The sequence below is a fragment of the Sanguibacter sp. HDW7 genome (assembly GCF_011300875.1).
In the GTDB taxonomy this organism is placed as follows: Bacteria; Actinomycetota; Actinomycetes; order Actinomycetales; family Cellulomonadaceae; genus Flavimobilis.
The window spans coordinates 2853744-2911414 of record NZ_CP049862.1 but is presented as its reverse complement, the minus strand read 5'-3'; the positions used below and the strand labels follow the sequence as shown (position 1 = coordinate 2911414).

At 74.1% G+C, this 57671-nt stretch carries 43 protein-coding genes, 1 tRNA gene, 1 pseudogene and 1 riboswitch (2 of these 46 cut by a window edge); of the genes and pseudogenes, 31 read left to right on the top strand and 14 right to left on the bottom strand.

Annotation, left to right across the window (positions count from 1 at the left end; translation table 11 throughout):
• On the top strand, nt 1-3691 hold the 3' portion of the coding sequence (locus tag G7063_RS15330) for a proline dehydrogenase family protein (protein ID WP_240916094.1). It extends 26 nt beyond the left edge of the window; 3691 of the gene's 3717 nt are visible here — the last part of the coding sequence; its start codon lies off the left edge, out of view; it ends in the stop codon at nt 3689-3691.
• A gap of 161 nt (nt 3692-3852) precedes the next feature.
• Here the strand turns inward: G7063_RS15330 and G7063_RS13140 are convergent, their stop codons facing one another.
• Nucleotides 3853-4659, bottom strand: a complete 807-nt coding sequence (locus G7063_RS13140) for an HAD family phosphatase (RefSeq protein ID WP_240916093.1) — start codon at nt 4657-4659, stop codon at nt 3853-3855.
• 91 nt (nt 4660-4750) lie between these two features.
• On the opposite strand from G7063_RS13140, the gene ssd reads away from it, so the two are divergent.
• From ssd to G7063_RS13100, 8 genes are all read left to right on the top strand, one after another.
• Complete coding sequence (gene ssd, locus G7063_RS13135) at nt 4751-5626, top strand: septum site-determining protein Ssd (protein ID WP_240916092.1); 876 nt, start codon at nt 4751-4753, stop codon at nt 5624-5626.
• Entirely contained in the window at nt 5623-6783 is a 1161-nt protein-coding gene (locus tag G7063_RS13130) for a TadA family conjugal transfer-associated ATPase (RefSeq protein WP_166414792.1), read from the top strand. Before ssd ends, G7063_RS13130 begins: the two co-directional genes overlap by 4 nt.
• Nucleotides 6780-7556: a hypothetical protein gene (locus G7063_RS13125; RefSeq protein ID WP_166414791.1), complete on the top strand. Its 777-nt coding sequence runs from the start codon at nt 6780-6782 to the stop codon at nt 7554-7556. The genes G7063_RS13130 and G7063_RS13125 overlap by 4 nt, the downstream gene beginning before the upstream one ends.
• A 248-nt stretch (nt 7557-7804) precedes the next feature.
• Nucleotides 7805-8311 carry a secretion system protein gene (locus G7063_RS13120; protein WP_166414790.1) on the top strand — a complete coding sequence of 169 codons (507 nt, stop codon included), beginning with the start codon at nt 7805-7807 and terminating at the stop codon, nt 8309-8311.
• A gap of 129 nt (nt 8312-8440) precedes the next feature.
• A complete protein-coding gene (locus G7063_RS13115) occupies nt 8441-9373 on the top strand; it encodes a hypothetical protein (RefSeq protein ID WP_166414789.1) in 933 nt (310 codons plus the stop codon).
• 229 nt (nt 9374-9602) lie between these two features.
• The gene (locus tag G7063_RS13110; RefSeq protein WP_166414788.1) at nt 9603-9878 is read left to right on the top strand and encodes a DUF4244 domain-containing protein; all 276 of its coding nucleotides are present in this window, start codon (nt 9603-9605) and stop codon (nt 9876-9878) included.
• The gene (locus G7063_RS13105; protein WP_166414787.1) at nt 9878-10240 is read left to right on the top strand and encodes a TadE family type IV pilus minor pilin; all 363 of its coding nucleotides are present in this window, start codon (nt 9878-9880) and stop codon (nt 10238-10240) included. Before G7063_RS13110 ends, G7063_RS13105 begins: the two co-directional genes overlap by 1 nt.
• Entirely contained in the window at nt 10237-10776 is a 540-nt protein-coding gene (locus tag G7063_RS13100; RefSeq protein WP_370520715.1) for an Rv3654c family TadE-like protein, read from the top strand. The genes G7063_RS13105 and G7063_RS13100 overlap by 4 nt, the downstream gene beginning before the upstream one ends.
• Nucleotides 10777-10781: 5 nt before the next feature.
• Here the strand turns inward: G7063_RS13100 and G7063_RS13095 are convergent, their stop codons facing one another.
• Nucleotides 10782-13250: a DEAD/DEAH box helicase gene (locus tag G7063_RS13095; RefSeq protein ID WP_166415371.1), complete on the bottom strand. Its 2469-nt coding sequence runs from the start codon at nt 13248-13250 to the stop codon at nt 10782-10784.
• Between the two features lie 143 nt (nt 13251-13393).
• A riboswitch (SAM riboswitch) is annotated at nt 13394-13504 on the top strand.
• Between the two features lie 319 nt (nt 13505-13823).
• Between G7063_RS13095 and G7063_RS13090 the strand changes: the two genes are divergently transcribed.
• The 6 genes from G7063_RS13090 to G7063_RS13065 all read left to right on the top strand — a co-directional run bounded on the left by G7063_RS13090 (nt 13824) and on the right by G7063_RS13065 (nt 21157).
• Nucleotides 13824-14822, top strand: coding sequence for an LLM class flavin-dependent oxidoreductase (locus G7063_RS13090; RefSeq protein WP_166414786.1), 999 nt, complete (start codon nt 13824-13826; stop codon nt 14820-14822).
• Nucleotides 14823-15038: 216 nt separating this feature from the next.
• On the top strand, nt 15039-16613 hold the full coding sequence (locus G7063_RS13085) for a methyl-accepting chemotaxis protein (RefSeq protein WP_166414785.1): 1575 nt from the start codon (nt 15039-15041) through the stop codon (nt 16611-16613).
• 195 nt (nt 16614-16808) lie between these two features.
• Nucleotides 16809-18086 (top strand): MFS transporter, encoded by a 1278-nt coding sequence (locus G7063_RS13080; RefSeq protein WP_166414784.1) that lies wholly within the window; start codon nt 16809-16811, stop codon nt 18084-18086.
• Between the two features lie 310 nt (nt 18087-18396).
• Nucleotides 18397-18918, top strand: coding sequence for a PadR family transcriptional regulator (locus tag G7063_RS15525; RefSeq protein ID WP_166414783.1), 522 nt, complete (start codon nt 18397-18399; stop codon nt 18916-18918).
• A complete protein-coding gene (locus tag G7063_RS13070) occupies nt 18915-19631 on the top strand; it encodes a hypothetical protein (protein ID WP_166414782.1) in 717 nt (238 codons plus the stop codon). The genes G7063_RS15525 and G7063_RS13070 overlap by 4 nt, the downstream gene beginning before the upstream one ends.
• A 248-nt stretch (nt 19632-19879) precedes the next feature.
• Nucleotides 19880-21157: an aminotransferase class I/II-fold pyridoxal phosphate-dependent enzyme gene (locus tag G7063_RS13065; RefSeq protein ID WP_166414781.1), complete on the top strand. Its 1278-nt coding sequence runs from the start codon at nt 19880-19882 to the stop codon at nt 21155-21157.
• 172 nt (nt 21158-21329) lie between these two features.
• On the opposite strand, the gene G7063_RS13060 is transcribed toward G7063_RS13065, so the two are convergent.
• The 4 genes from G7063_RS13060 to G7063_RS13045 form a co-directional block, all read right to left on the bottom strand.
• A complete protein-coding gene (locus G7063_RS13060) occupies nt 21330-23954 on the bottom strand; it encodes a hypothetical protein (protein WP_166414780.1) in 2625 nt (874 codons plus the stop codon).
• Nucleotides 23951-24499: a SigE family RNA polymerase sigma factor gene (locus G7063_RS13055; protein ID WP_166414779.1), complete on the bottom strand. Its 549-nt coding sequence runs from the start codon at nt 24497-24499 to the stop codon at nt 23951-23953. Before G7063_RS13055 ends, G7063_RS13060 begins: the two co-directional genes overlap by 4 nt.
• A 172-nt stretch (nt 24500-24671) precedes the next feature.
• Complete coding sequence (locus G7063_RS13050) at nt 24672-26786, bottom strand: hypothetical protein (protein WP_166414778.1); 2115 nt, start codon at nt 26784-26786, stop codon at nt 24672-24674.
• Entirely contained in the window at nt 26783-27337 is a 555-nt protein-coding gene (locus G7063_RS13045) for an RNA polymerase sigma factor (protein WP_166414777.1), read from the bottom strand. Before G7063_RS13045 ends, G7063_RS13050 begins: the two co-directional genes overlap by 4 nt.
• A gap of 237 nt (nt 27338-27574) precedes the next feature.
• Here G7063_RS13045 and G7063_RS13040 point away from each other — a divergent pair, with 237 nt between their 5' ends.
• The 6 genes from G7063_RS13040 to topA all read left to right on the top strand — a co-directional run bounded on the left by G7063_RS13040 (nt 27575) and on the right by topA (nt 37810).
• Nucleotides 27575-29875 (top strand): sodium-translocating pyrophosphatase, encoded by a 2301-nt coding sequence (locus tag G7063_RS13040; protein ID WP_166414776.1) that lies wholly within the window; start codon nt 27575-27577, stop codon nt 29873-29875.
• A 221-nt stretch (nt 29876-30096) separates the two neighbouring features.
• Complete coding sequence (locus tag G7063_RS15145) at nt 30097-31149, top strand: hypothetical protein (protein WP_206188157.1); 1053 nt, start codon at nt 30097-30099, stop codon at nt 31147-31149.
• A gap of 52 nt (nt 31150-31201) precedes the next feature.
• Entirely contained in the window at nt 31202-32770 is a 1569-nt protein-coding gene (locus G7063_RS13030) for a methyltransferase (RefSeq protein ID WP_166414775.1), read from the top strand.
• A 29-nt stretch (nt 32771-32799) separates the two neighbouring features.
• Entirely contained in the window at nt 32800-33531 is a 732-nt protein-coding gene (locus tag G7063_RS13025) for an endonuclease/exonuclease/phosphatase family protein (RefSeq protein ID WP_166414774.1), read from the top strand.
• 72 nt (nt 33532-33603) lie between these two features.
• Nucleotides 33604-34794 (top strand): phosphatase PAP2 family protein, encoded by a 1191-nt coding sequence (locus G7063_RS13020; RefSeq protein ID WP_240916090.1) that lies wholly within the window; start codon nt 33604-33606, stop codon nt 34792-34794.
• 157 nt (nt 34795-34951) lie between these two features.
• Nucleotides 34952-37810 (top strand): type I DNA topoisomerase, encoded by a 2859-nt coding sequence (topA, locus tag G7063_RS13015; protein WP_166414773.1) that lies wholly within the window; start codon nt 34952-34954, stop codon nt 37808-37810.
• Nucleotides 37811-38268: 458 nt separating this feature from the next.
• On the opposite strand, the gene G7063_RS13010 is transcribed toward topA, so the two are convergent.
• From G7063_RS13010 to G7063_RS13000, 4 genes and pseudogenes are all read right to left on the bottom strand, one after another.
• On the bottom strand, nt 38269-39012 hold the full coding sequence (locus G7063_RS13010; protein ID WP_240916089.1) for a DUF559 domain-containing protein: 744 nt from the start codon (nt 39010-39012) through the stop codon (nt 38269-38271).
• A 33-nt stretch (nt 39013-39045) separates the two neighbouring features.
• Nucleotides 39046-39192 (bottom strand): annotated as a pseudogene (locus G7063_RS15520) (type IV toxin-antitoxin system AbiEi family antitoxin domain-containing protein); the annotation flags it as partial.
• Between the two features lie 525 nt (nt 39193-39717).
• Nucleotides 39718-42336 (bottom strand): ABC transporter permease, encoded by a 2619-nt coding sequence (locus G7063_RS13005; RefSeq protein ID WP_166414771.1) that lies wholly within the window; start codon nt 42334-42336, stop codon nt 39718-39720.
• Nucleotides 42333-43145, bottom strand: a complete 813-nt coding sequence (locus G7063_RS13000) for an ABC transporter ATP-binding protein (RefSeq protein ID WP_166414770.1) — start codon at nt 43143-43145, stop codon at nt 42333-42335. Before G7063_RS13000 ends, G7063_RS13005 begins: the two co-directional genes overlap by 4 nt.
• Nucleotides 43146-43317: 172 nt before the next feature.
• Between G7063_RS13000 and G7063_RS12995 the strand changes: the two genes are divergently transcribed.
• The 5 genes from G7063_RS12995 (at nt 43318) to G7063_RS12975 (ending at nt 48834) form a co-directional block, all read left to right on the top strand.
• Nucleotides 43318-44352, top strand: a complete 1035-nt coding sequence (locus G7063_RS12995) for a Gfo/Idh/MocA family protein (RefSeq protein ID WP_166414769.1) — start codon at nt 43318-43320, stop codon at nt 44350-44352.
• Between the two features lie 52 nt (nt 44353-44404).
• Nucleotides 44405-45109 carry a dTMP kinase gene (gene tmk / locus G7063_RS12990; RefSeq protein WP_166414768.1) on the top strand — a complete coding sequence of 235 codons (705 nt, stop codon included), beginning with the start codon at nt 44405-44407 and terminating at the stop codon, nt 45107-45109.
• Nucleotides 45106-46251: a DNA polymerase III subunit delta' gene (locus G7063_RS12985; protein WP_166414767.1), complete on the top strand. Its 1146-nt coding sequence runs from the start codon at nt 45106-45108 to the stop codon at nt 46249-46251. The genes tmk and G7063_RS12985 overlap by 4 nt, the downstream gene beginning before the upstream one ends.
• A 166-nt stretch (nt 46252-46417) precedes the next feature.
• Nucleotides 46418-47020 carry a helix-turn-helix transcriptional regulator gene (locus G7063_RS12980; protein ID WP_206188156.1) on the top strand — a complete coding sequence of 201 codons (603 nt, stop codon included), beginning with the start codon at nt 46418-46420 and terminating at the stop codon, nt 47018-47020.
• Between the two features lie 296 nt (nt 47021-47316).
• Complete coding sequence (locus G7063_RS12975; protein WP_166414765.1) at nt 47317-48834, top strand: MFS transporter; 1518 nt, start codon at nt 47317-47319, stop codon at nt 48832-48834.
• A gap of 127 nt (nt 48835-48961) precedes the next feature.
• Here G7063_RS12975 and G7063_RS12970 read toward each other — a convergent pair whose 3' ends face one another.
• Both G7063_RS12970 and G7063_RS12965 read right to left on the bottom strand, forming a co-directional pair.
• Entirely contained in the window at nt 48962-49609 is a 648-nt protein-coding gene (locus G7063_RS12970; RefSeq protein ID WP_166414764.1) for a response regulator transcription factor, read from the bottom strand.
• Between the two features lie 33 nt (nt 49610-49642).
• Nucleotides 49643-50896, bottom strand: a complete 1254-nt coding sequence (locus G7063_RS12965) for a sensor histidine kinase (RefSeq protein ID WP_166414763.1) — start codon at nt 50894-50896, stop codon at nt 49643-49645.
• Nucleotides 50897-51117: 221 nt separating this feature from the next.
• Between G7063_RS12965 and G7063_RS12960 the strand changes: the two genes are divergently transcribed.
• From G7063_RS12960 to G7063_RS12950, 3 genes are all read left to right on the top strand, one after another.
• Nucleotides 51118-52707 (top strand): alpha/beta hydrolase, encoded by a 1590-nt coding sequence (locus tag G7063_RS12960; protein ID WP_166414762.1) that lies wholly within the window; start codon nt 51118-51120, stop codon nt 52705-52707.
• Between the two features lie 95 nt (nt 52708-52802).
• Nucleotides 52803-52875: transfer RNA gene (locus tag G7063_RS12955), tRNA-Thr, on the top strand.
• An 83-nt stretch (nt 52876-52958) separates the two neighbouring features.
• Nucleotides 52959-54191, top strand: coding sequence for a CynX/NimT family MFS transporter (locus G7063_RS12950; RefSeq protein WP_166415369.1), 1233 nt, complete (start codon nt 52959-52961; stop codon nt 54189-54191).
• A gap of 317 nt (nt 54192-54508) precedes the next feature.
• Here the strand turns inward: G7063_RS12950 and G7063_RS12945 are convergent, their stop codons facing one another.
• A complete protein-coding gene (locus G7063_RS12945; protein ID WP_166414761.1) occupies nt 54509-55426 on the bottom strand; it encodes a universal stress protein in 918 nt (305 codons plus the stop codon).
• A 210-nt stretch (nt 55427-55636) separates the two neighbouring features.
• Between G7063_RS12945 and G7063_RS12940 the strand changes: the two genes are divergently transcribed.
• A complete protein-coding gene (locus tag G7063_RS12940; RefSeq protein WP_166414760.1) occupies nt 55637-56122 on the top strand; it encodes an RNA polymerase sigma factor in 486 nt (161 codons plus the stop codon).
• A gap of 5 nt (nt 56123-56127) precedes the next feature.
• The gene (locus tag G7063_RS12935; RefSeq protein WP_166414759.1) at nt 56128-57375 is read left to right on the top strand and encodes a hypothetical protein; all 1248 of its coding nucleotides are present in this window, start codon (nt 56128-56130) and stop codon (nt 57373-57375) included.
• 41 nt (nt 57376-57416) lie between these two features.
• Here G7063_RS12935 and G7063_RS12930 read toward each other — a convergent pair whose 3' ends face one another.
• Nucleotides 57417-57671, bottom strand: the final stretch of a protein-coding gene (locus G7063_RS12930) for a DUF3806 domain-containing protein (RefSeq protein ID WP_166414758.1). 264 nt of this gene lie beyond the right edge of the window; only the last 255 of its 519 coding nucleotides appear in the window; the start codon falls outside the window, past its right edge; it ends in the stop codon at nt 57417-57419.

Here is a 57671-nt window from a genome sequence, read left to right as displayed (position 1 = left end):
CGAGGCGGTCGGGCTCGCGCGCCGCTGGCTCGCCGCGACCGCCCACGACGAGACCTCTGCAGAACGTCGCTCGACCCGCCGCCTCGCGTCGCTCGTCGCCGACCCCGACGGCCTCGAGCTCGCACTGCGGTTCGTCGACCGCGTCGTGCGCCCGCGCGACCCGCACGTCGCGGCGCACGAGCTCGCGGCCCTCGGCAGCGCCGGCCTGCGCCCGACGTTCCTCGGCGCCGCCGACCGCCTGCTGCTCACCCGCGGAGCGCGACTCGCGCCCCTCGCGCCGCAGGTCGCCGTGCCCGCCGCGCGCGGCCGCATGCGGCAGATGATCGGGCACCTCATCGCCGACGCGACCGACCTCGGCCCGCAGCTCGCGCGCCTGCGGGGTGGCGGCTTCGACGTCAACGTCAACCTCCTCGGCGAGGCTGTCCTCGGGGAGGCCGAGGCCGCCGCGCGCGTCGCTCGGCTGCGCGAGCTCGTCGCCCGGCCCGACGTCGACCACGTCTCCGTCAAGGTGTCCGCGCTCGTCCCGCAGATCGTCACGTGGGACCTCGACGGCTCCCGCGCGCGCGTCCTGCGGCGGCTGCGGCCCCTGGCGCGCGCGGCGAGCGCGCACGGCACGCACCTCGTCCTCGACATGGAGGAGTACCGGGACCTTGCGCTCACGCTCGCGGTCGTCGCCGAGCTCGCCGACGACCCAGGGCTGCGGGACCTGCGCCTCGGCGTCGCCCTCCAGGCGTACCTGCCCGACTCGCGCGCGGCGCTCGAGGAGGTGCTCCTCCACTCCCGGCGGCGCGAGGCCGCGGGCGGGCGGCCTCTGCGGGTGCGGCTCGTCAAGGGCGCGAACCTCGCGATGGAACGCGTCGAGGCCGAGCTTCACGGCTGGGAGCAGACCGTCTACGCGACGAAGGCTGAGGTCGACGCGTCGTACCTCGACCTCGTCGACCTCGCGCTCACGCCCGGGCTCGGCCTGCGCGTCGGCGTCGCGAGCCACAACCTCTTCCACGTCGCGGCCGCGCACCTGCTCGCACGCGAGCGCGGCGAGGCGGCGCGCATGGAGGTCGAGATGCTCCACGGCATGGCGCCGGCGCAGGCGCGCGCCGTCCGCGCAGAGACCGGTCGGGTGCTGCTCTACGTGCCGGCCGTCGACCCGGCCGACCTCGACGTCGCCGTCGGGTACCTCGTGCGTCGGCTCGAGGAGAACGCGGCGCCGCAGAACTTCCTCCACGCGATGTCGGCAGGCGGCACGGCGCTCGACGCCCAGGAGGAAGCGTTCCGCGCGGCGGTCGTGGCGGCCCCCACGGTGGACCGCACGCCCCGCCGCCTCCGCGCCACCTCACCTGACCCGCAGGGCCTGCCTTCCCCTCCCGACCTGCCGGAACCCGCCGACCCGCCTGACCCGCCTGACCCGCCGGTCCCAGTCGACCCGCCCGACCCGCCGGCCTCGCCGGCCTCGCCGGCCTCAGCCGACCCGCCCGCCTCACCGGCGTCCGCGAGCCCCGACGAGCCGTCTGCACGCGGCTTTCAGTCGCTCACGCGTGTTGAAACCCGCGTGCACGACTCAGAACCGCGTGCGGGCGCTCGCTCCAGCGCAGGCGCTGGCACAGCCGCCGGTGCGGGGGAGCGCGGATCGCGGGAGTTCTGGAACGTGCCCGACCTGGATCCCGCGCTCGCCTCGGTGCGGGAGAGGGGCGCGGCGATGCGGGGCGGTGCCACGCCGCATGCTGCGCCTGCGTCGCTCGTGCCCGTGCGGACGGTGACGGAGGCCGACACCGTCGTCGCCCGCGCCGTCGAGCTGCGCCTCACCTGGGCGGCCGTCCCGCCACGTGCCCGCGGCGCAGCGCTGAGGAGAGCCGCCGAGCTCCTCGCCGAGAGGCGCGACGCGATCGCCGCGACGGTCGTCGCCGAGGCCCGCAAGACCGTCGCCGAGATCGACCCGGAGATCTCCGAGGTCATCGACCTCGCCCGCTGGTACGCAGGCTCCGCCGAGCGGCTCGACCCCGACCACAAGGACGCCGACCCGGACGCCGTCCACAGGCCGTCGGGCGTCACGCTCGTCACCCCACCGTGGAACTTCCCCGTCGCGATCCCGCTCGGCTCCGTGCTCGCGTCGCTCGCCGCCGGTTCGCCCGCGCTCCTCAAGCCCTCGCACCTCACGCCCCTGTCCGCCGCCATGGCGGCGGGAGCGGTGCGTGACGCGCTCGCGGAGACGGGGCACGCGCCCGACGTCCTCCAGGTGCTCGACGTCGACGGCCGCGGCGAGGCCGGCGTCGGCAGCCATCTCGTGCAGCACCCCGACGTCACGCGCGTCCTGCTCACCGGCTCGCTCGCCACCGCGCAGCTCTTCGCGCGCATGCGCCCTGACCTCGACGTCCTCGCGGAGACGTCGGGCAAGAACGCCGTGATCGTCACGCCGTCCGCCGACGTCGACCTCGCGGTCGCCGACACCGTGCGCTCCGCCTTCGGCCACGCCGGCCAGAAGTGCTCGGCCGCGTCGCTCCTCGTCCTCGTCGGCTCCGCGGGCGCCGACGACCGCCTGCGCCGTCAGCTCGCCGACGCCGTGACGTCCCTCGTTGTCGGCCCCGCGACCGACGCCGGCACCGTCATGAACCCCCTCACGCCCGTCGCCGACGGCGACCTGCTGCGCGCCCTCACGATGCTCGAGCCCGGCGAGAGCTGGCTCGTCGAGCCCCGGCGCCTCGACGACGTCGGCCTCATGTGGTCGCCGGGCATCCGCGCCGACGTCCGTCCGGGCTCGTGGTTCCACCGCACCGAGGCGTTCGGCCCCGTGCTCGGCGTCGTGCGCGTCGCGACGCTCGACGACGCGATCGCCGTCGTCAACGACGTCGACCTCGGGCTCACGAGCGGCCTGCACTCGCTCGACGACGACGAGATCGACCGCTGGACCGAGCGCGTCGAGGCCGGGAACCTCTACGTCAACCGGCACACGACCGGCGCGATCGTGCGCCGTCAGCCGTTCGGCGGATGGAAGGCGTCCGTCGTCGGCCCCGGCGCCAAGGCCGGTGGACCGCACTACGTCGCGCAGCTCGGCACGTGGGCCGACGCGCCCGGCGTGCCCGACCGCGAGACCGCACCCGGCGCGTGGCTCGCCCGGGCGGGGGAGTCCGACGCCCGCTGGTGGCGCGAGCGGTTCTCACGCGAGCACGACCCGAGCGGCCTCACCGTCGAGTCGAACGTGCTGCGCTATCGGCCCGTGCCGCACGCGACCGTGCGCGTCGGGCCCGGCGCGCACGAGGTCGAGGTGACGCGCGTCCTCGCCGCCGCCGAGCGGTGCGGCGTGAGCGTCGAGGTGTCGGTCGACCCGACCGTCGTGCGCGGGGGCGTGGGCGGTGCGGGTGCCGGGCATGGCACGGAGCCGGACGACGCAGGCCCGGCGGGTGTCGCTCTGCGCGACCCGAAGGGTGGCACGTACGTCGACCTCGCCCTGCCGGGCGACGCCCGCGTCGAGGACGCGACGACGTTCGCCTCACGCGTCGCCGCGGGCGACGTCGACGGGCGCATCCGCGTCGTCGGGAGGAGCCCCGGGCTCCGCGAGGCCGCCGCCGGACGGACCGGCTTCGTCACGGTGCTCGACGCCCCCGTCGTCGCGTCGGGCGCGCGCGAGCTGCTCGCGTTCCTCCGCGAGCAGGCCGTGAGCCGCACGCGCCACCGCTACGGGCACGTCGAGACGCGCTGACCTGCGCCCGGACGCGGGGACGGCTGGGGGCCGAGGTCCCACGGTCCCGGCCCACGGTCGACGGCGCGTGCACCGAGCGGGAGCGCGGCGCAGCGCCTCGCTCCCGACGATGTCTGCGCGAGCGGCCGCCCGCGCGGACGTCCTCGGACACGGCCTGCGGATCAGCGCGACCGACGCCGCTGCACCGCCCAGACGATCGCGCCCGCGGCGGCCGCGAGCGCGACGCCCACAGCGATCCCGCGCCGCGGCGTGAGGAACGCCTCGATCGCGACGGGCCGCGTGAACGTCAGCACGTCCCAGCCCTCCTCGGCGGCGAGCCGTCGTAGTGCGCGGTCGGGGTTCACGACGAAGCTGTGCCCGACGGCCCCGAGCATCGGTGCGTCCGTGATCGAGTCGGAGTACGCGTAGGACTCGGCGAGGTCGTAGCCGTGCTTCTCGGCGAGCTCGCGCACCGCGACCGCCTTGTTCTCCCCGTAGGCGTAGAAGTCGATGCCGCCCGTGTAGCGGCCGTCGGCGATCTCCATGCGCGTCGCGACGACGCGGTCCGCGCCGAGCGCCGCCGCGATGGGCTCGACGACCTCCGTGCCGGACGCCGAGACGATGACGACGTCACGCCCGGCCGCATGGTGCGCGGCCATGAGCTCGACGGCCTCGGCGTACACGTAGGGGTCGATGAGGTCGTGGAGGGTCTCGCTGACGATCTCGCTCACCTGCGCGACGTCCCAGCCCTCGACGAGCGCGGAGAGCGTGCGGCGCATGCGCTCGGTCTGCTCGGCGTCCGCGCCGCCCGCCATGTAGAGGACGTGCGCGTACGCGGAGCGCAGCATGGCGCGGCGCGAGAGGAGGCCGCCAGCAGCGAACGGGCGCGAGAACGCGGACACGCTCGACGTCGCGATGACGGTCTTGTCGAGGTCGAAGAACGCGGCGGTCGGCCGGGGCCGTGACGCCGCAGGTCGCTGCGCGGTCACGGGACCGAGCCTAGCGGGAGTGATTGACCACAGCCCGGGCAGCCGCGCGGGCCGTCCACGGATCTGCGTCGACGGGTGGCGACGTGCGTGCGTGGCGGGCAGCGTCGGCGGCGACCAGGAGCGCGACGACCCGGAGGTGACCATGGCGCTGTGGACAGTGCCGCCCGCGACCGAGGCCACCGCCCGGCCGTGGCCCGCGCCCGACGACGACGCGTGGGATGCCGGACCGCGTCTCGCCGCAGCATCTCCGCCCGGCCTCCGGTCCGTCCTCGGCGTGAGCGGCGCCCGCGGCGGGACCGGCGCGAGCACGCTCGCCGCCGCGTGCGCCCGCGCGCTCGCCCGGCGCGAGGGCGGCTGCGTCCTCGTCGACCTCGACGAGGACGGCGGCGGCCTCGACGTCCTCTGCGGCATCGAGGACCAGCCCGGTCTGCGCTGGGCGGACCTGCGCGACGCGACGGGCGACGTCCCCGCCGCCGAGCTCCACGCCCTCCTGCCGCTGTGGGGCGACGTCCACGTCCTCAGCCATGACCGCGCCCGTCCCGGCGAGGTCGCGCCCGCCGCGCTGCACGACGTCCTCGCGGCGCTCGGCGCCGACGTCCCGCTCGTCCTCGACCTGCCCCGCCACGTGCGCTCCCGTCCGCCCGTGCCCGTCGACCTCCACGTGCTCGTCGTGCCGCGCGACCTCCAGGGCGTCGCCGCTGCGCAGCGCAGCCTCCACGACCTGCATCCCGCGGCGGCCGTGCGCCTCGTGACGTCCGGGCCCGCGCCCGGCGGCCTCACCGAGGGCGTCGTCGCGGACGCCGTCGGCGTCGACGTCCTCGCCCGCCTCCACACGGACCGCACGCTGCCGCGTGCCGTGGAGCGCGGCGTGGGGCCGTGCGGGCCGCGCCTGCACCGCACGGCGCTCGCGGTGCTCGGCGCTCTGCAGCACGCGATGCGTGGCGGGCGGACGGTGCGTGCCCGGTGAGGACGTACGACGACGCACTGCTCGCCGACGTCCGCGCCCGCCTCGCGACGGTTCCCGCGGGCGTGGCCGACCTCGGCGACGTCGTGCGCGACGCCGTGCGCCACCGCGGCGTCGTCCTCGGCTCGCACGCGCTCGAGCGGCTCGTCCACGACGTGCGCGACGCGACCCTCGGCGCCGGCCCCCTCCAGGTGCTGCTCGACGAGCCTGGCGTCACCGACGTCCTCGTCAACGGCCCCCGCGACGTGTGGGTCGACCGAGGCTCCGGGCTCGAGCACGTCCCGCTCGATCTCGGCACGGACGACGACGTCCGCGCGCTCGCCGTCCACCTCGCCGCAGCGGGCGGGCAGCGCCTCGACGACGCGAGCCCCGTCGTCGACGCCCGGCTGCCCGACGGTGCTCGCCTGCACGCGGTCGTCGCCCCCGTGTGTCCGCGCGGGGCCCTCATCTCGCTGCGCGTCCTGCGCCCGGGTGGCCTGCCGTACACGGAGCTCGTCGCGGCAGGCATGCTCCCGCCCGGTACGGGCGACCTGCTGCCCGCGCTCGTCGCGGCGCGCGCCAACGTGCTCGTCTCGGGCTCCACCGGCACCGGCAAGACGACGCTGCTCGCAGCACTCCTCGCGCTCGCCCCGCCCGACGAGCGCCTCCTCGTCGTCGAGGAGGCCCGCGAGCTCGTGCCGACGCACCCGCACGTCCTCCACCTGCTCGCCCGGCGCGCCAACGTCGAGGGACGCGGCGAGGTGACGCTCGCCGACCTCGTCCGAGCGACGCTGCGCATGCGGCCCGACAGGATCGTCCTCGGCGAGTGCCGGGGCGCCGAGGTGCGCGAGCTCCTCACCGCCCTCAACACCGGGCACGACGGCGGCTGGGCGACCCTCCACGCGAACTCGGCCGCCGACGTCCCCGCGCGGCTCATGGCCCTCGGCGCGCTCGCTGGCCTCGACCCTGCGGCCGTCGCCGCCCAGGCCGCGGCCGCGCTCGACGTCGTCGTCCACCTGCGGCGCACGGACGGGCGGCGTCACGTCGCTGAGGTCGGGACCGTCGGGCTCGACGACGGCCGGCTCGTCGTCGAGCCGGCGCTCACGTGGGACGGGAGCGGCGCGCCGGTGCGCGGGCCGGCGTGGGACGCGCTGGTCGCCCAGCTCCGGGACCGCGCGTGATCGCCGTCATCGTCGGCGGGCTCGTCGCCCTCCTCGTGCTCCTCGCGGGTGGTGGGACGGCTCCGGGCCGTGGCGACCGACGCCCACACCCTGTCGCCGAGCGGTCCGAAGGGGCGGCAGGCAGCGCCGTCGAGGTGCTGCTCATGGCCGTCGCGGCGTCGCTGCGCGCGGGCTCGCCGCCCGCGCACGCGTGGGCCAGGGCAGGGGTGCTCGCGACGCCCGACGGGGTGCCGCACGCTGCCTCGCTCGCGCTGCAGCTCGAGGGCGGGCAGGGGCGAGGTTCTGAGCCTGGGCACGGCGCTGGGCCCGGTTCCGACGGGGCTGGGCCGGGGCGCGATGCCGGGCCCGGGCCCGGGCCCAGCGTCGGTGCCGACGGGGCGGGACCGCCACGTGTACGGCGCGCGCGGGGCGGACGGAGCGCGGCCGAACAACGCAGCGCACGCGTCGCGGCCCTCGTCGCGGCGTGCCGCGTCGCCGTGCGGCTCGGGTCCCCGCTCGCGGACACGCTCGAGCACGTCGGGCGCGAGGCCGTCGCCGCCGAGACCCGCGCAGCCCGCCGCGACGCCGCACTCGCGGGACCGCGGGCGACCGCTCGACTCCTCGCCTGGCTGCCGCTGCTCGGCGTCCTCGTCGCGAGCCTGCTCGGCGCCGACCCGGTGAGCACGGTGCTCGGCGGCAGACCCGGTGCGGCGTCGGTGATCGTCGGACTCGGCGTGCTCGCGGCAGGACGCCGCTGGATCGCGCTGCTCGTCCGGCAGGCGGAGCGAGCGTGACGGCCCCGCACGCGCTCGTCGTGCTCGGGGTCGTGCTCCTGCTCGCGGCCGCGGGGACTTGGGGTGGCCGGTCACGGCGGCTGCGGCCGTGGGGCGCGCGGCTGCGCGCCGCCGATCGCACGGGGCTGGGCCGTGCGGCAGGGCGCGGCACCGGTCGCGCTGGCACCGGTCGCGGGGGCACCGGAATGCCCGGAACAGCGGGTCGGGACAGTCCGGCCGGCGCAGACCCGTCGGAGGATCGTGACCCGGTGGCGGACGCCGGCGTCGTCCTCGAGCTGCTCGCGGTCGCGACCTCCGCGACGTCGCTGCCCGACGCGCTGCGCGTCGTCGGCGACGCCGTGGGCGGGCCGACCGGACTCGGGCTCACGACGGCAGGCGCGGCGCTCGTCCTCGGTGCTGGGTGGGACGAGGCGTGGGCGACCGTCAGCGCGTCGGCCGACGAAGGGGTGGCCCCGGTCGGCTCGCGGCTGGGGCCGGGCGCGCTCCGCGGGGGTCGTGGCCTCCCTGCGACGCCGTCGGTTCTCGGCCTCGTCGCGGGCTGTCTCCGCCCCGCGTGGGAGCAGGGCGCCGCGCCCGCGAGCGCGCTGCGGGCGGCCCGCGACCGGCACGACCGCGAGGCCGAGGCCCGGGCGGTCGAGGCTGCCGAGCGGCTCGCAGTCCGCGTCGTCGTGCCCCTCGGGCTCTGCCTGCTGCCCGCGTTCGTCCTGCTCGGGCTCGTCCCCACGGTCATCGCGCTCGGCTCCGGGCTGCTCTGACCGGGCTGCTCCGGCCGGGCTGCTCCGGCACCGCGACCCACGACCGACCCCGCGCCGAAACACGACGGAAGCACGCCGTGCCTAGCCTCGGAGCCACGCACCGCGTCACCCGCGTGGAAGGAGTCCGTCGTGAACGTCCAGGTGAACGTCACCGCTCTCGTCGTCCCGCGCAGCCTCGACCTGCGCAGGTTCTCGCGCGCCTGGTTCCCGGAGTCGGGCTGGCTCCGTGAGCCGCTCGCTCCGCGTCCCGCGCAGGCGCTCGTCGGCGCGCGGTTCCGGGGTGCTCCGGCCTCCGACGAGCACGGCGCGCTCGGCCTCCTCGATCTCGGCGGCGACGCGCACGTCGTCGGGCCCTTTCCGGCGACGCGCGACGACGAGGCCGCGTGGTGGGTCACCGAGGTGACGGAGGTCGCAGCTGACGGGGGAGCCGGTGCCGTCGGGCGAGCCTGGGCGACCGCCGTCGCCGCGCATGTCGGGGGCGCGACCGCCGTGCCCGGCCCCGCGACGTCCGGGGCTCTCGTCGCGGCTGTCGAGCACGCGTGCGCGCTGCCGGGAGCAGGCCCCGACGCGGGCGTGCGCGAGGTTGCGGACCGGGCGTGGGACGAGGTCGGCGCGGCGGGTCTTCAGCGCGCCGAGAGCGTCCACGGTGGGTGGCGGACCCTCTACTCGCCCATGCTCGTCGACGTGCAGCAAGCGTTCGACCTGCTCGTGCGGCACGGCCTGCGCACGAGCCTCGAGGACGCCCCCGAGCGGCGTCGTGGGCATGTGGGGGCGCTCGGGTACACGCTCGTCGGGCGCACGGCCTTCGACGGGGCCGTCGTCCTGCGCATGTACCGGGCTGAGCTCGAGCCGCCCGCGCTGCGTGAGCTGCCCTGGCGCGACCACGGCCCGTTCGCGTACGAGCTCACGTGGCGTCCCGAGCACGAGGGCGGCGATCCCGGAGAGGCGATCGACGCGATCGCGCGCCGTCGAGTGCTGCCCGGACTCGCACGGATCGCGCACGCCCTGCGCGACGCATGCACGGGCACGATCCTCACGGGCGACGGGTTCCTCGCGGCCTGATCCTCGCTCCTGCCGCGGGCCACGCGCGGGACGAGGCGTCGGGCTCGGTCTGGACGGGTGAGGGCCGGTCGACGGGCGGTGGAGGCTGCCCACAGGCGGGCCCCGCGAGACCTCGTCCACGGATCGCGACGCTCCCCTCGCGCGGCCTGCGAGCGCGGCCCACCGTGGTGGTCCGCGGGTCGCCCGACCCGCGGACCAGCGGCCCCGGCCGCCGATCCCAGGAGGACGCATGAGCACCCTGACCCTCGTTCCCGACCTGCCCGCCGAGCCCGACCCCGTCGGCCCCGAGGCCGCCGCCTCGCAGACGACGACGGACTCGCGCGGCTGGTTCGCCCGCTCCGCCGCACGGCTCGGCGATCACCGCGACCGCGGTGCCGCGACGGCCGAGTACGCCGTGACGATCATCGCGGCCGTCGGCCTCGCGGGCCTGCTCGTGACGATCCTCGCGAGCAGCGACGTGCGCACGATGCTCCTCAAGATCGTCAAGGCAGCGCTGACGATCTGATGCGCAGCCAGGTACGGCCGCGGCCCGGGCGTGACGACCGCGGGTCCGTCACGGCCGAGGCCGCGGTCGTGCTGCCCGTCATCGTGCTCGCTCTCGTCGTCGTGCTCACGGTCGCGGCGGTGGGCGCGGCCCACCTCACGGTGCTCGACGGCGCCCGTGCCGGCGCACGGGCCGCGGCGCTCGGGCTCCCCGAGGGCGAGGCTCGTGCTGCGGCACGACGCGTCGCGGGGGAGTCCGCCGACGTCGACCTCGTCGTCGCCGACGGCTGGGTGACCGCGACCGTGCGCCGGGGACTCGGTGACGGCTCGGGGCCGCTCGGCGCGCTCGGTGTCTCCGCGACCGCCGTCGCGGCGATCGAGTGAGCGGGGCGGTCGTGGCCGTCGGCTGCCCCGGGGCCGGGCCGGGTACCCGTCGGCCGGACGCACGCGGGCCAGGTGCACGCGGGCCAGGTGCCCGTGGACGGAGTGCAGCCTCGGTCCGCAGGAAGCTGCGAGCAGGTACGGCCGGAGCCGCGCACGACGACGCCGGCAGCGCGTCCGTCCTCGTCCTGGCCGTGCTCGCGGTCGCCGTCGTCCTCGCTGGGACGCTCGCCCTCGCGGCGTCCGCCCGCGCGCTCGGCGCGGCGACGTCGTCGGCTGCGGATCTTGCCGCGCTCGCGGGCGCGCAGGCCGCCGCGGCCACGTGGCGCGGCGACGCGCCCTGCGCAGTCGCGACGGAGGCAGCCCGCCGTAACGGTGCCGAGCTCGTGACGTGCGACGTCGATGCGCTCGGCGTCGTCGAGGTCGGTGTGCGCCGCGCGCCGACGGGTGCGCTCGCGCGCCTCACGGGTCCACGCAGCGCAACTGCGCGAGCGGGCCCCGCCTGGGTGCGCGACGCCGAGCTAGCAGGCGCGCGGTGAGCGCGTCAGCGCAGGACGTGACCGCCCGGCGCGCACGCGAGCACCGCGTCGAGCAGCCGCACCGCGGCGTCCTTCTCGAGCGGGTTGTTCTGCGAGCCGCACTTGGGCGACTGCACGCACGCCGGGCAGCCCGCCTGGCACGGGCAGTCCGCGATCGACTCGCGCGTCGCGCGCAGCCACGTCGCGGCCAGCTCGAAGCCACGCTCGGCGAAGCCCGCGCCGCCCGGGTAGGCGTCGTAGACGAAGACCGTCGCCTCGCCCGTGTCGACGTGCATCGCGGTCGAGACGCCGCCGAGGTCCCAGCGGTCGCACGTCGCGAGCAGGGGCAGCAGGCCGATCGACGCGTGCTCGGCCGCGTGCAGCGCGCCCGGCGCAAGCTCGGCGGTGACGCCCGCGGCTTCGAGGACGTCGGCGGGCGCCGTCCACCACACGGCCGTCGTCGGCAGCGTGCGAGGCGGCAGGTCGAGGTCGTGGTTCGAGACGATTTCGAGTCCCGGCAGTCGCCGCTTCGTGTACGAGACGACCTGCGTCGTCACGTCGACGTCGCCGAGGCCCCACCGCACGGAGCGCCCGCCGGCCGTCCACGTGCGCTCGCGCGCCCCGTCGTGCACGGCGATCGTCGTGATGTCGTGCGACCACGTGCCGTAGTCGACGTCCTTGCGCCCGACGAGCGCGACCTTGTCGGCGAGGTCGAGCTCGCGCACGACGTACGACGTGCCCTGGTGCACGTACACCGCGCCCGTGTGCACCGAGCCGTCCGCGCCCGCGGCGTCGACGGTCCCGAGCATGCGGCCCGTGCCGTCCTCGACGACGCGCACGGGCTCGCCGCCCGAACCGCGCAGGTCCGTGAGGCCCGCGGCCGACGTCGGATGCGTCCAGAACCAGCCTGTCGGGCGACGCCGCAGCGCACCGCGCTGCTCGAGCACGCCGAGCACCTCGCGGGCGTGCGGGCCGAACGCGTCGAGGTCGTCCTCGCGCAGCGGCAGCTCGGCCGCGGCTGCGCACAGGTGCGGTGCGAGGACGTGCGGGTTGCCCGGGTCGAAGACAGTCGCCTCGAGGGGAGCCTCGAAGATCGCCTCGGGATGGTGGACGAGGTACGTGTCGAGCGGGTCCTCGCGTGCGACGAACGCGACGAGCCCGTCGGCCCCCGCCCGTCCCGCGCGCCCGGCCTGCTGCCAGATCGACATGCGCGTGCCTGGCCAGCCGACGACGAGCACGGCGTCGAGCCCCGAGATGTCGACGCCGAGCTCGAGAGCGTTCGTCGTCGCGAGCGCGCGCAGCCGACCCGAGCGGATCGCGTCCTCGAGCTCGCGGCGCTCCTCGGGCAGGTAGCCGCCGCGGTACGCCGCGACCGCGTCGCCGAGCCGCGGGGACACCGCGGTGAGGGCGCGCTGCGCGCTGAGCGCGACCGACTCCGCGCCGCGCCGGGACCGGCAGAACGCGAGCGTGCGCGCGCCCGCCGAGGTGAGGTCCGCGAGGAGGTCGGCGGCCTCGGCGGTCGCCGAGCGGCGTGGCCGCGGCTCGGACTCCTCGGGTGCGTCGACCCACCAGTCGTCGGGCGCGCCGCCGGGCGTGAACGTCACGAAGCCGTCGTCGACCCCCGCGTCCGTGCCGGGCAGCTCCGCGGGCTCCCAGAGGACGAACGTACGACGTCCCGTGGGAGCCGTGTCGGCGGTCACCGCGACGACGTCACCGGCGTCGACGCCCACGAGGCGGGCCGTCGTCCGTGCGGGCTCGGCGCTCGTCGCCGACGCGACGACGAACGTCGGACCCTCGGGGCGACCCGAGTAGTGCGCGCACAGCCGCCGCAGGCGGCGCAGCACGAGCGCGACGTGCGCGCCGAGCACCCCCCGGAACGCGTGGCCCTCGTCGATGACGACGTACCGCAGCGAGCGCAGCAGCCGCGCCCACCGCGCGTGCTGAGGCAGGAGCGCGAAGTGCAGGAAGTCGGGGTTCGTGAGGACGACGTCCGCATGGTCGCGGACCCAGCGGCGCTCCTCGTACGGGGTGTCGCCGTCGCACGTCGCGACCTTGAGGTCCGGCGTGCCCGCGGCCGCGAGCAGCTGCTCGAGGCCGACGAGCTGGTCGGCCGCGAGGGCCTTCGTCGGGCAGAGGTAGAGGACGGAGCCGCGGGCGCGCACGGACTCGATGCGCCCCGGGTCGAATGTGCCGCGCGCGTGGTCGACGCGCACCGACGTGAGCGCGGGGAGCCAGAACGCGAGCGACTTTCCCGAGCCTGTCGACGTGCCGATGACCGTGTGCTGCCCCGCCCAGGCGGCGTCCGCGGCCTCGACCTGGTGGCGCCAGGGCCGCTCGACACCGAGCGCGCGGTAGCCGGCGACGAGGTCGCGGTCGGCCCACGCGGGCCAGTCGGCGTGCGTGCCGGCGCGCGCAGGCACGTGCTCGACGTGCGTCGCACGGTCGGCACGACGACCGCCCGCGAGGAGCACGTCGAGAAGATCGGTGGGCACCAGCACATCCTCCCACCGCCCGGATGTCCCGAAGCGTGGGATGAATCGGTCCGAACCGTTGACATGGTCGTGACCAAGGTCCTAGTTTCGAACCACTTGCGGTGTGCGCCTCGCGGCGCTAGTCCCGTCAAGAACGATCAATCACAGGTCATGAGCGTCAGCGCCAAGCCCCGGCTGGCTGACCAGCAACCCCCGCGCGGGGGTGCTCCGGGTGAGGACCAGGCTCCGTCTGCCGTAGACGGGGCAACGAGCGTGGCCGCCTTGCGCGGCGCGGACAGGAGAGCACGATGCACCAGGCAGGATGGCAGCGAACCCTCGCGGCGACCCGTCAGGCCCGAATGTGCATGTGTATGTCGACCTGTGCCGACCGGTGCTGTCAGCGCTGACCAGCGCGACCACCGTCTGAGCACCCCGGCGCGCGACCCGCTCCCGCGCCCCACGTCCACCGCAGCGCCCCGCGCCGCACGGACCACTCCCCGCCGACGCGCGGGACCACGACACTCCCCGCACGACCCCCTGCCGCCGAGCGCCACGACGCGCCGCCGGGTGGATCGTCACTGCCTGAAGGGCACCATCATGAGCACCCAGAACCACTCCAACGCCGCGAACCGCTCCTCGAACACCGAGCGCACCCGCGTGCACCTCGGCCTCGACCTCACCGCTGCCGGTGCCCGTCGATTTGCGGGCCACCTGCCCGTCCCGGCCCCCGTCGGAGCACTCAACGCCGAGCGTCTCAACGAGCTCGTCCGCACGGCCGAGCGCGGCGCACTCGACCTCGTCGCCATCAGCGACGACTTCCGCCTCCAGCCCGAGACGATCGGCCTGCTCCGCGGCCGCCTCGACGCAGCTGTCATCACCTCGCGCCTCGGCCGCGTCACCGACCGCCTCGGCCTCGTCGCGACGATCTCGCCCGAGTCCAACGAGCCCGGCCACGTCGCGACCGCCCTCCAGACGATCTCCCGCAACTCCGGCGGCCGCGCCGGATGGCAGGTCGACGGCTCGACGCCCGACCGCCTCGTCTCCGCGGTGACCCGTCAGGTCTCGTCGATCGCGCCGACCGTCGTCTCCGTCCGCAACCGCGCGCACCTCGAGCGTGCCGGCCGTCTCGCGGACGTCGTCCGCATCGGCGCCCACACCCTCGAGGACGCACGTGAGCAGCGCCGCATCGTGCGCACCGCGGCCCTCGAGTCCGGGCGCGACGCCGACGACGTGCTCGTGCTCGTCGACCTCTTCGCCGTCACGGGCCCCGACCGCGCGAGCGCCGAGGCCCGCCTCGACCTCCTCGACGCGTTCGAGGGAGCCGAGGTCGTCGCCGCCCACTCCGACTCGATCATCCAGGTCGGCACGCCGCTCGACCTCGCAGACCTCATCGAGGAGTGGCACGCCGCGGGTGCCGTCGACGGCTTCATCGTCACGCCGTCGTCGCTCGTCGCCGACGTCGCGGGCCTCGTCGACGGCGTCGTGCCCGCCCTGCGCGCCAAGGGCATCTTCCGGGACGGCTACCCCGGCGCGACCCTCCGCGAGACGCTCGGCCTCACGAGCTCGGTGCACTCGCTCACGGGCACGGGTCGCTGACCCGCGTCGCACCGCTCCACCTCACCGGCCGGCCCGGGACCCCGCACCCGCGGGATCCCGGGCCTTGCCGTTCCCGCCGGTCCGCTCGGACACGTCGCTCTGGGTGCTGGCACCCAGTGGTTCCGGGCGCCCACTGCGCGCACCGTCAAGAATGCTCACGTTCACGAGCCGCTCGTCGATCAGGCACCCATCACGCCCGTCCCGAGAGGTATCGACATGGCACTGTCCCGGCTCACGATCGTCCGCAAGCTCGTCCTGCTGCTCGTCCTCACGACGATCGGGCTCGCCGTCACGGCCGGCGCCGCCGTCATCCGTACCGAGTCCCGGATCGTCACCGAGCGTCGCGCCGCGATCCAGGCCGTCGTCGAGGTCGCGGTCGCCGCCGTCACGCACTACGGGACGCTCGCGGAGTCCGGAGCGATGACGCTCGACGACGCGCAGAAGGCCGCGGCCGAGGCCGTCGCCGGCATGACGTACCAGGGCGACGAGTACCTGTGGATCAACGACATGGGTCCGACGATGATCATGCACCCGACGAACCCCACGCTCGACGGGACCGATCTCTCGCAGAACACCGATCCTGACGGCACACGCATCTTCGTCGAGTTCGTCGACATCGTCCGCGCCGACGGTGCCGGTTTCGTCGACTACCAGTGGCCCAAGCCCGGCGCCGAGGACCCGCAGCCCAAGATCTCCTACGTCGCCGGCTTCGCGCCGTGGGGCTGGGTCATCGGCTCGGGCGTGTATGTCGACGACGTCCGCGCCGACGCGATCGCCGACGCGCGCTCGCTGCTCGTCGTCGCGGTGCTCGTCGTCCTGCTCGTCTCGGCCGGTTCCCTCGTCGTCGCACGCAGCGTCGTCGGACCCATCACGCGCGCGACCGAGGTGCTCGCCGAGGGCGATGCCGACGTCCGGCTGCCCGAGGGTGGGCAGCGCACCGAGCTCGACCGGCTCGCGCACGCGCTCAACGGCGCGCTCGACCGCACCGCCGACGTCGCGCGAGGAGTCCGTGAGGTGTCCGACGGGCTCATGGGCGCGGCCGACGGCCTCGTCGCCGCAGGTGACAGCCTGGCGGGTGCCGCCGAGGTGTCGGCGAGCCAGGTCGCCAACGCCCGCGTCGCAGCCCGCACCGTGAGCGACGGCATCGACGCGGTCGCGGCCGGGGCGTCGCAGATGGGCGCCTCCATCTCTGAGATCGCACGCCACGCCGGCGAGGTCGCACGCATCGCTGACCGCGCGGTCGAGGCTGCCGACAGGTCCAACCGGACCGTCGGCGCGCTCGGGGAGTCCTCCGCCGAGATCGGCTCGGTCGTCAAGCTCATCACGTCGATCGCCGAGCAGACGAATCTCCTCGCGCTCAATGCGACGATCGAGGCGGCCCGGGCCGGGGACGCTGGCAAGGGCTTTGCCGTCGTCGCGGGCGAGGTCAAGGACCTCGCCCAGGAGACGGCGCGCGCGACGGGCGACATCGCCTCGCGCATCGACGCGATCCAGGAGGCCGTCGCGCAGGCCGCCGCGGAGATCGGGCAGATCACCGTCGTCGTCGGCGAGATCAGCCACCACCAGACGACGATCGCAGGCGCGGTCGAGGAGCAGACCGCGACGACGGCATCGATGGCCGCGGCCGTCGCCGACGTCGCGGAGGGCTCACGTTCCGTCGCGGCGACGCTCGACGACGTCGAGGTGGCCGCCGGCCGCACGACCGAGGAGGTCGTGACGATCCGCGTCGCGGCGCAGGACCTTGCCGAGACGTCGCACCGGCTTGCGGGCACGGTCGCCGCGGGGGTGTAGCAGGCTGGGCGGGGTGGTGACGTACGTCTCCGCCCCGGTGACGGGCGCGCGGCCCGTGCTACCGTCGACGGCGGTGCCAACAGCACCCCGGACGGACCCCGCCGACGCCACCAGGCCGCGGACGAGTCCTCCGCCACGTGCATCACCTGCTCCAGCAGCAAGGCGGCACCGCCCCTGCACGAGAAGGACCCGCACATGAGCACCACCACGTCCACGTCCACGCCCGCGACGCCGATCAGCCCCGCGACGCAGAGCGCTGCGGCGACCCCGGTGCTCGCTCCCTCGCTCGTCCGCGCGACGGGCTGGGGGTACTACCCGGTCGCCGCGATCGCTCGCCTGCCGTTCGCGATGGTCGTCGTCGGCGTCCTCACCTACGTCGCGACGGTCACGGGTTCGGTCGCGCTCGGCGGCCTCGCCTCCGGTGCGGTCGGCGTGGGCGTCGTCCTGGCGGGGCCGTTCGTCGGCGGGCTCGTCGACCGCCACGGCCAGCGTCGCGTCGTGCCGGTCGTCGGCCTGCTCAACGCGGTCGCGGTCGCGCTCGTGCCGCTCGTCGTGGGCGCGGACGCGACGCGGCCGCTCGTCGTCGTCGTCGCCTTCCTCGCGGGGGCGACCGTGCCGCAGGTCGCGCCGCTGTCGCGAACGCGCCTCGTGACGATCGTCGGCGCGCGCGTCGTCCCCGAGAAGCGTGTCTCGACGTTCTCCCACGTCATGTCGTACGAGTCGGCGATCGACGAGACGGCGTTCGTCATCGGCCCCGTCCTCGTCGGCGTGCTCGCCGCGTTGGTCGCGCCGTGGCTGCCGCTCGCGGTCGCAGCGGCGCTGAGCCTCACGGCGGTCGTCGCGTTCGCGCTGCACCCGACGGCGTCCGTGCTGGCGGCCGGACACGCGGGCGAGGAGCGCGCGCCGCTGCGCGAGATGGTGCGCGCTCGGGTGCTCGTCGTCGTCGGCGGCGCCTTCGCCGTCGGCCTGTTCTTCGGCACGACGCTCACGTCGCTCACCGCGTTCATGGGGGAGCAGGGGCGCGGTGACGAGGCTGGTCTCGCGTACGGCGCGATGGGCCTGACGTCGGCCGTGCTCGCGCTCGGCGTGGCGCTGCTGCCGCGGTCGTTCGCGCCGCGCTGGCGCTGGGTCGCGTTCGGTGCGCTCATCGTCGCGTCGTCCGTGCTGTATGCAGGGCTCGCGGCCGACGCGTCGCCGATCGGCGTGCTGCTCCTCATGGGTCTGGGCGTCGGCCCGGTGCTCGTGACGATCCTCTCGATGGCGTCGGCCCGCAGCCCGCAGGGGCGCGCGGCGACGACGATGACGCTGACGACCGCGGCCCTCGCGCTCGCGCAGGCCGTCGCGGCGACGGTTACGGGGCAGCTCGCAGAGTCGCAGGGTGCGGCGTCGTCGATGGTCCTGCCCCTGGCGTCGGCCGTGCTCCTCGTCGTGCTGGGCCTCGCGAACGTGGCCGTCGAGCGCCGCACCGCCTGACCCGTCGCCCCCGCGCGCTGCGCCAAGGCGCGCCGCACCGCCTGACCCGTCGCCCCCGCGCGGCGCCGAGGCGTGCCGCGCAGCTCGCCGTCCGCGCGCACGCGGTTCTCAGGCCCCCGCCCTGATCGAGCCCCTGGCCGACCAGCGCCGCCCGCGCGTACGCGGTTTTCAGTCGCGCACGCGAGTTTAAACCCGCGTGCACGACTGAAAACTGCGTGTGGGTGCCGTGACGAGAGTGAGTGCCGTGACGCGAGTGGGCTGCATGGCTGAATAGGTTGTGTGACTGACTAGGTCGCGTTACTGTCTAGTCATGCCCGATGTCACCTGGCCCGCCGAGTGGCTCCGCGGCGTGCTCGAGCCCTGCGTCCTCCACGTCCTCGCCGACGGCCCGACGTATGGCTACGCGATCGCCGAGCGGCTCGACGAGCTCGGACTCGGCCGCCTCAAGGGGGGCACCCTCTACCCGCTGCTCGGTCGCCTCGAGACCGCCGGCCACGTCACCGTCGAGTGGCGCGTCGGCGACGGCGGCCCCGGCCGCAAGTACTACGAGCTCACGTCCGACGGCCGCGCCGCGCTCGCCGACGCCCGCGTACGTTGGCGCGCGTTCACGACGACGACGCTCGCGATCCTCACGCCCGAGGACGCCACGCCCGACGGTCCGACGGTGTCCGTTGGCGCCCTGTCCGACAGCACCGCGCCCGACGGCCCGGCGGCGCCCACCGGCGCCGCTGCCTCGGACGTGGTCGCGCGGAACAGCCTGCCCGAGCTGGCGGGCAACTCCACGCCCGACTCCCGCCCCATGTCCCGCCCGACGACGGAGGTCCTCCCGTGACACGCATCCCTGATCCCGCAACGCTCGCCCCGCACGTCGATGGGACGTGGGCCGAGGCCTTCGTCGTGGAACTGCGCCTGCTCGACATTCCCGGCGCGCGCATCGGCGACGCGCTCGCGGAGGTCGAGGCGCACTGCCACGATGCGGGGGAGTCCGCGCCTGACGCGTTCGGCGCCCCGGTCGCCTATGCGCGCTCGCTCGGCCTCGTGCCCGATCCGGAGGCGGAGAGCGACGTCCGGAAGGTCGGTCTCGGAGCGGGCCTGCAGCTCGTCGGGCTGTTCCTGGTCCCCGGTGCCGTCGGGCCGCTCGTGCGCGGTGAGGACGCAGGACTCACGGCGGGCTTCCTGCTCGGTGGGCTCGTCGCCCTTCTGTGCATCGTGGCGCTGGTCGTGCGGTCGGGGCCGCTCCTGCGCGGGTTCGTCGAGCGTCCGTGGATCTCGGGGATCGTGCTGTGGGTCGCGTTGTCGGCTGCGGTGCTGCCTGTCCTGCTGTGGCGTACGACGGTGCTCACGGTCTCCCCGCTCGCGGCTGTCGCACTGGGGGTCGTCGTGCTCGTCGTCGGGTGCGTCCTCGAGGCGCGAGCGCTCGGAGCGCCCGATGTCGTCGTCGACCCGACCGCTCCCGCTCCGTCGCCCGCGCGTTTCCCGTTCGCGGTGCTGCTCATGCCGCTCGCGACGATCGTCCTCACGGGCATCGCCGCGGTCGCCTCCTGACGCCCAGCTGGCCCGGCCCGAGCCGCCTACCCGCAGCTTTGTGCTCTACCCGCAGGTTGAGACTTGCGGGTAGGGCACAAAGCTGCGGGTAGGCCGACGGGTCGCGGCGTGGACGGACGGACGCGTGGACGTCTCAGGCCGTGCGGCGCGTGTGGCCCTAGGATCGTGGGTGGTCGCGCGGCGCCCGCGCCCGTGGCCTGTCGGAACTCACCATGACACCCGGCCCAGGCCGGCGAGAGGCGTCAACGATGTCCCCTGCGTTCGAGAACCTCAGCCCCGACGAGCTCGCCGCGGAGCACGCGCGCCTCCAGCAGGCGTACGCGGATCTGCAGGCCACGGGCCTCACGCTCGATCTGACACGCGGCAAGCCCGCGCCCGCGCAGCTCGACCTCTCGAACGCGCTCCTGTCCCTGCCGGGCGACGGCGACTTCCGCGACGGGACGGGCACGGACGTCCGCAACTACGGCGGTCTCCAGGGCCTGCCGGAGCTGCGCGCGATCTTCGGCGAGCTGCTGCGCATCGACCCGGCGAACCTCTGGGCGGCGGGCAACGCGAGCCTCGAGATCATGCACGACCTCGTGGCGTTCGCCCTGCTCCACGGCACGAACGACTCCGAGCGTCCGTGGCGTGACGAGCCCGTCGTGAAGTTCCTCTGCCCCGTGCCGGGCTACGACCGTCACTTCGCGATCGCCGAGACCTTCGGCATCGAGATGATCCCCGTGACGCTCCACGCCGACGGCCCCGACCTCGACGAGGTTCGTGCGGCCGTCGCCGACCCCGCGGTCAAGGGCATGTGGTGCGTGCCGACGTACGCGAACCCGACGGGCGCTGTGTACTCGGAGGAGGTGACGCGCGCGCTCCTCGCGATGGAGACCGCAGCCCCCGACTTCCGCATCGTGTGGGACAACGCGTACGCCGTGCACCCGCTCGCCGAGCAGGGTGCCCCAGCGCTGCCGATCCTCGACCTCGCCGTTGAGGAAGGCCACCCGAACCGCATCTGGACGGTCGCGTCGACCTCGAAGATCACGTTCGCGGGCGCGGGCGTCGCGTTCCTCGCCTCGTCGGCCGCGAACCTCGCCTGGTACGGCAACCTCTACGGCAAGCGCTCGATCGGCCCGGACAAGGTCAACCAGCTCCGTCACCTGCGATTCTTCGGTGACGCGGCGGGCGTGCGCGCGCACATGGAGAAGCACCGCCAGATCCTCGCGCCCAAGTTCGACGCGGTGCTCGAGATCCTCGAGGCCCGCCTCGGCGGCACGGGCGCCGCGACGTGGACGCGCCCCGAGGGCGGCTACTTCATCAGCCTCGACGTCGTGCCCGGCACCGCGCGTCGGGTCGTCGAGCTCGCGAAGGCCGCGGGCATCGCGCTCACGGCCGCGGGCGCGACGTTCCCGGGCGGCATCGACCCGCGCGACGAGAACATCCGTCTCGCCCCGAGCTTCCCGTCGGCCGACGACGTCCGCACGAGCATGGACGGCGTCGCGACGTGCGTCCTGCTCGCCGCAGTCGAGGCGCGCCTGGCCTGAGTCGCGGCACGCGCCCGCCCACGCGACGCGTCGGCCCGCGCCAACCCGCGCGCAGAAGGCGGCGCACAGCACGATGCGCACGACAGGCAGCACCGCACGACGCAGGGCCCGACCGTCACGGTCGGGCCCTGCGTCGTCCGGGAGCTGCCACCACGAGCTGCCCGGGACCGACTCAGTCGGTGACCTTCGTCGGGTCGACGGTGAGGTTCCCGACCTTGGCGTACGTGCTCGCGAGCGACCCGTCGTCGAGGGCGATGGTCACCCCGACCCACGCTTCGTAGGTCCCGGCGGGCACCTCGTCGCCCGTCGTGCACGAGTGGATGTCGATCGCCCAGGCCGCCGCCATCGACGCGTCGGGTGCGAGCGACACCGGGGAGCTGCCGACGTACGACGCGTCCGGGACGCGCGAGACGATGCGCCCGTCCTTGACGAGGACCGCCGGCAGGATGTGCGGCAGGTTGCCGGTGAGCGTCCGGTCGCCACGGTTCGTGACCCGCAGGTCCTGCCCGTAGGCCGCCTCGAGGCCGATCGTCGCCGTGACGGGCTTGCTCGTCACCGCGAGCTCCTCGTCGCCGCGCACGGGCAGGGGCGCGGCGCACATGAGGTCCGAGGTCGTGGCGCCGCCGAGCACGATCGTCGCGACCTTGCTCACGACGGTCCGCGCGGCGTGCACGGGCGCGGTGCCGGTGACCTCGAGCGTGCCCCACACGTCGTAGGTGCCCTCCGGAAGGGAACCGTCGCCGCCGCACGAGCGGAACTGGGTCGCGACCGTGGCCTCGGCGCTTCGCCCGCCGCCGAGAGTGGCGCTCATCGGCGAGGACGGCCCGCCGAGGAGGTCCTCATCGAAGACGCTGCCGACGACGTGACCGTCGCGGGTGAGGACGCCACGGGTCGCTCCGTAGGACACGCGCTGGGTCGTGTCGCTGGAGGAGACGAGCTTCGTCAAGGGCAACCAGACGCCCTCGAACACGTCGTCCTCCGCGGGCGACATGGGTGCTCCGTCGCCCAGCGGCACGATCTCGTACGGGTCGCCCTGGTAGCCGGGGACGAGCGCACCGCACGCGGGGAACGTCGCGGACGGGTCGGCGGCGGGCAGTGCTTCCCCGTCGCCGACGACGATGTCCTGGCGGACGGAGATGAGCTCGTGGCTCCCGTCCCCGGTCTCGGGGACGTGGACCGGCACGACGACGAGCAGCGTGTACGTGCCGTCGGGCAGGGCGCTGCCGTCGCACGCCGACGTCGAGACGTCGGCCGTGAGCTCGTTCCTGAACGTCGTGTCGCCCGTGGGGACGTCGGGCCCCGTCCACCAGGGGCCGTCGGGCTGCTCGGTCGTGGCGACCGAGACGACGGTCTCGTCGCGCAGGAGGTAGACCTCGACGGGGCCGCCCTCGAGGACGTCGAGCGCGCCCTTCGCGTGTCGGATCGCCGCGGAGACGGCACCCTTGGCGACGGCGCCGGCGGCGACCCTCGTCTCGGTGCCCTCGAGCGTGAGCGTCACCTTGTCACCGCCGGCGGTGGTCGACGACGTGATCTCGCCGGTCGGGTCGCCGCACGTGAGCATCGACGCGTCGGAACCGGTCCCGACGGAAGGCGCGGTGAGCGCCACGGGGACGGCCTCGCTCGCGATGATCGTCGTGGTCTCGGAGTTCTCGGCGACGGTCTCGTCGATCTCGACGACGGCCCACGCCTCGTAGTCGCCCGCGGGGAGCAGGCCTGAGCCGTCGCACGCGGTCGCGCTGCCGGCGACACGCATGCCGTCGACGACCTGCGAGGTCCCGGGCACGATGCCCGTCGCGTCGTCGGCGCCGAACCAGGCCCGCAGGTCGCGGCCCTCCGTCTTGTGGGCCGCGACGATCTTGCCGTCGCGGGCGAGGTAGACCCAGACGCCCTTGACGGTGCGTGCCTGCGTGCTGCCGTCGAGGACGGCGGGGTCGAGGCGCAGGAGGGCGGGAAGGAGCGGCGCCGACGACGTGGGACGGTCGGGGCCGATCGCCTCGAGCCGGTAGGTGTCGACGGCCGAGGAGTGCAGGCCGGGGACGGACGTGGTGCCGCACTCGAGGGCCCCGGTGTCCATCGTGAGGTCGGGGCCCCCGATCGTCACGTCCCACGGGCCGCCGACGACGGTCACGGGGTCGCGGCCGTCGGTCGGCTGGAGCAGCGAGCCGTCGAGCGTCGCCCACACCTCGTAGCGGCCTGCCGGAAGTGTGTCGCCGCCGTCGCAGGGTACGGGCACCGTGCGGGAGAACGCCTCGCCCGGACCGCCGCCGGCGATGAGCTCGACCGCCGTGAAGGGTTCAGGCATCGCCCCGCCTGACGCGACCGCCAGGCCGTCCTTCACGACGGTGTAGGTGACGTAGCCGGTCGAGCCGAGGGACTCGGCCGGCGAGGCGGAGTCGGGGCCGAGCACCGCCGCGACCGACGGCAGGTCGTCGAGCCCCGTCACCGTGAACGGGCCGTTGCCGTCGACCGGGACGAGCGTGAGGTCGTCGTTCGTGCCCTTCGGCGCCGTGAACGGCGTGCCGCACGAGATCGGCGGGGGCGCGGTCGTCGCAGGCGGCGGCGTGCCGTCGTCGCCGCCGAGGTTCTGCGCGACGAGGACGCCGCCGACGGCGACGACCGCGACCGAGGCCGCGGCGACGAGCGAGCGGGCGGCGGTGCGACGTCGTCGGGCCGCGAGGCCGTGCGTGCGCGCGGTCGCAGCCATGTCGTCGAGGGAGCGCGCGCGGGGCGCGTGGGCGGCGTCGTCGGCGAGGCCTCGCAGGAGGGCCGACAGGTCGCGGGGGTCGTCGTGGGTCATCGTGCACCTCCGTGGGTGACGTCGAGATCGGTGGGGTGGGCGTCCGCGAGGGCGCCGAGGTGGTGCTCGAGGCGCTTGACCGAGTCGGACAGGTAGCGCTTGACGGAGCCCTGGGCGAGCCCGAGCTCCGCAGCGATCTGCGGGACGGTCATGTCCTCGTAGAAGCGCAGGACGACGCACGCGCGCTCGCGGGGCGCGAGCGTCGCGAGCGCGCGCAGCACGTCGAGGTGCGCGGGCACGTGCTCGGGCGTCGCGGCGCCGTCGTCGGGCTGGGACGACGGCACCACCTGGAGATGGCGCACCGCCGCCCAACGCTTGCGCCGACGGAAGCCGTCGACGAACGTGTTGCGGATCGTGCGGCGGACGTAGGCCTCCGCGCTGCGGATGTCGTCGTCGGTGCGCCTGCGTGAGTAGGCCGCGACGAGCGCGTCCTGCACGAGGTCCTCAGCCTCGGCGAGGTCGCCCGTGAGCAGGTACGCCGACGACACGAGCGCGTCGCCACGCGCGCGGACGAGCTCGTCCAGCGTCGTAGCCCAGTCGTTCATCGTCGTGCTCCTCGTCGCGGCACCCACGGGCGCGGGTCGCACACGGTACGTGTGCGCGGTCCCTGCGACCATCGTGCCCTCCCGGTCCCGCCACCGTGCGGTGGCGTGGTCGGGGCGCCCCGTGCGGGCGCCTCTACCCGGTATGACGACCGGGAGGGCACGTTTCGTTGGGTCAGTCGTCGACGATCTCGAGGGGCCAGGTGCGGACGACGGCGACGGTGCCGGAGGGCGCCTCGACGGAGACCACTGCGGTGAGGTCGTAGGTGCCTGCGGGGAGCACCTCGTCGTCGCAGCCGACGAGCGCGACGTTCGCCCAGAGCTCGCGGGTCTCGCCCAGGGTGACGTTCTGGGTGACCGCCGTACCGTGGCCGAGGACGACGCGTCCGTCGCGCGAGACGGTGAGCATCGTGCTGCGGACGACGAGGTCGGCCCCGTCCTCTGCGGACAGCGACATCCTGGGGTTCCAGAAGCCGTCCTCGAGGGCGGACGTGCGTGCGACGAGGGGATCGGCGTTCGTACCGGACGCGTGGGGCTCGAGCGTGAAGTGATCGCCTGCGTCGGCGGGCAGCACGTCGGCGAGGACCTCGGAGCACAAGGGCACGTACCTGACGCGGGTCGTCTCGGGGTCGACCGGCGCGAACGACACCTGCCACGGTCCGCCGTGGACGAGGACGTCGCGCGACGCGCCCGCGACCGTGAGCGTCGTGTCGAGCGACGCCCATGCCGTGTACTCCCCGGCGTCGAGCGTGGCACCTGGGCAGGGCTCGAACGCTGCGACCTCGAAGGACACCGACGACTGGTGATCGGACCCGGCGGCGTCGATCTGCCACGGATCGGCGTCCACGGGCTTCTCTGCGCCGAACGCCACGACGACGCCGTCGCGCAGCAGGACGGGTCGCACCGCGGAGTCCCACGTCAGGGTGCGGGCGGGGCGGCCGGTCGCCACGAGGCTCACGGGCAGCGACCGGTCGTCGCGGCCCGCGACGCTGTGCGCGGGCGCGTCGATCCGGTCGGACGTGACGCCGTCGAGCTTGATCGCCGGGTTGTGCACGAGGCGCTCCGGGGCGACGACGGGCTCGCCGCACACGGGAGCCGCGAGCGGTCGTGCCGCCGGGACGTCGCCCTCGACGACCGTGAGCCGGCCGGCGTCGACGAGCTCGGAGACCTCGACCTGGAACCCGATCGCGACGGGCAGGACCGTGACCACGTCGTAGTCGCCGGGGGCCAGCGGCTCGCCCGTGCTGCAGCTCGTGCCCGGGACGGTTGGTCTCAGCGGTCCGTCGAGCAGCGCGACCTCGTCGATCCCGGGCCAGTCCGGGTCGGTGCCGGGGGTGTGCCACTCGGCGCCCGTGGGGTCGGAGCCGAGCGCGGCGGCGATGATCCCGTCGCGGACGAGGTAGACCTCGGCGCTCCGGCCGAGGGCGGGTCCGTCGACCCCGACGGTGAGGCCTGCGTCGAGCGTCGCGCCTGCGCGGACCGCCGGCCGTGCGAGGTGCGCGCGCAGCGGCGGACGCAGCGCGGCCTGGAGTCGCGCGCCGTCGGGGTCGAAGCTCCACGGGAGCTGGTCGATCGGTGCGCCGCACGCGAGCTGGAGCGCCGCTGCCGCGGGATCGGGCGCCCCGATGTGCACGGTCCTGGCTTCGCCCCAGATGCGTGCGGGCCGGGGGTCGGCGACGTCGAGCGCGACGTCCGTGAACGCATAGATCTGGTAGGTGCCCGTGGCGAGCGGAGCATCCGTGCACAAGGTCATCGGGGAGGGCGTGAGCGTGTACGACGTCGTCAACGGGTCGAGACGGTTCTCGGCGGTCGCCGTGCCGAGCGACGGCGTCGCGCCGACGATGACGCCGTCGCGCACGAGGACGTGCCCGACCTGCGTGCTCGCGACGAACGACACGGGCGCGTCCGTCGAGTTGCGGAGCGCGGCGATCCCGATCTGCGCGGAGAGGGCCCAGACGAGCGGAGGCTCGGGGTCGGTATCGGGCCCGACGATCGTGATCGGACCCGTCGTCAGGCGCTCGGTGAATGTCGTGCCGCAGGACGCCGGGCCGGCGGGCGGTGGTGGCGTGGTGTCGTCGAGGCCGTCGACGAGGCCCCAGCCGGCGACCCCGAGCACGACGGTGCTCGCCGCGGCGACGAGCGCGCGGCTCGTCGCACGCCGACGCCGCAGGACACCTGCGCGCCGGCGAACCCCGGCGACGAGCTCGTCGTCGCTCAGGGGGGTCGTCGTGCCGCCAGCGGCGGCGGCGATCGCGTCGAGCGCGTCGGTGAAGCGGTCGTCGTGGTTCATCGGGTGCCTCCCAGCGTCATGCGGTCGGTTCCAGGTGCGGAGGTGTCCGGCGCGTCGGGGCCGAGGTTGGCGGCGAGGCGGCGGTGAGCGTCGGAGAGGTAGCGCTTGACGGAGCCGACGGACAGGCCGAGGCGGCCCGCGATGTCGGCGAGGGGCAGGTCGTCGTAGTGCCGCAGGACGACGCACGCGCGCTCGCGGGGCGAGAGCCCGCCGAGCGCCTCCTGGACGTCGAGGCGCACGGGCACGTGGTCGGCCGTCACCTGCTCGTGCGGCGGCTGCTCGTCGGGGACCGCCGCGAGGTGGCGGATCGTCGCCCACGTCCGTCGGCGGCGGAAGCCGTCGAGGTACGTCGTGAGCACCGCCCTGCGGACGTACGCCTCGAGCGCCGCGACGTCAGTGCCTGCACGGATGCGTGCGCACGTCGCGACGAGCGCGTCCTGGACGAGGTCCTCCGCCTCCCGCACGTCCCCGCACAGGAGGTACGCGTACCCGACGAGCGCGCGTCGTCGTGTCGCGACGAGCTCCGAGAGCGAGTGCTCCCACGTCCCCACGGCCTGCTCCGATCACTTGGTTCCCTGTCACAAGCCCCGACGGACGAGCGGCGCAGAAGGTTGGGTGCCGACCTGCGGAAACATCGAGACGCAGGTCACAGTCAGGTTACGGGATCGCTGAAACCTGCGTTCTGGCTGTGTGGCCGTCGCCACATCGGTAGTCTTGCCGGAGCCCGGACGACGATGGGGTCGCCCGGGCCAACCTGTCTCTATCGGCAGGCACGTCGAGGAGGACGTATGCAGCTCGGGACCACCAGCCTCGTCATCGTCACGGTCATCACGGTCGTCGGAGCACTCTGTCTGCTCGTCGCCGTCGGCCTCAGACGCCAGGTCCTCGCCGCGGGCGAGGGAACAGTCTCGATGCAGGGCATCGCGCAGGCCATCCAGGAGGGCGCTGCCGCCTACCTCAGCCGGCAGTTCCGCACCCTCGCGCTCTTCGCGGTCGTCGTCGTCGCGCTCCTCGTGCTGCTGCCCGGGGACGCAGGCATCCGTATCGGACGCTCGGTCGCATTCCTCTTCGGCGCCGGGTTCTCTGCGGCCATCGGCTACCTCGGCATGTGGCTCGCCGTGCGCGCGAACCTCCGCGTCGCCGCGGCCGCGCAGGTCGCAGGGCCCGTCGAGGACCGCCGTGCCGAGGGCGCGCGCATCGCGTTCCGCACGGGTGGCGTCGTCGGCATGTGCGTCGTCGGGCTCGGCCTCCTCGGTGCGGGCGTCGTCGTCCTCATCTACCGGGCCGACGCACCCGCAGTGCTCGAGGGCTTCGGCTTCGGCGCAGCGCTCCTCGCGATGTTCATGCGCGTCGGCGGCGGCATCTTCACGAAGGCCGCGGACGTCGGCGCTGACCTCGTCGGCAAGGTCGAGCAGGGCATCCCCGAGGACGACCCGCGCAACGCCGCGACGATCGCGGACAACGTCGGCGACAACGTCGGCGACTGCGCAGGCATGGCCGCGGACCTCTTCGAGTCCTACGCGGTGACGCTCGTCGCCGCGCTCATCCTCGGCAAGGCCGTCCTCGGCGAGCAGGGCCTCGTCCTGCCGCTCCTCATCACGGCGATCGGCGCGTTCGTCGCGCTCCTCGGCATCGTCATCACGCGGACGCGAGCGGGGGAGGACGGGCTTCGCGCGATCTACCGCGGCTTCTACGTCTCCGCGCTCGTCGGCGCAGGCCTCGCGGCGATCGCCGCGTTCGTCTACCTGCCTGGCACGTTCGCCGAGATCGAGGGTGTCGCGGCCGAGCTCGTCACGTCGACGTCGGACCCGCGCCTCGTCGCGTCGGGCGCCGTCGTCATCGGCATCGTCCTCGCGGGCATCATCCTCGCGGTGACCGGCTACTTCACGGGCACGACGTCGAAGCCCACGCTCCACGTCGCCCGCACCTCCCGCACGGGAGCCGCGACCGTCGTGCTCTCCGGCATCGGTGTCGGCTTCGAGTCCGCGGTCTACACGGCGGGCATCATCGCGGCCGCCGTGTGCGCGGCGTTCCTCCTCGCGGGCGGCTCCGTGTGGCTCGCGCTCTTCCTCATCGCCCTCGCGGGCTGCGGCCTGCTCACGACGGTCGGCGTCATCGTCGCGATGGACACGTTCGGGCCGGTCTCGGACAACGCGCAGGGCATCGCGGAGATGTCGGGCGACGTCGACGCGGACGGCGCGCAGATCCTCACGGAGCTCGACGCGGTCGGCAACACGACGAAGGCCATCACGAAGGGCATCGCGATCGCGACCGCCGTCCTCGCCGCGACCGCGCTCTTCGGCTCGTACGCCGACGCTGTCACGCAGGCGCTCACGAAGATCACCGACCCCGCGTCGTCGGGCATCGTCGCCTCGATGCTGACGTTCGAGATCATCTCGCCCGTGACGCTCGTCGGCGTCATCCTCGGCGGCGCGACGGTCTTCCTCTTCTCCGGCCTGGCGATCGACGCCGTGACGCGCGCCGCGGGCGCGATCGTCTTCGAGGTGCGCCGCCAGTTCCGCGACCACCCGGGCATCATGACGGGCGAGACGCGGCCCGAGTACGGCAAGGTCGTCGACATCTGCACGCGCGACTCCCTGCGCGAGCTTGCGACGCCGGGTCTCCTCGCGGCGTTCGCACCGATCGCCGTCGGCTTCGGCCTCGGCGTGGGTCCGCTCGCGGGCTTCCTCGCGGGCGCGATCGGCACGGGCGTCCTCATGGCCGTGTTCCTCGCGAACGCGGGCGGCACGTGGGACAACGCGAAGAAGATCGTCGAGGACGGCGCGTACGGCGGCAAGAACTCCGACGCGCACGCGGCCGTCGTCATCGGCGACACCGTGGGCGACCCGTTCAAGGACACGGCCGGCCCCGCGATCAACCCGCTCATCAAGGTGATGAACCTCGTCTCGGTGCTCATCGCCCCCGCCGTCGTCGCCATGAGCGTCCCGGCCGACGCCAACCACGCTCTGCGCATCGGCATCGCGACCGTCGCCGCAGCCATCGCGTTCGGCGCCGTCCTCCTCTCGCGCCTGCGCGCCGCGCAGGTCGACGAGGCCGAGGAGCTCGAGAAGGAGGTCGGGCTCGTCTGAGCCCGCCCGGCTTGCCCTCGCGACCAACCGCGACTCGTAGCGCCCCTGCACGTTCCGCTGTGTGCAGGGGCGCTTCGCGTCGAGCCCCTGAGCGACTCGTGGTGTCAGTGCACATCGAGGCCGGTGCGGGCTCCGGTGGTGAGGTCGCCCGTCCCGGGGGATGATGCCGCCGAGCCCTCGCGCGCACGTCGCGACGGCACCGATGACGACAGGGGACCCTCATGGCACTGCGCTTCAATCCTGCCCCCGGCTGGCCGCCGGCCCCCGAGGGCTGGACGCCCCCGCCCGGCTGGCAGCCCGACCCGTCGTGGCCGCCGGCACCGCAGGGATGGGCGCTGTGGGTCGACGACGCCGCGCCCGCGGGCTATGGCGCTCCGGCCGCCGCGTCCGCGCCTGCGGCGCCGTCCGCGCCGTCCGCGCCCGACGGCTTCGCCCCGCCGCCCCCGGCCGGCGCGCAGGCGGCGCCCGACGGATTCGCACCCGCGCCCCCGGCCGCCGCCCCCGCCACGCCGGCGTTCGGCGCGCCGGCCGTGCAGCCCCCGGCCGGTGCGGGTGCTCCGCCGTCGTTCGGCCAGGCGACCTACGCGTCGCCCGGCGGCTCCGCTCCCGCGCCGCTCGGGTCGCCCTCGCTCGGCACCCCGGGTGCCGGTCAGCCGGGGCTCGTCGTGCCCGGCAGCAGCAAGTCCGGCATGGGCGTGTGGATCGCGTTCGTCGTCGTCCTGCTCCTCGCCGTCGGCGGGTACTTCGTGTGGCAGGGACTGTCGAAGGACGACGACAAGACGCCGTCGACCGCTCCGACCGCGCAGCCGACGACGCCGAGCGTCGCGCCCACCGACGCACCCGCCCCGACGGACACGCCCACCGTCCCGGAGCCGACGGACCTCCCGACCGACGTCGCCACCGACGAGCCGACGGACACCCCGACGCTGCCTGGGCTCCCGGGCGATCTCGGCGACTGCATGGCGTTCTCCGAGGCCATCGGCGGCTGGTCGATCGCGCTCTTCGAGCCGGACGTCAAGGGCTACCTCGCCAAGGTGGACGTCGCCCTGCCGAAGCTCGAGGCGACGGCGCCCCCTGCAGGGCTCGAGGACGAGTGGGCGACGTACGTCGCGGGCGTCAGGACGATCACGGAGCACATGCGCTCTGCCGACCCGTCGGCGTCGCCCATCACCGTCATGACGGAGTTCCTCGTCGGCGACGGCAGGTCGATGGCGGAGGACTTCAACGAGGCCGGCGAGGCCGTGACGACCGCGATCGAGAAGTCCTGCATGTGACACCCCTCGTCCCGCGTCGCGCCCGTCGGGTGCGGCGCGGGATGATGGGCGGGTGAGCCACCCACCGCGTCTTCTCCTGGATCTCGTCCCTGCGCTGCGCGCCGATCTGCGTGCCGCGGGCTTCACCGTCGCGGGCGTCGGCGAGGTCCTCGGGGAGGTCGCGCTCGACGCGCTCGGTCGCGAGGAGGCGGTTCCCGCGCGTCTCGCGGTCGCGAGGCTGCTCGCGGACCCCGGGGCCTCGGCGTTGCGCGCGCGGGCCGTGCTCACGTCGCTCTTCCTGCTCGGCGGCACTCTCGGACGTGAGGACGTCGCGTCGGCCCTGCCGACGGTCGGCGTCGAGGGCGCGCTCGCGCTCGGGCTCGTCGGGCCGGGACCGGCGGCCGACGACGGGACGCTCGTCGCGCTCGTCGACCTGCGACCGTACGCGGCCGACGACGCGTGTGGGCCGGTCGACTGGTGGCTCGTCTCCGACCTCGGCGAGCTCGCGACGGGCCGCGCCCTCGAGCCCGACCACGTACTCGGGGCGGGCGGCGCGTCGCTCACGCTCGCGCAGGTGACGTCGCGCGCGGACGTCGGGCGGGTGCTCGACCTCGGGACGGGCTGCGGCATCCAGGCGCTCCACGCGACGCGGCACGCGCGGACGGTCGTCGCGACCGACCTGTCGGCGCCCGCGCTCGCGTTCGCGGCGTTCACCGCTGCGCTCAACGACGTCGACGTCGAGCTGCGCGAGGGCTCGATGCTCGAGCCCGTCGCGGGAGAGCTCTTCGACCTCGTCGTCTCCAACCCGCCGTTCGTCATCACGCCGCACACGCCCGCGGGCGACGACGCGCTGCCGCTGTTCGAGTACCGCGACGGAGGGCGCGCGGGCGACGACCTCGTGCGCGACCTCGTCACGAGCGTCGGCGCCGTCCTCGCCCCGGGTGGCACGGTGCAGATGCTCGGCAACTGGGAGGTGCGGCGCGGGCAGGACTGGACCGAGCGCGTCGGGGAATGGCTCGACGCGTCCGGCCTCGACGGCTGGGTCGTCCAGCGCGAGCTGCTCGACCCCGCGCGCTACGCGGAGACGTGGCTGCGCGACGGCGGGCTCACTGCCGACCGCGACCCCGAGGGCTACGCGGCCGCGTACACGGCGTGGCTAGACGACTTCGCGAGCCGCGACGTCGAGGCCATCGGCTTCGGCATCGTCTACCTGCGCAAGCCTGCGGACGGGCGCGTGAGCCTGCGCCGGCTCGAGGAGCACACGGGAACCGTCCACCAGCCGCTCGGCGAGCACCTCGCCGCGTCGCTCGCGGCGCACGACTGGCTCGAGGCGCGCACCGACGCCGCGCTGTGCGACGAGCACCTCCTCGTCGCGCCCGACGTCACCGAGGAGCGCTACCTCACGCCCGGCGCGGAGGACCCCAACGTCGTCATCGTGCGCCAGGGCGGCGGCCTCGGACGCGGCGTCCACGCGTCGACCGCGCTCGCCGCGCTCGTCGGGGTGTGCGACGGCGAGCTGAGCGTCGGACAGATCCTCGGCGCGATCGCCGCGCTCTTCGAGGTCGACGCCGACGAGCTCACGGCCGAGGTCCTGCCTGGCGTCCGCGGGCTCGTCCGCGACGGCCTCCTCACCCCCGCCTGATCCGGGAGGCTCCCGTGCGGCTGCGCGTCATGACCTACAACCTCAAGTCCCTCGCGCTCGACGCGGCCGCCGCGCGGCGCGTCGTGCGTGCCGAGGCGCCCGACGTGCTGCTGCTCCAGGAGACGCCCCGCTGGCTGCTCGGACGACGGCGCACGCGCGCGTTCGCGCGGTCCGTCGGGCTCGAGGTCGTCGCGGGCGGGATCGCGGGCCGCGCCTGCGCGATCGCCGTCGCGCCGCACCTGCTCACGCAGGTCGTCGAAGGTCGCGGCGTCGCGATCGAGCCGCGCTGGGTGCGGTTCCGCACGGGATGGCCGACGCCGCGCGGGTACGCGTACGTGCGGCTCGCACGGGGCGGGACGCTGCCGGGGCGCGTGGCCGACGCTCCCTCGCCGGCCTCGGAGCAGCCCGCCGCGGGCGAAGTCCTCACGCTCGTGAGCGTCCACCTCTCCGCGCAGCGCCCGTCCCGCGCGATCCACGTGCCGGTGTACCGGGCGCTCGCGGCGCGCGAGGCGCCCGACGTCGTCGTGGGCGGCGACCTCAACGAGAACCCGCGCGGCCCGAGCGTCCTCGCCCTGCAGCCGCCGCTGCGCGACGCGGACGCGTCGCAGGCGCCGACGGAGCCCGCCGACGTGCCGCGCACGCGGCTCGACGGGTTCCTCGTCGGCGACACGGTCACGGTGCGCTCGGTCCGGGTGCCCGACGGTCCCGACGTGCTCGTCGGCTCCGACCACCGCCCGGCCGTGCTCGAGCTCGTGTGGTGACCTCGTGCTTCGACGCACGCCGTCGACGCGCTCTTCGCGCAACCGTCACACGCGCTCGCTAGGTTGGGCGACGTGACCCATTCCTCCAAGCCGGACGACGTGACGCAGCCGGTGCCGCTCGGCGGGGCCGGTGCGGCCCCGGGCGCGCGCTCGGAGCCGTCCCTCGCCACCGCGGCGTTGCCGCGGGTGGGCCTGCCGACGACGGCACAGCCGCGAGAGGACCTGCCGACCGCAGCCGTGCCGCAGGTCGAGGCGAGCACGCAGCGGCTCGGGCGCGTCGAGCCCACGACGCCGCCGCTCGGGACGCCTGTGACATGGGGCGGGCCGGCGCGCGAGCCCGCAGCGCCCGCACCTCGGACGCCCGGCCTCGGGGCGCCCGTCGTTCCGGTACCTGTCCCGGCGCCCGCCAGCGTGACGTCCGCGCGCCTCGTGCCGCGCGTCGTCGCGCTCGTGACGTTCGCCGCGTTCGCCGTCGCGTTCGGCCAGACGGTGCGGATCTTCCTCGGCACGGCCGCCGGACAGCGATTCGACGAGCTGGCTCTCGCCGGCTCCGAGCACGGCTCGAGCACCCTGTGGCACGTCGCGGGGCCAGTGCTCGACGTCGTCTCCGTCGCGTTCATCGCGGTCGCCGTCGTCGTCGTCCTCGTCATCGCCGCGCTGCGGCGCGCGTGGGGGCTCGGGCTGCAGGTCGCGGTGCTCGTCGCGGGTGCCAACCTCACGACGCAGGTGCTCAAGCACGACGTCCTCGAGCGGGCAGACCTCGGCGTCCTCACGCAGCGTCCTGGGAACTCCCTGCCGTCCGGGCACACGACCGTCGCCGCGTCTGTCGCGATCGCGCTCCTGCTCGTCGTGCCCCGTCGTGCGCGGCCGTACGTCGCGCTGCTCGGCGCCGCGTGGACCGCGGCGACCGGGGTGTCGACGCTCGTCGGGCAGTGGCACCGGCCCTCCGACGTCCTCGCGGCGTTGCTCGTCGTCGGCGCCTGGACGGGACTCGTCGTCGCGTTCACGCCGCGCTCGGCCGTCGACCGCACCTCCGGCGGGGCGATCTCGACGACGGCGGGCGCCGTGGTGCTCGGTCTCGGCGCGCTCGTCGGCGGGGGCTTCGCGGTGCTCACGCTCGGGGCGGGCATCACCGTGCCCGGGCTCGAGGCCGACGACGTGGTCGCGTATGCGGGGTCCGTCGCGGCCGTCGTCGGGCTCACGTGCGTGCTCTTCCTCGTCGCGCTGCAGCTGCGCCAGGAAGCGGCGCGACGTCCGCGCTGACCTGACCACAGGAGCGTCCGCCAGGACGCCCTCCACGGATCCTGGGCCCGCCAGGCCCTCGGGACGTGGCCCGAGTACGATCCCGTACGCTGACACGGTGCGCCCGGAGCGGGCGCCAGCAGGACGCGCCCGGTCGGGCACGAGGAAGCAGGCAGTGATGTCGTCAGGTCGCAAGCTCGTCATCGTGGAGTCGCCCGCCAAGGCGCGCACGATCGCGTCGTACCTCGGTGACGGGTACGAGGTCGAGGCGAGCGTCGGCCACATCCGCGACCTGCCCCAGCCCTCCGAGCTCCCGGCGGAGATGAAGAAGGGCCCCTTCGGCAAGTTCGCCGTCGACGTCGAGAACGGCTTCGAGCCGTACTACGAGGTCTACGGCGACAAGAAGAAGAAGGTCGCCGAGCTCAAGCGGCTGCTCAAGGACGCCGACGAGCTCTACCTCGCCACTGATGAGGACCGCGAGGGCGAGGCCATCGCGTGGCACCTGCTCGAGGCCCTGCGGCCCAAGGTGCCCGTCAAGCGCATGGTGTTCCACGAGATCACGCGCGAGGCCATCCAGCGCGCGCTGCAGAACACGCGCGACCTCGACGACCGGCTCGTCGACGCGCAGGAGACCCGACGCATCCTCGACCGCCTCTACGGCTACGAGGTCTCGCCCGTCCTGTGGCGCAAGGTCCGCCAGGGGCTCTCGGCCGGCCGCGTGCAGTCCGTCGCGACGCGGCTCGTCGTCGAGCGCGAGCGCGAGCGCATGGCGTTCGTCAACGCCGAGTACTGGGACGTCTCGGGCGAGTTCACGACCGCGGGCGGCGACCAGTGGTTCTCCGCGCGCCTCACGGGCCTCGACGGAGCGAAGGTCGCCTCGGGCCGTGACTTCTCCGACCGCGGTGAGCTCAAGGGCTCGGGCGTCGTCCACCTCGACGAGGCCGCCGCGCAGGCCGTCGTCGCCGGGGCGCAGGACGGCACCGCGACCGTCCGCAGCCTCGAGACCAAGCCGTACACGCGCCGACCCGCCGCACCGTTCACGACCTCGACCCTCCAGCAGGAGGCCTCGCGCAAGCTCCGCATGAGCTCGCGCCAGACCATGCGCACGGCACAGACGCTGTACGAGAACGGCTACATCACCTACATGCGTACGGACTCGCCCGCGCTGTCGACGCAGGCGATCGACGCCGCGCGCCGGCAGGCCGCCGAGCTGTACGGCGGCGACTTCGTGCCCGCCAAGCCGCGCATCTACACGTCGAAGGCCAAGGGCGCGCAGGAGGCCCACGAGGCCATCCGTCCTGCGGGCGACGAGTTCCGCACCCCGCAGCAGGTCGCGACCGAGCTCTCGGGCGACCAGCTCAAGCTCTACGACCTCATCTGGAAGCGCACCGTCGCCTCGCAGATGGGCGATGCGCGCGGATCGACCGCGTCGGTGCGCCTCGGCGTCACCGGCACGCGCCCCGACGGCTCGGCGCTCGACGCCGTGTTCTCCGCGTCCGGCACCGTCATCACGTTCCGCGGCTTCCTCGCTGCGTACGAGGAAGGGCGCGACACGGAGCGCTACGACTCCGACGACGCCGAGGGCTCGCGCCTGCCGACGATGGCCGAGGGCGACGCGATGACCTCGCGCGAACTCGCCGCCGCCGGTCACTCGACGACGCCCCCGCCGCGCTTCACCGAGGCGAGCCTCGTCAAGGCGCTCGAGGAGCGTGGCATCGGCCGCCCGTCGACGTACGCGTCGACGATCTCGACGATCCTCGACCGCGGCTACGTGCTCGCGCGCGGCCAGGCCCTCGTGCCGTCGTGGGTCGCGTTCGCGGTCGTGCGCCTCCTCGAGGAGCACTTCCCGAACCTCGTCGACTACGACTTCACTGCCGCGATGGAGGCCGACCTCGACGAGATCGCGGCGGGCGAGCGCGACCGCACCGCATGGCTGTCGCAGTTCTACTACGGCTCCGAGGCCGGTCCGGCGGACGGCGGCCTGCACGGGCTCGTCGAGAACCTCGGTGACATCGACGCCCGCGACATCAACTCGGTGACGATCGGCGACGGCATCACGCTGCGCGTCGGCCGTTACGGCCCGTACATCGAGGACGCGTCGGCGCCCGTCGCCGAGGGCGAGAACCCGCCGCGCGCGTCCGTGCCCGACGACGTCGCGCCCGACGAGCTCACGGTCGAGCGTGCCCGCGAGCTTCTGTCGACGCAGGCGGAGGGCGACAATGTCCTCGGCCAGGACCCCGTGACGGGCCACGACATCGTCGCGAAGAACGGCCGTTACGGCCCGTACGTGACCGAGGTCCTGCCCGAGCCCGAGCTCGAGGAGGGGCTGTCGGCGGCGGCGCGCAAGCGTGCGCTCGCCGCGTTGCCGAAGCCGCGCACCGGCTCGCTCTTCAAGTCGATGTCGCTCTCGACGGTGACGCTCGATGAGGCGCTGCAGCTGTTGTCGCTGCCGCGCGTCGTCGGCGTCGACCCGGAGTCGGGCGAGGAGATCACGGCGCAGAACGGCCGCTACGGCCCGTACCTCAAGAAGGGCACGGACTCGCGGACTCTTCCGAGCGAGGAGCAGCTGCTGACGATCACGCTCGAGGAGGCGCTCGCGATCTACGCGCAGCCCAAGCGTGGCCGTGGTGCGACGGCGTCCGCGCCGCTGCGTGAGCTGGGTGAGGACCCGACGAGCGGCAAGCCGATCGTCATCAAGGACGGCCGCTTCGGTGCGTACGTCACGGACGGCGAGACGAACCGCACGCTGCCCAAGGACGCGCCGATCGACTCGGTGACGTTCGAGCAGGCGGTCGAGCTCCTCGCCATCAAGCGTGCCGCGGGCCCCGCCAAGAAGCGCACGGCGGCTGCGAAGAAGCCGGCGGCAAAGACCGCGGCGGCCAAGAAGCCGGCGGCAAAGACCGCGGCGGCCAAGAAGCCGGCCGCGACGAAGACCGCTGCAGCCAAGAAGCCGGCGACAAAGGCGACCACCAAGTCCCCCGCATCGAAGACCACCGCAGCCAAGAAGCCGGCAACGAAGAAGCCCGCCACCGACTGACCCCGGCATCCCCTCCCGTTGTTCCGATAGCCGATCCGACCACTTCACGTGTTCGGATCGGCTATCGGCATTTCCGAGGGGAGTCGGAGTCTCGCTCGATAGCGGATCCGGACACCTGTTGTGTTCGGATCCGCTATCGAGGGCCTTCTGGACGATGCTGCTTCAGACTCGATAGCTGATCCAGACACGAAGTGCGCACGGATCCACTATCGGACGTTCGAGATGTGGGTCGCCGGGATGGGCTGGGCGCTAGGGCGCCGTGCCACGAGCGGCTCGATCGACGGGCTCCGCCGCGGGCTCATCCTGCGCGGCTCAGCGAGCGTGCCACGAGCGACCCGATCGGCTATCGACACACGTACCGTGTGCGTAGATCGGTATCTACGCACACGGTACGTGGATCGGCTATCGACGCTAACGGTGCGTGGATCGGCAATCGACGCGCGAAGCAGGTGGATCGGCTATCGACGTGCGCGGAGCGTCGCGAGCGTCGTGCGGACCGTCGAGACGAACCGGTCCGGCTCATACAGCGCCACCCGTGCGGGGAAGCGGAGGACGGTCCTGCCCGACGCATGCATCCGGTTGTCGCGCGCACGATCCTCGTCGGCCCGCCGCTCGTGCGCGGCGCGCCCGTCGATCTCGACATCGAGCTGGACGTCGTCGAAGAAGATGTCGGCCCGTCCGACGATGCCGATCTCGTCTCTCACCTGGATGTTGGCCAGCCAACCGGTAATGCCTGCGGCCCGGAGAGAGTCATGGCCCTTGCGTTCGGCGACGCTGAACGCGCCATTCACGGTCGCGTCGAGAAGACGGCGGAGCTGACGGTTCCCGACGAGCCCTGGATGCTCGTGAAGCGCACGCTCGATCCCGTCGCGGTCGAACTGCTCATGCGCGGAAAGCCATGCCGACAGGTCGAGCGAATCGTCGAACGGGAGCCACGCCAAGGCGTCACGCCACGCGCGGTCTCGGTGGACGACGAGCGCAGGCGCACCGCCGAAGGTCCCGACGCGCTCGACCTCCCACGACGCGAGGGGCACCCGGTGCGGCTTGATGCGGTCCCGGATGCCATCGCCGAGCTGATCGGTCCAGATGTCGACGTGTTCGAGCGGTGGGACCGGCGCTCCGTGCCAGGCTGCGGCGGCGGGACCCATGACGATGGAGCCGGGGCGGTGCACCCAGGTCGCAATGACCGGCGCGATGAACATCTGACGGGACGCTGCGCTCACGAGCCCGCGTGCGGGAAGCGGCATCCAGACGCCGGACGCGATGCGGTAGCTGACCTGCCGGGTGGTGTATCCGGCGGCGTGTGCCTGTGCGCGGGTGAAGACACCTCGCTGGCGGCGGGCGATCTCGGGGACGTCGTCGGGTCGCAGGAGCGTCGGCATGGGGCGATCGTCGTCGTCGCGGGCGGTGCGCGCGGCGCGAACCCCTAGATCTGTGGATAGTCGGGCCGCTACGACGTATGTGGTCAGCCTCGTCGAGCTGCCTCGACGACTGGTGGTCGCGTCACCGACGCGCCGTGGCCGTGTCTGTGAGCAGCACGGCCACGGAGTCATCGCCGAGGCGGAAGAACTGCGGCTCGTGCAGGTCCGAGCCGCGGATAGCCGATCCGTGCACGTATAGCGGCTCGATGGGCTATCGAGACACAGGGGGTCGCGAGGTCAGACACGTCGCAGCTGACTGCACGAGCCTCCGGGAACCTGCTCGATAGCCGATTCGTACGCGTGACATGTGCGAATCGACTATCGAGCGCACGAGGGGGCGTAAGCGTGTGGCTCGATAGCCGATCGGTGCACGTGACGTGCATCGATCGGCTATCGAGCCACTAGGGGTGGGGGAGGGGGTGGGAGGGGAGACAGGGGGGTGGCGGCCAGGGGATGAGGGGAGCCTGGTGGAAGAGGAGCAGGAGGTTACTCCGACGCCAGGCCCTCCAGGACCGGGACCCTCGATGCGCGGATCGCCGGCCACAGGGCCGCTCCCACGCCGACGACCGCCGCGAGCAGCACGAGCACACCGAGCGAGCCCCACGGGACGACGAGCGAGCCCATCCCCATGTCCTTCATGACCGTCGGCAACGTGCTCGCGACGCTGATGCCGACCGCGATCCCCAGCGCCGTGCCGAACACCGCGGTGAGCACCGCCTCGATCCCGATGACGCTCGAGAGCTGCAGGCGACCGAGCCCGACGGCCCGCAGCAGCGAGATCTCGCGGCGGCGCTCGACGACGGACAGCGCAAGCGTGTTGACGATGCCGAGGACGGCGATGAGGATGCTCAGCCCGAGCATCGCGTAGACGACCGCGAGCATCTGGTCGATCTGGGCGGCGAGCGAGCTCGCGAACTCCTCGGCGTCCTCGACGGACAGCGCGCCGTACTCGGCCACGGCCCCGGCGACGGCGGTCTTCGCCGCCGCGATGTCGACGCCCGGGGCGGCGTCGACGAAGACGACGTCGGTCTCGTGCGTCCCTGCGGCGCCTGCCGTGGCCAGGACGCCGTCGGGCACGAATGCGGCTGCGCCGAACGCCGCCGAGCTGACGATGCCGCCGACGCGCAGCGTCACGGTGCCCTGGCCGCCCTCGACGGGGTCGAGGCCGGGGCCGAACGTCACCATGTCGCCGACCTTCCACCCGGCGGCCTTGGCCTTGGGCTCGAGGGCGAGGAGCTCGCCGTGCTCGGCCGCGTCGATGTCGCCGGAGACGAGGTGGAGCTCGGCGGCCTCCGTGCGCAGGTTGGCGGGCGCGTCGATGATCCAGTCGGACCCGCCGTCGCCGGCGAACGTCGTGAGCGCGGACAGGACGGGGTAGGTGGTGCCGACCTCGGGCAGGGCGTCGATCGCGCCGACGGTGCCGTCGGGGACGCTCGGGTAGCCGGAGACGATGAGGTCGGCCTTGAGGTCGGACGTCACGACGTCGCGCAGCGACGCCTGGGCGGACGCGGCGAGCACCGCCGACGCGGAGACGAGCACCATGCCGATGGTGAGCGCGCCGGCGGTCGCCGCGGTGCGGCGCGGCTGGCGGACGACGTTTCCGCGGGCGAGCGCGCCGAGCGGCTTGGCGAGCACGACGGACGGCCACGCGAGCACCGTGACGACGGGCTTCGCGAGCAGCGGCGCGAGGACGAGAGTCCCGCACACGAGCGCGAACGCTCCGAGCGCGATGAGCATCGCGGAGACGTCCGAGCCGTCGCCCGCGGCGACGTCGAGCAGCGACTCCCAGCGCTCTGCGGAGACCTGCGTCGCGGCGACGAGCGCCCCGACGCCGAGGGCGACGGTGAGGCCGCCGAGGATCCCGCGGACGCGCAGTCCACGCTCGCTGGGCATGTCGTCGCGCATGGCCTCGACGGGGGCGACGAGCGCGGCGCGACGTGCCGGCAGGAGCGCTCCGGCGACGGAGACGACGACGCCGACGGTGAGGGAGAGGACGACGGTCTCGAGGTCGGGCGCGACGGACCCGCCGAGCGGCGTGCCGGCGGCGGCGATGAGCGCGCCGACGCCTGCGCCGAGCGCGGCGCCGAGGCCGATGCCGACGACGGAGCCGAGCACGCCGACGACGACGGCCTGGACGAGGACGGATCCCAGGACCTGGCCGGGCGAGGCGCCGATCGCGCGGAGCAGCGCGAGCTCGCGGCGGCGCTGGCGGACCTGCATGGAGAAGGCGTTGGCGATGAGGAAGGTCGCGACGGCGAGTGAGACGCCGGCGAAGCCGAGCAGGAAGATCTGCATGAAGCCGATCATCTGGTCCATGCCGTCGCGGACGTCGGCGCGCACCGTGTCACCGGTGACGGCCTCGGCCTCGGTGGCGCCGGGGGTGCCGGAGGCGGCGAGCGTGCTCGCGACGGCGTCGCGCAGCTGGTCCTGGCTGACGCCGGGTTCGGCCTCGACGGCGATCTGGGGGACCGTGCCGTCGGGCGCGAACGCTGCGAGGGCGGCGTCGGGCGCGAACCCGACGATGAGAGCGCCGGCGAGCTGGCCGTCGACCTGGCTCACGCCGGTGACGGTGACGTCGCGGACCTGGCCGTCGACGACGACGGTGGTCGTGTCGCCGGTCGTGAGGCCGGCGCTCTTCGCGGTGCGGGACTCGAGCGCGATCTCGTCGGGCTGGGTGGGGACGCGTCCGGAGAGGTAGGGGTAGCGGGCGTCGTCGGCGTAGAACGCCATGCCGAGGGTGGGCGCGCCGCCGGTCGTCACGACGGTGCCGTCGGCGCCGAAGAGCACGACCATGCCCGACGCCTCGGGGCGTGCGTGCGCGACGCCGGGGGCGGTCGCGACGACGTCGGCGAGCGCGGTCGGCACGTTCGTGTGGACGGTCGTGGTCCCGCCCATGATCGGGTCGACCCCGACGGTCTCGGAGCTGCCGCGCACGTAGGCGTCGCCGCTGGCGGACGTCTCGATGACGTCGTCGATCGTGTCGGTGAGCAGGCCGCGGTAGCTGAACGTGCCGGCGATGAACGCGACGCCGAGCGCGACGGCGAGGACGGCGAGGGCGGTGCGGCCGAGGTGGGCGCGGATGTCGCGCAGGGCGATCCGTCTCATGCGGTCACCGCCGCGGGTCGGGCGTCGGCGGCGAGCGCGCCGAGGCGCTCGAGGACGGTCTCGGCGGTCGGGTTCTCGAGGACGTCGGCGAGGCGGCCGTCGGCGAGGAAGAGGACGCGGTGGGCGTAGGAGGCGGCGCGGGCGTCGTGCGTCACCATGGCGACGGTCTGGCCGAGCTCGTCGACGGACCGTCGCAGGAACGCCAGCACCTCGCCCGCGGAGCGGGAGTCGAGGTTGCCGGTGGGCTCGTCGGCGAGGACGAGGGAGGGCCGCGTGACGAGTGCGCGGGCGCAGGCGACACGCTGCTGCTGGCCGCCGGAGAGCTCGCTGGGGCGGTGGGTGAGGCGGTCGCGCAGGCCGACGGCCTCGACGACCTCGTCGAACCAGGCTCGGTCGACGGCCTGACGGGCGATGTCGAGGGGCAGGGTGATGTTCTCCTCGGCGGTGAGCGTCGGCACGAGGTTGAAGGACTGGAAGACGAAGCCGAGGTCCGTGCGGCGCAGCTTGGTGAGGGCGCGCTGGCGCATGCGGGTGACGTCCTGGTCGCCGACGACGACGGTGCCGGACGTCGGGCGGTCGAGGCCGGCGAGGCAGTGCATGAGGGTCGACTTTCCGGAGCCGGACGGGCCCATGATCGCGGTGAGGCGGCCCGCCTCGATGTCGACGTCGACGCGGTCGAGAGCGGTGACGGCGGTCTCTCCGGCGCCGTACTCCTTGGTGAGGTTGCGGGCCCAGGCTCGGGCGACGCGGCCGGCGGGGAGGACTCCGACGCTGGTGGCGCGGGGGTCGTGAGCGGTCGCGGTGGTCATGGGGTGCTCCTCGGGATGGTCATGGGTGGTCCTGGTCACCGGTCGACCCTCCCGCGATGTCCGTACCGAGCGGTATCGGGTGATGCCCTGGGCGGACCCTGGACGTCGCATGGGGGAAGACCCTGAGTGGCGGCCGGGACCTTTGTCCGCGCCGGCGGGTAGCGTTGCGCGCATGAGCGACGTCGCCCTCCCCGGTCCTGTTCCCACGTCCGTCCCCGACCCGGCGTCCGCGCCGCCGGTGCGCTGGGGGATCCTCGGTGCGGGCTGGATCGCGGGCTCGTTCGCGGAGGCCGTGCGTGGCTCGACGCGCTCGCAGGTCGCGGCGGTCGCGTCGCGCGACCGCGTGCGCGGGGAGCGGTTCGCGACGGCGCACGGCATCCCGACGACGCACATCGGGTACGACGCTCTCGTGGCCGACGAGCACGTCGACGTCGTCTATGTCGCGACGCCGCACTCGGAGCACCGTGAGCACGCGCTGCTCGCGATCGAGGCGGGCAAGCACCTGCTCGTCGAGAAGGCGTTCACGCGCAACGTCGCGGAGGCGCGGGAGGTGTTCGACGCGGCGCGCGCGGCGGGCACGTTCGTCATGGAGGCGATGTGGACGCGGCACCTGCCGCACGTCGCCGCGCTGCGCCAGGTGATCGCGTCGGGCGTCATCGGCGAGGTCCGCCACGTCGCCGCCGATCACGGTCAGTGGTTCGGCTTCGACCCCAAGCACCGCCTGTTCGCGCCGGAGCTTGCTGGCGGCGCGCTGCTCGACCTCGGCGTGTACCCGGTGTCGTTCGCGCACGACCTGCTGGGCGTGCCGTCGACGGTGACGGCTGTCGGCGAGCTCACGGAGACGGGGGTCGACGGCCAGGTGTCGATCGTCCTCGACCACGGTGGTCGTGCGCAGTCGACGCTGTCGACGACGCTGTGGGCGAAGACGCCGACGGTCGGGCTCGTCTCGGGGACGCTCGGGCGCATCGAGATCGCGGGCGACTTCTACGCGCCGACCGCGTTCCGGGTGGCGCTGCGTGACGGGACGACGTGGACGTACGAGCGCCCGGTCGCGCACGGCCTCGCGTACGAGGCCGCGGAGGTCGCGCGGTGCGTGACGGAGGGGCTCACCGAGTCGCCGCGCATGACGTGGCAGGACACGCTCGACGTCATGACGACGCTCGACGAGGTGCGCCGCCAGGTGGGTGTCGTCTACCCCGGGGAGTGAGCGCGGGCCCGGCCGGGCCTCAGGTGTCGGTGGCTCTCGGTAGGCTGGCGGGGTGACTTCGATCCTCTCCGGCAGCCCTGCCGACGCCGGCATCTTCGTGTCCTTCGAGGGCGGTGACGGCTCGGGCAAGACGACGCAGATCGGCCTGCTGGGCGACTGGTTCGCGCGCCTGGGGCACGAGGTCGTCGTGACGCGGGAGCCGGGTGGCACGACGCTCGGCGCGGAGCTGCGCAGGCTCGTGCTGCACGGCGAGGACATGGTGCCGCGCACGGAGGCGCTGCTCTACGCGGCGGACCGTGCGCACCACGTGTCGACGGTCGTGCGGCCGGCGCTCGGGCGCGGGGCGGTCGTCGTGACGGACCGCTACCTCGACTCGTCGGTCGCGTACCAGGCGGGCGGGCGTGAGCTCGGCGCGGACGAGGTCGAGAACCTCTCGCTGTGGGCGACGGGCGGACTGCTGCCGCACGTCACGGTTCTGCTCGACATCGACCCGGCGGTCGGCGTCGCGCGTGTTCCGGGCGGCCTCGACCGGCTCGAGCGGGCGGGCGACGAGTTCCACGTGCGCACGCGCGAGGCGTATCTCGCGCGCGCTGCGGCTCACCCGGAGCGGATCGTCGTCGTCGACGCGTCGCAGCCGGTCGAGGAGGTGCACGCGCTCGTCGTCGCGGCGGTCGCTGGGCACCTGGGCATCGACGAGGCGACGTCGGTCGCGGTCGTGACGGATGCTCCGGCGGCCGCGGACGGGCCGCGCGCATGACGGACGTCTGGGCGGAGGTCGTCGGGCAGGAGGACGCTGTCGCGCGCCTGCGCGCGGCGGCGAACGACGACGCGGCGATGACGCACGCGTGGCTCGTCACGGGCCCTCCGGGCTCGGGACGTTCGGTCGCGGCGCGCGCGTTCGCGGCGGCGCTGCAGTGCTCGGGCGATCCTGCGGCCGACGAGGTCGCGGTCGCTGAGGTGCGGGCGGGCACGCACCCGGACGTCACGGTCGTGGCGACGGACAAGGTGACGATCTCGATCGACGAGGTGCGCGGACTCATCGGGCTCGCGCAGCGGGCACCCGCGCGCGGCCGGTGGCGCGTCATCGTCGTCGAGGACGCGGACCGCATGCTCGAGCGCACGTCGAACGTGCTGCTCAAGGCGATCGAGGAGCCGCCGCCGCGCACGGTGTGGGTGCTGTGCGCGCCGAGCCCGCAGGACGTCGTCGTGACGATCCGCTCCCGGTGCCGGCAGGTCGCGCTGCGCGTGCCGCCGGTCGAGGCCGTCGCGCAGCTGCTCGTGGAGCGGGACGGGCTCGAGCCTGGGCTCGCGCTCGAGTCGGCGCGGGCGGCGCAGTCGCACGTGGGCATGGCGCGCCGGCTGGCGCGGGACCCGGAGGCGCGGGCGCGTCGTCGGCGGATCCTCGAGTCGGCGGCACGGATCCGGGGCGTCGGCGACGCGGTGCTCGCGGCCGACGACCTCGTCGAGACGGCGAAGGCGGAGGCGGCTGCGCGTTCGGAGGAGCGTGACGTCCGTGAACGGGCGGAGCTCCTGCGCGCGCTCGGGGTCGAGGCGGGGGCGACGGTGCCGCCGGCGCTGCGGGCTCAGGTCAAGCAGCTCGAGGAGGACCAGAAGCGGCGCGCGACGCGGCAGCAGCGGGACTCGCTCGACACGGCGATGCTCGACCTGCTGTCGCTCTACCGTGACGTGCTCGTCGTGCAGCTCGGGGCGTCGGGGGACGTCGCGCTCGTCAACGAGGGCGCGGCGGAGCTCGTGCGTTCGCTCGCTGAGCAGTCGACGCCGGAGCAGTCGCTGCACAGGATGGATGCGATCGGCGAGGCTCGCCAGCGTCTGGCGGGCAACGTCGCCCCGCCCCTGGCGCTCGAGGCGATGATGGTCGCGCTCCGCCCCCAGGTCTGACCCCAACCGTCCGCGAGATAGGGGTCTGCACGCGAGATAGGGGTCTGCCGACCCCTATCTCGGCGGGAGACCCCTATCTGGCGGGGGCGGGGAGCACGTTGTGTGCAAAGGACTTGTTGCAAAGAACCCCTTGCAAAGAAGTCTTTGCATGCGTAGTGTTCAGAGCATGACGCACGACGACCAGACCCAGCGGCACTACCCGGAGCCCGTCAGCTCCGCCGCGCTCAAGGCGCTCGCCCACCCGATGCGCGTCGCGATCTTCGACGCGATCGCCCACGGGCCCGCCACCGCGAGCACCCTCGCCGAGCAGCTCGGGGAGTCGTCGGGCGCCACGAGCTACCACCTGCGGCAGCTCGCCCGCCACGGCCTCGTCCGCGAGGCCGAGGGCCTCGGCCGCGGCCGCGAACGCTGGTGGGAGAAGGTCCCCGGCGGCGTCACGGTCGGCGCGAGGGCCGACGCCGGACCCTCCGAGAAGGCCGCCGCGCGCATGGTCGTCGGCGAGCTCCTCGGCCTCCGCGAGAAGGCCCTGCGCGCCTACGTCTCCGAGCTCGAGTCGTTCGACGAGGACTGGCAGGAGGCCAGCCTCATCTCGACCGTCCACCTCGACCTGCCGCACGAGATCCTCGACGAGCTCGGCACCCGGCTCACCGAGCTCGTCGCCGAGTACGCCGAGACCTACGGCAGCGAGCGCGCACCCGCACCCGGCACGCGCTCGGTCGCCGTCCAGATCGCCGCGTTCCCCGTCGTCGGGGGCCGCGAGAACCCCTGACCGTCGCGGCGGCCCTGGCCGCCGCACCCGTCCCGACGGCATAGCCGTCGCACCGTCCCGACGGCCCCGCCGCCACATCTCCCCGACGGCACCGCCGCCACCCCGCACCGCCGCGACCCTGTACCTCCGACACCACCGACCGGACTGCCGGCGCGGTGCTCCGTCGACCCCTGAGAGGAAACCGCCATGCGCATCCGCCGCCGCCCCGCCCGCAACCGCCCCACCTTCCCGAGCCGCGACGTCGCGACCGACGCCCTCGGCCGCCCCGTGCTCTACGGCGCACCGCGAGCCGGCCGATGACCGGCGCCGACGGCCGCCCGGAGTCCGGGACGAGCACGGCCGAGCACGTCGCGCCCGCATCCACCACGCAGGCGTCCGACGACGGCCGCCTCACGACGACCGGCCTCCTGCCCGGCTTCGGCCGCCTGTGGACGTCGTCGATCGCGTCGAACCTCGCCGACGGCATCGGCCGCGTCGCCGTCCCGCTGCTCGGCACGACGCTCACCCGCGACCCGCTCGCCATCTCGGTGCTCGGCGCGCTCGCGTTCCTGCCGTGGCTGCTGCTCGGCCTGCCGGCGGGCGTGCTCGTCGACCGCGTCGACCGTCGTCGGGCGATGGCCGTCGCCAACGGCGTCCGCGTCCTCGCCGCCGCAGGCCTCGCGCTCACCGTCGCGACCGGCTCCGTGACGATCTGGTGGCTCTACGCGGCCGTGCTCGTGTGGGGCGTCGGCGAGACCGTCTACGACAACGCGGCGACCGCGCTCGTGCCCGACTACGTCGAGCGCCACGGCCTCGACCGCGCCAACGGCCGCATGCAGTCGGCGGAGATCGTCGTGCAGACCTTCGTCGCGACGCCGCTCGGCGCGTGGCTGTTCGCGGTCGCGATGGTCGTGCCGCTGTGGTCCACCGCTGCGGGCTTCGCGCTCGCGGCGCTCCTCGTGCTCGCGCTGCCGACGGCGGTCGCCGCGGGCGCCCGCGCGGCGGCCCGGACCGGGTCGTCCGGCGGTGTTCCCGACGTGCCCGACGCGGTCTCCTCCGACGACGACGTTCGCGACGACGTCCTGCCTGCTGCGTCGTCCGCGCCGACCGTCGCCGTGGCGGCCGAGCTCCTCAGCGACCCGGAACCGGCGGGGGACCGCGAGCCGGTGCCCGACCACGAGCCGGCACCCGATCACGAGCCGGCGCAGCCACGCACCGGCGTCCTCGCCGACATGCGCGACGCCCTCGGCTTCGTGTGGCGACACCGGTACCTGCGGCAGATGACCGTGCTCACCGTCGTCGTCGGCAACGCCCTGGCCTTCGGGCAGGCGGCCAGCCTGCTGCTGTTCCTCGACACGTTCGGCGTCTCGGAGGCGTCGGTCGGGGCGCTCACGGCCGTCGTCGGTGTGGGTGCGCTCGTGGGTGCGATGTCCGGGGGAGCCGTCGTGCGGCGGATCGGCCGCGGTCGGACGCTCCTCGTGGGGACGCTCGTCGGAGGCGTCGGGCTGCTGCTCGTCGGGCTCGCACCGAGCCTGTGGACGGCGCTCGCGGCGTACGCCCTGGGTGCGGCCGGCGTCTCGCTGTGGAACGTGCCGTGGGGCGCGCTGCGTCAGATCCTCGTGCCGAGCCACCTGCTCGGGCGCGTGAGCGGTCTGCTGCGCGCGATCAACTGGGGTCTCATGCCGGTCGCGACGCTTCTCGGCGGCTGGGTCGCGCGCGCCGACCTGCAGCTCCCCTTCGCGCTCGGCGGCGCGGTCGTCGTCGTCATGTCGGTGCTCCGCTCCCGCACGATCCTCCGCGCGGACGCAGAAGCAGAAGCCACCCCCCAGCACTGACCCGCAGGCCAGCCGGCCCACGACCTAGTCCCTCCGCCGTGACCTAGTCCTCCCGGCGCGACCTAGGACGCGCGAGCGACTAGCTGGCGCCGGGAGGACTAGGTCGCCGGGGCAGCGGTCGCCGGGACTACGTCGTCGCCCTGAGGTAGTTGACGACCGCCCGGACCCGGCGGTGGGTGTCCGTGTCGTCGGGGGAGAGGTCGAGCTTCGCGAAGATGCGCTGCGTGTGCTTCTCGACCGCACCTTCGGTGACGTGCAGGCTCGCCGCCACCGCGGCGTTCGACAGCCCCTGCGCCATGAGCGTCATGACGTCGTGCTCACGCGGCGTGAGCGCCTGGACGGGGTCGCGCCGCCGCGACATGAGCCGCCCGACGACGTCCGGGTCGAGCGCGGTCCCGCCGCGCGCGACGTCCTCGAGGGTCCGGCACAGGTGCTCGACGTCGGCGACGCGGTCCTTGAGGACGTAGCCGACGCCGCCGACGCCCGTCGCGAGCAGCTCGTCGGCGTAGGCGACCTCGACGTACTGGCTGAGCAGGACGACGGGCGCGTCCGACCACGTGCGCCGCAGCTCGAGCGTCGCGCGCAGCCCCTCGTCGGTGCCGGACGGCGGCATGCGCACGTCGCAGATGCCGACGTCGGGCCGCTCGGCGAGCATCGCCGTGACGAACGAGGTGCCGTCGCCGACGGCCGCGACGACGTCGTGCCCCGCCTCGCTGAGCAGCAGTTGCAGGCCCTCGCGCAGGAGGACGGAGTCGTCGGCGACGACGATGCGCACGCGCGCTCCTTCGGTCGGGAGCGCGCCCGCCGATCAGCCGGCGCGCCAGGGGACGACGGCCCGCAGGACCGTCGGACCGCCCTCGGGCGAGTCGATCGTGAGCGTACCGCGCGCGCCCTCGAGGCGTCGGGCGAGGCCGGCGAGCCCTGTGCCCTTGGCAGGGTGCGCGCCGCCGACGCCGTCGTCGAGCACGTCGACGTACAGCGCGTCGCCCGCGACCTGCAGCGTCACCTGCGCACGGGTCGCGCCCGAGTGCTTGGCGACGTTCGTGAGCGCCTCGCTCACGACGAAGTACGCGGTCTGCTCGACGACGGGGTCGGGCCGTCCGGGCAGGTTGACGTCGACGTGGACGGGCACCGTCGCGCGCGACGCGAGGTCGTCGATCGCGACGGCGAGGCCACGGTCGACGAGCAGCGGCGGGGCGATGCCGCGCGAGAGCGCGCGCAGCTCGTCGAGGGTGTCGGTGGCCTGCCGGACCGCGGACTCGAGCGCCTCGGCGGCACGCTCCGGGTCCTCGGCGAGGTGCGTGCGGGCGCGGCCGAGGTCCATCTGCAGCCGGACGAGCCGCTGCTGCGGGCCGTCGTGGATGTCGCGCTCGAGCCGACGCAGCTGCGCGGCCTCAGCGGCCGTCGCTGAGCTGCGGGCCACCTCGACGCGGTCCACGTCCGACTCGAGAGTTCCCCGCGTCGTGAGCAGCAGCGTCGCGAGCCCGGCGTGGAGACGGGCCGAGCCGCGGACGACCCAGGGAAGGGTCACGAGCGCGACGACGCCGACGGCGAGGTTGACGAGGGACGCCATCGTGCGGCCGTCGCCGAGCCCGAGGAGCCCCGCGAGCGTGCCGTCGAGATCCGGGAGCCAGCCTTGCCAGAACCAGTAGGTGAGACCCCCGAGCGTCAGTGCCCACCAGGTCACGGTGAGCGTGAACGCGACGAGCGACGTGACGAGCGCGACGATCGACCACAGGGCGTCGAGCCAGGCCTGCGGGTCGCGCAGCGGGAGGAGGGCGCGGCGGACCCGGGAGTCGTCGGGGCCGGGGCGAAGGTAGCGGGCCGGCGGGACGTCGTCGCCGAGAAGCCGGCGCAGCCGCACGCGTTCGAGCTGCGCGAGGCCGCGTGCGCCGACGAGCGTCGCCGCGAGCAGCGGCACGCCGACCCACACGACGGCGAGCCCGATGCCTGCGGTGAGCCCGGTGAGGACCAGGGAGAAGGAGAAGACGGTGAGCGGGAGCGACGTGAGCGTGTAGATGCTCGCTCCGGCGACGCGTCCGCGGCGGGTCTCGGTGTTCATACCTCCACCCTTCCGTGGCGTGGTCACGGCCACGATCCTGCCACCCCGACGAATCCTGTCGGGCTACCCCGACAACTTGTTCTCCCGTCGCGCTACCGCGAGATAGGGGTCTGGCGTCGAGATAGTGCTCCGCAGACCACTATCTCGACGCGGAACCCCTATCTCGCGGTCCCGGTGGGCGGTGTGGGGCGAGTGTCCGTGGGGGCGGCTACCGTGGGGGCGTGCCCGTCGACCCCCGCCGTCCGTCCGTCCGTCCCCGTCCCCTGCGTGCTGCCGCCGTGTTCGCCGCGCTCGCGCTGCTCGTCTCGGGGTGCGTCGCGAGCAAGCAGGCGACGCCTGTGGACGACGACGGCCCGACGGCCGCGACAGACCTGCCCGCGAACTTCGACTCGCTCCTTCCCGAAGGCCTCGACCCGGCGTTCCGCGACTACTACGCGCAGCAGGTCACGTGGGACGGCTGCATCGGCGGGCGTCTCGAGTGCGCAACTGTCTCGATCCCCGTGAGCTGGCGCGACGCGTCACTCGGCTCGGCGTCGCTCGAGGTCGTGCGCTCGCCCGCGCGCGGCGAGAGCGTCGGCTCGATCCTCGTCAATCCCGGTGGTCCCGGCGGCTCGGGCATCGACTTCATCGAGTCGGCCGTCGGCCTCGTGAGCCGGGAGGTCACGGAGGTCTACGACCTCGTGAGCTTCGACCCACGCGGCGTGGGGCGCTCGACGCCCGTCGAGTGCGTCGACGACGACGTGCTCGACCGCATGACGCAGACGGACCACGACGTGCGGACCGCCGAGGGGCGCGCGTCGTTCGAGGCGGAGCAGAAGACGTTCGCGGACGGCTGCCTCGCACGCACGGGCACGCTGCTCGGCAACGTCGACACAGCGTCGGCGGCCCACGACATGGACCTGCTGCGGGTCCTCGTGCGGGACGAGTCGCTGCAGTACCTCGGCTACTCCTACGGCACGCAGCTCGGGGCGGCGTACGCCGGCCAGTTCCCCGAGAGGGTCGGGCGGCTCGTCCTCGACGGCGCCGTCGACATCACGCAGACGAGCGACGAGGCGAGCCTCGGGCAGGCGAAGGGCTTCGAGCTCGCGCTGCGCAACTACGTCACGTCGTGCCAGGCGGGCGCGCAGTGCCCGCTCACGGGCGACGTCGACTCCGGGCTCCAGCTGATCCACGACCTCACGGAGCGTGCGCTCGCGAACCCGTTGCCGACGGACGACGATGCCCGCCCGCTCACGCGGAACCTCGCGTTCTACGGCATCGCGGTCGCCCTCTACTCGGACGCCTCGTGGCCGTACCTCACGGCCGCGCTGCGCCTCGCGCTCGTCGAGGGTGACGGCACCGGGCTGCTCCAGCTCGCCGACATGTACAACGATCGTCAGCCCGACGGCTCCTTCGGCACGAACAGCTTCTCGGCGTTCCGCGCGGTCGGCTGCGCCGACTCCCGCGGCTCGACCGACCTCGCGACGATGGAGGCCGACCGCCTCAAGATCCTCGAGGTCGCCCCGACGCTCGGGGAGTCGTTCGCGTTTGGCGGGCTCGTCTGCAAGGACTGGCCGACGCCGGTCGCCGAGGTCGACTACGACATCTCGGCGAAGGGAGCGGCGCCCATCGTCGTCATCGGGACGACGGGTGACCCGGCGACCCCCTACGCCAGCGCGGAGGCGCTCGCTGCGACGCTCGACTCCGCCACGCTCCTCACGTGGGAGGGCGAGGGGCACACCGCGTACGGACGCTCGAACTCGTGCATCCAGGGTGCCGTCGACGCCTACTTCCTCGACGGCACCGTGCCCGCGGAGGGTCTCGTCTGCTGACGTGAGGCAACCGACCCGCACGGATTTTGCGCGGGCCGGGTTCGCTGGGTATTGTTGCCGAGGCTTGAGGGCGCTGCGGCGTCTCGAAGGGCCAAGCCGCCTTAGCTCAGTCGGCAGAGCGTTTCACTCGTAATGAAAAGGTCGTGAGTTCGATTCTCACAGGCGGCTCGTCAGAAGGCCCCCACCCTCGGGTGGGGGCCTTCGTCGTTCCCGGGGTCTGACGCAAAGCGCGCACCCCGCCCGAGGAGGTCATCATCACCACGCGAGCCCGCACCGCCGTCGGCGGGGCGTCCGGACTCCTGCTCGTCGCCATCGTCCTGTACGCGCTCAACCTGCGCGGTCCGATCGTCGCGGTCGCCCCGGTCATCAGGGACCTTGCCGCAGACCTCGGCGTCACGGACGGCACCGCCGGCCTGCTCTCGACGATCCCCGTCATCTGCTTCGCCGCGGCGACTCCCTTCGTCGCGGCGTACCTGCGCCGGGCGTCCCTCGAGCGGGCGGTCCTCGTGTCGCTCGCGCTCGTGCTGCTGGGCACGGTCGTGCGCTCGTCGGGCGGGTTCCCTCTCGCGATATCGGGCACGATCGTCATCGGCGTGGCCATCACGATCGGCAACGTCGCGGTGCCGGTCATCGTCGCGCGGGACTTCCCGTCGCGCGTCGGCATCATCACGGGTATCTATACGTCCGCGCTCAACCTCGGCTCGGTCATCACGACGGTCGGCACGGCGCCGCTTGCTGCGCTCGTCGGTTGGCGGTGGGCGCTCGTCTCGTGGGGGCTGCTCGTCGTCGTCGCGGGCGTCGTGTGGCGGGTCGCGACGGCGCGGATCGCTGCGGCCCCTGCCTCGTCGGCCGAGCGGGTCGCGACGTCCCGCGAGGTTGCTCCGGCCGATAGCATCGCGCTGCTGCCGCCGTGGAAGCGGTGGGACGTGTGGCTGCTCGTCGCGGCCTTCGGCGCGCAGTCGTTCAGCTACTACGGGACGAGCACCTGGCTGCCGTCGATCCTCGCGGACACGATCGGGCTGTCGGCGGACGGCGCGGGCGCTGCTGCCTCGGTGTTTCAGCTCATGGCGATCGTCGGGAGCCTCGGTGCGCCGGCGCTCGTCGCGCGCGGCCTGCACCTGCGGACCGTGTCGGCGATGCTCGTGACGTGCTGGCTCGCGCTACCGACGGGCCTGCTGCTCGCGCCGCACGGGTACCTCGTGTGGATGGCGCTCGCGGGCGTCGCGCAGGGCGGGTTCTTCACGATGGTCGTCGTCATGATGGTGCGGCGTTCGGGCGGCACGGCGAACATGCGGCGCATGTCGGCGTTCGTCCAGGGGCTCGGCTACTCCCTCGCGGCGGCGGGTCCGGTCGTGCTGGGCCTGGTGCACGACGCGTCGGGGTCGTGGGTTGCGCCGCTGCTCATGGTGCTCGCGATGGTCGGTGTCATGGCGGCGGCGGGCCTCACGGTCGCGTCGGCCAAGCCGGTCCCGTCCCAGGACTGACCGAAGACGACCGAGGACGACCCAGGGCTTCCCCAGGGCTGACCCTCCCCGGGTGTCGATAGCCGATCCGTGCGCCTCACGCATGTGGATCGGCTATCGACGTGTCTGCGCCCAAGTGCGGGACGTGGGTCGCGCTGATCGATAGCGGATCCGTACACCTCATGTGTGCGGATCGGCTATCGATGGTCCCGAGCCGCGGTGCGGCCGTGGCCACTGATGGTCGATAGCCGATCCGCGCGTCATACGTGCACGGATCGGCTATCGGAACACCACAGGGGTGGTGGGGCGGGGCTGTCGTGAGGGAAGGGCAGGGGCGCTCACGCCCGGACGACTGTCACGGGGCAGGGCGAGTGCTCGACCATCTGGGACGACACCGACCCGAGCAGCAGCCGCTCGAACCCGCCGAGCCCCCGCGACCCGAGCACGAGGTGGCGTGCGCCGGACGCGGCCCTGAGCAGCCCGCGCGCCGGCGCGGAGCGCTCGACGTGCTCGACGAGCCGCCCCTCGGGCAGCCCGAGCGCCGCGTGTGCGACGGCCCGCGCGAGGAGTTCCTCGGTGTGCTGGATGTAGTCCTCGACGGGCGGTGCCCAGCCGAACTGGTTGGGCAGCGGACCCGTCGTCGTCACCTGCCAGCACGCGACGGCGTGCAGCGGCAGGTCGTGCCGCGTGGCGAGCTCGGCGCCGTGGCGCAGGGCGGCCACGGAGGCGTCGGAGCCGTCGACGCCGACGACGACGCGCGGCGTCTCGTCGATCTCCCCGTCGTGAGCGGCCTGCTCGAGGAGCGCGGCGGCGTGCTCGGGGTCGGGGACGATCGTCACGGGCACGCGTGCCTGACGGACGACGCCGGCTGAGACGGAGCCCATGAAGAGTCGGCCGAGCCGGCCGAGGCCGCGCCGCCCGACGACGATGCGATCTGCGCCCGTGCCACGCTCGAGGATCGTGGGGACGACGGTGCCGCGGATCTCCTCGGCCGTCACCTCGACCCCGGTGGTGTCGGTGTGGGAGATGAGCTGGTCGAGCCGTTCGCGGGCGCCCTTGGCGACGGCCTCGTAGTTGTCGGCGGCCTCGAGGACGGCGAGGGGGCCGAGGGGGACGGTCTCGAGCCACGTCGTGTCCCACACGAGCACGACCCGGACGTGCGCGCCGTCGGTGCGGGCGTCGCGGACGGCCCACTCGAGCGCGTGCGCGGAGCTTGGGGACCCGTCGACCCCGACGACGATCCTGCGCTCGGACATCGTGCTCACCACCTTCCGACGTCGCGGCGGTGCGACGTCCTTGTCGGTCCTCCCATCCTCGCCTCCGGGGCTCGCAGGGGCAATGCCCCAAGGTCCCTGCGCCGGTCTGGGACGGATTGTCGGAGGTGGGTGCAAGGATCGGCGGTGCCACGACAGAGAGAGGTGGAGAGGACGACGCACGTCGTCCGGGACCTGCCGGGAGGAGGGCGCGTGGAGCACGGACCGCAGTGGTTCGAGGACGTGTTCCGTCGTCATGCGACGGCGGTGCACCGGTACTTCGCGCGCCGTACGCACCCGGGTGAGGTCGACGACCTCACGGCGGAGGTCTTCGCGACGGCGTGGCGCCGGCGTGAGGACGTGCCCGACGGCCTCGAGCTCGCGTGGCTCTACAGGACGGCGGGCTACCTGCTGGCGAACCACCGTCGCAAGGCGAAGCCGGTGCTCGTGGAGAACCTGCCGGTCGAGGTCGACCATGCGGACCCGCAGCACCTCGTGGTCGTCGACGACGCGGTGCGTGAGGTGCTGGGCAGGCTGAGCGCGCGGGACCGTCAGGTGCTCGTGCTGCATGCGTGGGAAGGGCTCTCGGGGGCCGAGCTGGGGGCGGTCCTGGGGATCTCGAAGGGTGGCGCGGAGGCGGCGTTGTCGCGTGCGCGCGCCCGGTTGCGCGAGCTGTGGGCGGAGCGTGAGGTGGGGTGACGCAGGTGACTGACGACGAGGCGTTCGCACGGCTGCGTGCGACGGATCCGGCGGCGGGCTCGGAGCCCGACGTCGCGGCGCTGCGTGCGCGTGTGACGGCGCTCGTCGGCGATGTCGCGGGTCCGGCGGGCGGGGGCGACCTGGAGCTGAGGCTGCGGGTCGCACGACTGCTCGTCGAGGACGGTGCGGGGGAGCCCGAGGCTGCGGCTGCTGCTGCGATCCTCGGCGGGGCCGCGCTGCCGACGTCCGCACCGGGCACGTCGCCAGATGTCGCGTCGCCCGAGGCTGCGACTCCTCGAGGAGAAGTCCCCGGAGGTGCCGCGACAGGGAGCGGCGCCACCGGTGACGACGCCCGGGTGCTGCCCCTCGTGGCCCCCGATGACGCACGGGCCCGCCGTCGTCGCCTGCGCACCCGCTGGGTGGGCGTCGCGGCGGCGGCCGTCCTCGTCGTCGGCGGGGGTGTCGCGGTCGTCGCCGACCGCCTGGGGGGCCTCGGTGCGAGCAGAGCGAGCCTCGACACGGCACGAGCGACGACAGCCGCGCAGGCAGCTGAGGATCTCGGTCCGCTCATGTACGACGCCGGGGGCTTTGTGCTCGCCTCGCACCCCGTGACTCCTGAGGACGAGCAGTGGTCCCGGGGGACGACGGTCCGGGCGCTCGCGCTCGAGCCCGTCACTGTGTCGCGGGCGCGTGTCGCTGCGGTCGCCGGTGCGCTCGGCATGGCGGGCCGGCCCGTGCATGCGGGAGAGACGTGGACGGTCTCGGACGACAACGGCGTGCTGAGGGTCGAGGGCACGTCGGTGTCCTACGAGAGCTCCCGCGCGTCGACGGGTGTCCTGACGAGCGAGGACGCGCCGGACACCCTGGCGCTCCTCGTCCGGGTGGTGGGGGCCACGGGACTCGACGTCGACAGCATGTCGTTCACGGTCGCGCCCGACGGCACGGCGGCGTGGACGGAGCCCCGCGCACCGGGAGGCGCCGACGCGGACGTCCAGGGCGTCGGAGACGTGGTCGTCGACCAGTGGGGGATGAAGGTCGACGACATGGGCGTCGTCTCGCTCGGTGGTTCGTTGCTGCGGCGGACGACGGCGGACGTGGGGGTGCGTGCGGTGACGGACGTCCTCGGGCGTGAGGAGGAGGGTGCCGTGGTGACGTTCGAGCTCGTGCTGGTCGCGGACGGTGCGGCGTGGGTCCCGGAGGCGACCTACGTCGTCACGGGTCCTCGCGGCTACGTGTCGCATCCCGCCTCGTGAGGGGCACGTGGGGAAGGTGACGGCTCGCGGGAGGCGGGGTGTCAGGCGACGCTGCGAGCGCCCGACCGCTCCCGCACCTGCAGCGGGGCGTGCCGTCCTGCGGTGACGGGCGCGACGGCGAGGCGTGCGAGGAGCACGGTGATGCCCGCGAGCTCGCGGCTCATCCACCAGGTCGCGATGTCGGTGAGGGGGCTCGCGACGGCGCGGCCGTGAGCGTCGGCGAGGACGAGCGTCGTGGGGCTGCAGTCAGCGACGACGCACCAGCGGAGGTCGGGTCGCTGCGCGCGGGCGAGGTC

Coding starts and splice junctions, on each gene's coding strand:
- G7063_RS13110 (WP_166414788.1), top strand. CDS start 9,603: ATGAGCACCCTGACCCTCGTTCCCGACCTGCCCGCCGAGCCCGACCCC.
- G7063_RS13105 (WP_166414787.1), top strand. CDS start 9,878: ATGCGCAGCCAGGTACGGCCGCGGCCCGGGCGTGACGACCGCGGGTCC.
- G7063_RS13090 (WP_166414786.1), top strand. CDS start 13,824: ATGAGCACCCAGAACCACTCCAACGCCGCGAACCGCTCCTCGAACACC.
- G7063_RS13085 (WP_166414785.1), top strand. CDS start 15,039: ATGGCACTGTCCCGGCTCACGATCGTCCGCAAGCTCGTCCTGCTGCTC.
- G7063_RS13080 (WP_166414784.1), top strand. CDS start 16,809: ATGAGCACCACCACGTCCACGTCCACGCCCGCGACGCCGATCAGCCCC.
- G7063_RS15525 (WP_166414783.1), top strand. CDS start 18,397: ATGCCCGATGTCACCTGGCCCGCCGAGTGGCTCCGCGGCGTGCTCGAG.
- G7063_RS13065 (WP_166414781.1), top strand. CDS start 19,880: ATGTCCCCTGCGTTCGAGAACCTCAGCCCCGACGAGCTCGCCGCGGAG.
- G7063_RS13060 (WP_166414780.1), bottom strand. CDS start 23,954: ATGACCCACGACGACCCCCGCGACCTGTCGGCCCTCCTGCGAGGCCTC.
- G7063_RS13055 (WP_166414779.1), bottom strand. CDS start 24,499: ATGAACGACTGGGCTACGACGCTGGACGAGCTCGTCCGCGCGCGTGGC.
- G7063_RS13050 (WP_166414778.1), bottom strand. CDS start 26,786: ATGAACCACGACGACCGCTTCACCGACGCGCTCGACGCGATCGCCGCC.
- G7063_RS13040 (WP_166414776.1), top strand. CDS start 27,575: ATGCAGCTCGGGACCACCAGCCTCGTCATCGTCACGGTCATCACGGTC.
- G7063_RS15145 (WP_206188157.1), top strand. CDS start 30,097: ATGGCACTGCGCTTCAATCCTGCCCCCGGCTGGCCGCCGGCCCCCGAG.
- G7063_RS13025 (WP_166414774.1), top strand. CDS start 32,800: ATGACCTACAACCTCAAGTCCCTCGCGCTCGACGCGGCCGCCGCGCGG.
- topA (WP_166414773.1), top strand. CDS start 34,952: ATGTCGTCAGGTCGCAAGCTCGTCATCGTGGAGTCGCCCGCCAAGGCG.
- G7063_RS13010 (WP_240916089.1), bottom strand. CDS start 39,012: ATGTTCATCGCGCCGGTCATTGCGACCTGGGTGCACCGCCCCGGCTCC.
- G7063_RS13005 (WP_166414771.1), bottom strand. CDS start 42,336: ATGAGACGGATCGCCCTGCGCGACATCCGCGCCCACCTCGGCCGCACC.
- G7063_RS13000 (WP_166414770.1), bottom strand. CDS start 43,145: ATGACCACCGCGACCGCTCACGACCCCCGCGCCACCAGCGTCGGAGTC.
- G7063_RS12995 (WP_166414769.1), top strand. CDS start 43,318: ATGAGCGACGTCGCCCTCCCCGGTCCTGTTCCCACGTCCGTCCCCGAC.
- G7063_RS12985 (WP_166414767.1), top strand. CDS start 45,106: ATGACGGACGTCTGGGCGGAGGTCGTCGGGCAGGAGGACGCTGTCGCG.
- G7063_RS12980 (WP_206188156.1), top strand. CDS start 46,418: ATGACGCACGACGACCAGACCCAGCGGCACTACCCGGAGCCCGTCAGC.
- G7063_RS12975 (WP_166414765.1), top strand. CDS start 47,317: ATGACCGGCGCCGACGGCCGCCCGGAGTCCGGGACGAGCACGGCCGAG.
- G7063_RS12965 (WP_166414763.1), bottom strand. CDS start 50,896: ATGAACACCGAGACCCGCCGCGGACGCGTCGCCGGAGCGAGCATCTAC.
- G7063_RS12945 (WP_166414761.1), bottom strand. CDS start 55,426: ATGTCCGAGCGCAGGATCGTCGTCGGGGTCGACGGGTCCCCAAGCTCC.